Raw genomic sequence first — 57,671 nt, 5'->3', positions numbered from 1 at the left:
GCGCACGGTCCCCACCACGCGCGCGTCGCACACCGCGACGAGCAACTGCGCGTGGGCGTCGACGGCATCGAGATCGTCGTGCTCGAAAAGCCCTTGCTCGCGGCAGAACACCTCGCGCCGCAACGCATACGCGCCGTCGATCTCCCAGCGTTCGCGCGCCCAGCGGACCACGATTTCCGGGCTCGAATCGATTCCACGATAGACGCCGCTCATGCCGCCACCTTTTCGAACGACGACAACGACGAGCACGCGCCGCATTTGCCGCAACCGGCCTTGATCTCGTCGGCGCGCAAACCGGCTTCGCGCACCATCGCGCCGAGCGGCGCGAGAATCGCGCGCATGAAGTCGGGCGTGGGCGGCGCGTGATCTTCGAGCGGCGTGCCGGAAATCGGCACGAACGGCACCACGAACGGATACACGCCGAGCGCGACGAGGCGCTGCGCCGTGTCGAGAATCCGCTCCGGCGAATCGCCCAGACCGGCGAGAATATAGGTGCTCACCTGGCCGCGTCCGAACACCTTTACCGCCGCCTCGAACGCCGTCATATAGCGGCTCACGGGCACGGTCGCCTTGCCCGGCATGATGCGTTCGCGCAGCGCGTCGCCGAGCACTTCGAGATGCATGCCGAGCGTGTCGATACCGGCCTCGCGCATGCGCGCGAACCACGCGTCGTCGTCGGGCGGCTCGCACTGCGCCTGGATCGGCAGATCGACGGCGCGCCGGATCGCGCGCGCGCTGTCGCACAACACGGCCGCGCCCCGATCGGGCGTGGGCGGCGTGCCGGTCGTCAGCACCATGTGCTTGACCTTGTCGAGCAGCACGGCCGCGCGCGCGACTTCGGCCAGTTGCTCGGGCGTCTTGTGCGCGACCGTGCGGCCTGCCGCCAGCGACTGCCCGATCGCGCAGAATTTGCACGCCTTCTTGCGGCTTTCGTAGCGAATGCAGGTTTGCAGCACCGTGGTCGCGAGCACGTCGGTGCCATGCAGCGTGGCGATGTGCGAATACGGCACGCCGTCGAGCGTCTGCAGCTTGTAGAAGCGCGGCGTCTTCGCGAACGCGATCTGCGCGACCGGAATGGTGCCGCGCGCGAGCACGCTGACGCCGTTCGCATCGGGCGCCTCGGCCACGAACGCCGATTGATGCGCGCCGTGCGTATGCACCGGCACCATCAGCGTGACGCCGTCGATCACCACGGCCTTGTGATCGGACGGCCCCGCGCCGCCGCGACGCGAGAGCCCCGCCGCGTCCGGCGCGGCGAGCCGCAGTCCGCTCGACTGCAACTCAGTCAGCAGTTGCAGTTTCGACTCGGGCAGTATCGACTCGGGCCGTGTCGTTTCCGGCAGATTGACGCTGGCATTCATGCTGAGCACTCCAGGAAGGGGCGGCGCCCGCTTCGTCGAAAGAAACCACGGGCGCGGCGGGCCGCTCGTTGATCGCGAGACTGAGGAGTTCGGGGCGCGCGTAGTGGCCCACCGAATCCATCATGCGTTTGCGTTTGGTGATGAGCGCCATGTCGAGATCGGCGATCACCATGCCTTCGCCTTCGCGCAGCGGCGCGGCGAGATGCTGGCCCTCGGGCGAGACGATCGCCGCATTGCAGCCGCCGCGCAGCGCTTTTTGCAGTTTGGGATCGGGCGTGATCGATTCGATCTGCGCGTCGCTGAGCCAACCCGTTGCGTTGACAACGAAGCAGCCCGATTCGAGCGCGTGATGACGGATCGTCACCTCGATCTGTTCGGCGAAGATCGGACCGACCAGCGAGCCCGGAAACTGGCTGCAATGAATCTCTTCGTGCTGCGTCATGAGCGCGTAGCGCGCGAGCGGGTTGTAATGCTCCCAGCACGCGAGCGCGCCCACTCGACCGACCGCCGTCTGCGCGACCTTGAGACCGGCGGCGTCGCCCTGCCCCCAGATCATGCGTTCATGAAACGTCGGCGTAAGCTTGCGGCGCTTCACTTTGAGCTGGCCGTCCGCGTCGAAAATCAGTTGCGTGTTGTAGAGGCTGCCGTGATCGCGCTCGTTCACGCCGAGCACGATCACCATGCCGTGCTCGCGCGCGAGCGCGGCCACGGCGTCGGTCACGGGTCCGGGTATCGTCACCGCTTCTTCGTAAAGCCGCAGATGTTCGGCGCCCGATTGCACCGGCGGCAGCACGAACGAGAAGTACGGGTAGTACGGCAGAAAGGTTTCGGGAAACACCGCGAGCTGCACGCCCTGACGCGCGGCCTCGACGATGGCGTCGCACACGCGCGCGAGCGTGCCGGCGCCCGAGGTGAGATCCGGCGCGATCTGCACCGCGGCGGCGCGCACGATGCGCTTCGAAGATGGAGTCGACATGGCGATACCCGTGCGTGCTCAAACGGTCCAGGTATCGATCACGAGCGCGTTCGACTTGCGATGCAGCAGCTTCAGATCGAGCACGTCGAGCGGATTGATCGGGCGCACGCCTTCGATCAGCGCCTTCTCGGTCTGGCCGTAGAGCGCCTGCAAGGCGAAGCGGCAGGCGTAGACCTTGCCGCCTTCGGCCATGAATTTCATCAACTGGTTGTTGAAGTTCAGGTGGCCCGGAAACGCTTCGGCGCCGAGCGTCGGGAAGCCGCGCTGGACGCCGAGCATCACGCCGGGACCATAGAGCAGGATCGAGGTTTCGAAGCCCTTGCGTTGCAGACGCGTGGCTTGCAGCATGTTGACGAAGCCAATCGAGCCTTCGAAAGCAACGGTATGGAACGTGACGAGCGCTTTCTCGCCAGGCTCGGCTTTGACGTCCTCGAACACCTTCTCTTCGTAGTCGACGAGGAAGTCGCCGGTCTTGTGGGCAGGCGTGGTGATGGCGGGCATTGCGTGACTCCGTTCAATGATTGAGGACTGGTCCGACCGGTGGCCGGCGTCTCTCATTTCGCAACGGCTATGCCATCAAACGTCGTGTGCCATGCGATCAATTTCCAATCATTGCCGCCTGTCGCGAATGATCCAGGCGAATTTTTCTGCGCGCGCGGCTCGCGTGCACCGGCACGCCGTGGACGCGGCGATGCGCTTGATTTAAAGGCCGCCCGCGCATGGGGCAGAGAATCGTCGAATCGGTGCCTGCATGCATCAATTCGGATCATTCGATGCAATCACGCGCGATCAATTGATTTATTTTCCGGCGACGATCGTCACTAGAATGAAGAGGCTCATTCTTCACGCGATTGCTCGCGCACGTCCATGTCGAACGTTACCGCCCATTGGCTCAAACGGCTCGCCGAAAGCGACAAGCCGGTTTATCAGACGATTCCCGATCTCATCGAGGAAGACGTGGCGAGCGGACGCCTGCGTCCGCGCGATCGGCTGCCGGCGTTGCGCGATCTTTCGGATGCGCTGAAGATCAACTACACCACGCTCGCGCGCGGCTATGCCGAAGCGCGCAAGCGCGGCCTGATCGATTCGCGCGCGGGCAGCGGCTCGTATGTGCGCGGACGGCCGCCCGCCGTGCCGCTGCGCGCGGGCACGGCGCTCGAAATGACGATGAACATGCCGCCCGAGCCGCCGGAGATGACGGCGCTGCTCGCGGAATCGGCGGCGCAGATCATCGGCGCGGCGGACGCCTGGTCGATGCTGCGTTATCAGGATTTCGGCGGCACGCAATTCGAGCGCGGCGTGGCGAGTCAATGGCTGCGCCATACGGTGCCTTCGCATCGCGCCGACGCCGTGCTCGTCTGCCCCGGCATTCATAACGCGCTGGTGGCGTTGCTGTTGCGGCTCGTGAAGCCGGGCGAGACGATCTGCGTCGATTGCGTGGCGTATCCGGGCCTGAAGGTCATCGCCACGCAGCTCGGCATGACGCTCGCGCCGCTGCCGCGCGACGACGAAGGGCTCGACGCCAACGCCTTCGAAACGCTCTGCAAGACGCGCAAGCCCGGTGTGCTCTATTGCAATCCCACGCTGCAGAATCCCACCACGCGCACGCTCTCGCAGAACCGCCGCGAACATATCGCCGATATCGCCCTGCGCTACAACGTGCCGATCATCGAGGACGACGCTTACGGCATGCTCTGCGAAGCGCCGCCCGTCGCGCTCGCGACGCTCGCGCCCGAACTCACCTACTACGTGACCGGCATGTCGAAGTGTTTTGGCGCGGGGCTGCGCGTGGCGTACGTGGTCGCGCCCAGCTCACGCCATGCTGAACGGCTCTCGGGCGCGCTGCGCGCGACCACCGTGATGGCGAGCCCGTATATGTCGCATCTCGCTGCGCGCTGGATCGAAAACGGCATCGCGCAGCAAATGCTCGCGGCGATTCGCGACGAGTGCGCGGTGCGTCAGCATATTGCGGCGCAGGTGTTTGCTTCGCGCGAAATCGAAACCTCGAAGCAGTGTTTTCATCTCTGGCTCACGGTGCCGCGAGAAACGGGCTGGAGCGCCTCGGAACTCGCTTCGCATCTGCGCACCAAACAGATTGGCGTGGTGTCGGGCGCGGCCTTCAGCACCGACGGCAATCCGCCCAATGCCGTGCGGATCTGTCTCGGCGGTCCCGGCGATGCGCTCGCGATGGAAGAGTCGCTGCATCTCGTCGCCGATATGCTCGATCATCCCGATCATCTGCATTCGCCGATGCTGTGAGCGCATGAGCGGCGCGCGCCGCAAAGTCAAACGTCGTGCCGTTCGCGAGCGCCATCGTGAAACGGCGCATCCGCCGTGACGTCGCCCTGATAGAAGCCGCCGAATCGCATCAATTGCGCGCGCGCTTCCTCGCGCGACACGCCGTCTTGCAGCACCGCGCTCGAAAAGCCCGTGCGCGCGATCTGCAGCACCTGATCCGGCAACACGTCGCCGCATGCACGCAGATCGCCTTTGAATCCGAGGCGACGGCGAATCAGATACGCCTGGCTGAATGCGCGTCCATCGGTGAATTGCGGAAAATGCAATTCGACGCGCTGCGTGGCGAGAATCGCCTCGGCGTGCTCGAAGGGATCGGCGTCGTTCGGCAACGTCACGACCGCGTCGCGTGCTTGCGCATCATGTTCGGCGCGATGGAGCAGCGTGAGTTCGAGACGCGGCTTCATGCGAGGCTCCGTTGCTGTGCGCGCGCGGCATTGGCCGCCGTCTTGAACGGCTCCAGTCCGACGCGCCGCACGGTATCGACGAACTTCTCCGCGCCTGTGCCGTCTAGCGGCTGGCGCGTTTCGCGATAGACGCGCAGCATCGCCTCGATCGCATCCGGCACTTCGCTCGCGGAGAACGACGGCCCGATCACCTTGCCCGCCTGCGCGACGCCGCTCGCGAGCGTGCCGTCCGAGCCGCCGAGCGTGATCTGATACCACTCCGCGCCGTCCTTATCCACGCCGAGAATGCCGATGTGTCCGCTGTGATGATGGCCGCACGAGTTGATGCAGCCGCTGATATGCAGATCCACTTCGCCGATGTCTTCCAGTTCGTCGAGATCCTGATAGCGCTCCATGATGGCGTCCGCGATGGGCAGCGAGCGCGCATTCGCCAGCGCGCAAAAATCGCCGCCGGGGCACGCGATCATGTTGGTCAGCAGATCGATGTTCGCGCTCGCGAGACCGGCTTGCGACGCCGCTTCCCACAACGCCGCGAGGTCGTCTTCGTGGACCCACGGCAGCACGATATTCTGCGCATGCGTCACGCGCGCTTCGCCCGCGGAAAAGCGATCGACGAGATCGGCCACGCGTTCGAGCTGCTCGGCCGAGGCGTCGCCGGGCGCCTGATGCAAACGCTTGAACGACAGCGTGACAATGCGCAGCGACGGCGCCTTGTGGGCCGCGACGTTGCGTTCGAGCCAGCGCGCGTAGCGTGGCGTTGTCGCTGTGCTTGCTGTAGCCGTTGCAGTCGCGCGCGAAGGCTCGGCAGCATCGCGCGATGCCGTGCGCTGCGCGAGCGCCGCGGGCGGCTCGAAGCAGGCGCGCACGCGTTCGAGTTCGCTCAGCGGAATCGTGTGCGGGCCGCCGTCGCGCTCGACGATCTGCCGGAACTCTTCCTCGACTTCGTCGATATAGCGCTGCCCTTCGGCCTTCACGAGCATCTTGATGCGCGCCTTGTATTTGTTGTCGCGCCGCCCATACTGGTTGTAGACGCGCACGATCGCCTCGATGTAATTCATGATCTGTTGCCACGGCAAAAACGCGCGGATCACGGTGCCGATCATCGGCGTGCGTCCCATGCCGCCGCCCACGCGCACGCGAAAGCCCAGTTCGCCGGCCGCGTCGCGCACCAGTTCGAGGCCCACATCGTGCCAGGCCGTCGCTGCGCGATCGTCGTGCGCGCCGGTGATCGCGATCTTGAACTTGCGCGGCAAAAACGCGAACTCGGGATGCAGCGTCGTCCACTGACGCATGATCTCCGCGAACGGACGCGGGTCCGCGATTTCGTCGGGCGTCACGCCCGCGCGTTCATCGCAGGAAATGTTGCGAATGCAGTTGCCGCTCGTCTGAATGCCGTGCATATCGACGGTCGCGAGCAGATCCATGACGTCCGCCGCCTTCGAGAGCGGAATCCAGTTGAACTGCACGTTGGTGCGCGTCGTGAAATGCGCGCAATGCGTCGGCAGGCGCGTGGTGCCGAGTTGCCCTTGCGCCGCCATGGCGGACGCGTAGACGTCAGCCGGTGGATCGTCATACTCGCGCGCGATCCGTGCGAGCACACGCAGTTGCGCGCTCGACACTTCGCCATACGGCACCGCCACGCGCAACATCGGCGCATGGCGCTGCACGTACCAGCCGTTCTGCAAACGCAGCGGGCGGAACGCGTCTTCGCCGAGACGGCCGTCACTCCAGCGTTCCAGTTGATCTCTGAACTGCGCAGCCCGTTGCCGGAGAAAGGCACGGTCGAATTCTGTGTAGCGGTACATGTCGCGCGTCGAACCAAAATGAAGCGCAGAAGTTACGCCGATTCGCCGCGCCGCGACAGTAGCAGTTGACGACGAAATGAGCGCAGCAGATTCGGCTCGCCAGCACGCGCACATAACGTAGCGCCCACGAAAAATGCCCTCGGACATCGCTGTCCGAGGGCCGGCGTTCGCCGCGCTACAGGCAATACAGAGCCGCGAACACTGCGGGTTTGGGTGATGAACCGGGCACTCGCGCAGTAATCCCCGCCCCTTGCAGAACAACCTCAGTGCGTCGGGGCGCTGAACGGCATCATGCGCGCATTCGAGATCCACGCACAGAAGCAGTCGGCGATAAAATCGCCGTAGCAGATCGATCTCGCACGCCTTCGCTCACACCGACACCTATGACCCGCTACGAACGCCTCGCGCAAATCATGGCGACCGAAATTCGCTCAGGCAACGTAGCCGCCGGCTCGCGCATGCCGTCGCTGCGGCAGATCATCGCCCAGCACGGCGTGAGTCAATCGACCGCCGCGCGCGCGTATTACCTGCTCGAACAATGGGGACTCGTGCGCGCCGCCGAACGCTCGGGCTACTTTGTCGCGCCGCGCCCCGTGAACGGCAAGGCCACGCAGGCGGCCACGCCGGATGCAGATGAAGCCACCACGGTCGATATCAGCGAACTGGTGTTTTCCGTGCTCGATGCCGCGAAGCAGCCGGGCATCGTGCCGCTCGGTTCCGCGTTTCCCTCGCCGACGTTTTTCCCGCTGTCGCGTCTGGCCAAATCGCTCGGCCACGCGGCGCGCAGCGTGAGCCCGTGGAGCACGGTGGTCGATCTGCCGCCGGGCAACGAGAATCTGCGCCGCCAGATTGCGCTGCGCTACATGCGTATCGGCATTTCGCAGCCCGCCGACGAAATCGTCGTGACCAATGGCGCGCTCGAAGCGCTCAATCTCTGCCTGATGGCGGTGACGCAGCCCGGCGACGTCGTCGCGGTCGAATCGCCCGGTTTTTATGCGGCGCTTCAGGCGGTCGAGCGGCTTGGCTTGCGGGCGGTGGAGATTCCCGTCGATCCGCAAACGGGCCTCGATCTCGATGTGCTGGCGAACACGCTGCGCAAGCATCCGGTGCGCGCCTGCTGGTTCATGACCAACTTCCACAATCCGACCGGCGTCACGCTCAGCGATGCGAAGAAGAAGGCGCTGGTCGACCTGCTCGCGCAACACGACGTGCCGCTCATCGAAGACGACGTGTACGGCGAACTGCATTTTTCGCCGGACTATCCGAAGCCCGCGATGGCCTTCGACCGCCACGGCCTCGTGATGCATTGCAGTTCGTTTTCGAAGACGCTCGCGCCCGGCTATCGCGTCGGCTGGGTCAGCGCGGGCCGTTTCGCGGAACGCGTGCAAAGACTCAAATTGATGACCACGCTGTCCGCGAGCATTCCGGCGCAGGCCGGCATCGCCGACTATCTGGAACACGGCGCGTACGAGCGCCATCTGAAGAAAATGCGGCTCGCGCTGCGCGACCAGCGCGACGCGCTGTGCGCCGCGATCCGCCGCTGGCTGCCCGCGGGCACGCAATGGACGATTCCGGATGGCGGCTACTTTCTGTGGCTGCGATTCGACAAAGCGATCGACGCGATGGAGTTGCATCGGCGCGCGATCGGACGCGGCATCAGCGTGGCGCCCGGCCCGATTTTCTCGGCGACCTGCGCGTTCGAGCATTGCATCCGCCTGAACTACGGGCATCCGTGGTCGCCTCGCATCGACGCGGCGATCCGCACGCTGGGGGAAATACTCTCGGAGACGGTGAAGGGAGCTTGAGCGGTCGTCAGACCTTTGCGCGCGCTTCCGACGCTTCCGACGCGTCGATCGCCTTGCCCAGCGCGATCAGATAGCGCTTCGCCGCAGCGACATCGCCGCGCCAAAGCCATTTCAGGCAAGTGAGCAGTTCCCACGCGAGACCGCGATCGCCATAGCCATATGCCGACGACGCGTCCCCGACGCTCGCTGCCAGGCGGCTCACGCTGCGCGACTCCAGATAGCGATCGCGATTCACGATCTCCACGAACGGCTGTTCCAGTACGAGTTGCGTGGCCGGCGCGATGACGTGAAATTCAATCGACGTCATATCGTCGAAGATGAGCTTCTGGAACGGGCTCTCCGCATCGTGCGCGCCATCGAGCGTGAAAAGCGCCTGCGACGTCGCGACTTGCTGCCGGATCGCCTCGAACAGCACACGACCATCGCCTGGCGCGCAAAAGGCGACGAGGTCGAGGTCCGAGAGCCGGTCAGCGGATTGCTTCGCAAATGAACCGACCAGCACCGCGCCGAGGCATTGCGGCATCTCGCGAAGCGCGGCCGCCATCGGCACGAGCCGCTCGATCTGCGATGACGTCGAGGGATCGTTTTGCCACTTCCGGAGAAACGCTTCGAAGTCCATCGCAGGCTCCCTGGCCGTGACGCGTCACGTCACTGCGCGATATACACGGCCGTGCCCGCCTGCGCGATCGTCTCGCTCATCGCGTCGGGCAGCGGTTTATCGGTGAAAAGCGCGTGAATCTGGCTCAAATGTCCCTGGCGCACGAGCGCGGGGCGGCCGAACTTCGAATGATCGGTCACGAGATAAACCGTGCGCGCATGCTCGATGATCGCCTCGGCCACGCGCACTTCGCGCGTGTCGAAATCGCGCAGCGTGCCGTCGAGTTCGATCGCCGAGGTGCCGATGATCGCGTAATCCACCTTGAACTGGCGGATGAAATCGATCGTCAGTTCGCCCACGATGCCCTTGTCCCACGGCCGCACGATGCCGCCCGTGATGAGCACTTCGCATTCGGGGTAGCCGCTCATCATGCTCGCCACGTTCAGATTGTTCGTGATCACGCGCAGCCCGCGATGATGATTGAGCGCGCGCGCGACCTCCTCGGTCGTGGTGCCGAGGTTGATGAACAGCGAAGCCTGATCGGGAATGTGCGAAGCCGCGAGCGCCGCGATGCGCCGCTTCTCTTCGTGGAACATGTGCTGGCGCGCGCCGTACGAGACGTTTTCCGAACTCGTGGGCAGACTCGCGCCGCCGTGATAGCGGCGCAGCAGATTCATGTCGGCGAGCCAGTTGACGTCGCGGCGAATGGTCTGCGGCGTGACGTCGAAATGCGCGGCGAGATCGTCGACGGTCACGAAGCCGTCACGCTGCACCCATTCGAGCAGCTCCTGCTGGCGCGCGTTGAGGGTGAGGCGGGGGTCTCGTGTCATGGTCTCGGAACGGGCGGGTGAGCAACGCCCCTATTGTAAGGGGTGACGCGGCCGGCGTTGCGCGGCTTAGCAGTTCTCGCGCGAAGCAACTGACGAATCGGACTTTGGCACGCACACAGCCGCCGATAAGATCGCCGCTCCAACTTACAAAAAGTACTACAACAACGATGAGATACCCGGCCGCCCTTCGCGCATCCGCGCGTGCGTCACGTCGCGCACGCGCCACGCAATCCTCCGATACCGTCACCATTCGATCAGCACACGCAGCGGCAACGAACGCCTCGCTGCGTCTGCGCGTCGCCGCGGCCTCCATCGCGGGCGCGCTCGCACTCGGCGCATGCGGCGGCTCGGATACGGTCACGACGCAGGCGAGCGCGTCGGCGTCGTCGCACAAACAGCCCAATATTCTCTACATCATGGCCGACGACCTCGGCTACTCGGACATCCACGCGTTCGGCGGCGAAATCAGCACGCCCAACCTCGACGCGCTGGTCGCCTCGGGGCGCATTCTCACGAACCATCACGCGGGCACGGTCTGCGCGATCACGCGTTCGATGCTGATTTCAGGCACCGATCATCACCTCGTCGGCGAAGGCACGATGGGCGTGCCCACCGACGAGCGCAAGGGTCTGCCCGGCTACGAAGGCTATCTGAACGATCGCGCGCTGTCGGTCGCGCAACTGCTCAAGGACGCGGGCTATCACACCTACATGGCGGGCAAGTGGCACCTCGGCTCGGGCATCGTCGGCAGCGCCTCGGGCAGCGGCCAGACGCCCGATCAATGGGGCTTCGAACACAGCTACGCGCTGCTCGGCGGCGCGGCCACGAATCACTTCGCGCACGAACTCGCGGGCTCGCAGAACTACACGGAAGACGGCGTGTACGTGCAGCCGGGGCAACCGGGCCAGCCCGGCGGCACGGGCGGCAATCCGGCCGTGTTCTATTCGACCAACTTCTATACGCAGAAGCTGATCTCCTACATCGACTCGCACAAGGGCGACGGCAAGCCCTTCTTTGCCTACGCCGCCTTCACGTCGCCGCACTGGCCGCTGCAGGTGCCGGACCCGTGGCTGCACAAATATGCGGGCGTGTACGACGCGGGCTACGACGCCATCCGCAACGCGCGCATCGCGCGGCAGAAAGCGCTCGGCCTGATTCCCGCCGACTTCCAGCCCAATCCGGGCCTGCCCGAAACGCTCACGCGCTCGGCCGCCACGGCCAACAACGGCACGGCGAGTGCGAAGTACATCAGCGCGGTGCATCCGGCGTCCGCAGGTTACGTCGATTACGGTCAGGGCAACGTCGACAAGGCGTGGTCGAGCCTGTCCGCCGACGAGCGCAAGTCGCAGGCGCGCTACATGGAGATCTACGCAGGCATGGTCGAGAATCTCGACTACAACATCGGACTCCTGATTCAGCATCTGAAGGATATCGGCGAGTACGACAACACCTTCATCATGTTCCAGTCCGATAACGGCGCCGAAGGCTGGCCGATCGACTCGGGCGCGGACCCCACCGCCACCGACACGGCCAACGCGCAGGAGCCCACCTACTCCGCGCTCGGCACCGACAACGGCAAGCAGAGCGCGCAGCGTCTGCAATACGGCCTGCGCTGGGCCGAAGTCAGCGCCGCGCCGTTCCGCTACACCAAGGGCTATTCGGCGGAAGGCGGCGTGTCCGTGCCGACCATCGCGCATCTGCCGGGACAGACCACGCAGGCGGCGACGCTGCGCGTCTTCACGCACGTCACCGACGACACCGCGACCTTCCTCGACGTCGCCGGCGTCACGCCGCCGAGCACGCCCGCGCCCGCACTCGTGAGCGCGCTCACGGGCGTCGACCAGAACAAGGGCAAGGTGGTCTATAACAACCGCTATGTCTATCCGGTCACGGGCAAGTCGCTGCTGCCGCTGCTCGACGGCACGAGCACGGGCGAAGTGCACACGGCCGCATTCGGCGACGAAGCCTATGGCCGCGCCTATCTGCGCAGCGCCGACGGCCGCTGGAAAGCGCTCTGGACCGAGCCGCCGCTCGGCCCCGTGGACGGCCACTGGCAACTCTACGATCTCGCCAGCGACCGCGGCGAAGTCAACGACGTATCCACGCAGAATCCCACCGTCATCCAGCAGTTGATCCAGCAATGGAACGACTACATGACGAACGTGGGCGGCGTCGAACCGCTTCAGCCGCACGGCTATTACTGAGGAAGCGGCGATGCGTTTCTGGCTCACCGGCGCGGCGGGCGGCGCCGCGATCTTCGCGGCGGCGTTCGCCTGGTCGTATGCGTCCCAGGCAAGCGCGGGCGGCTTCGATGCGCTCAACACCGGGCGACCGCTCGCGGCGCTCGGCAGCGAACGTCAGTGCGAGCGCTACGGCGGCCTGCCCGCGCGCTGGCGCGACGATCCGAAGGCGGGCATGGTGCATCTGCACGGCGGCGCGTTCGTGTTCGGCAGCACGCGCGGCTATCCCGACGAGCGTCCGGCCGGCGACGGCAACGCGCGCGTGAGCGGCTTCTGGATCGATCAGCACGACGTCACGATCGCGCAGTTCGCGGCCTTCGTCGCGGCCACGGGTTACGTCACGGAAGCCGAAAAACAGGGCGGCGCGGCGGTCTTTCACGTGCCCACGCGCGAGGAGATGAACGCGCGCGATCTGGCGTGGTGGTCGTGGGTGAACGGCGCGACGTGGCGGCATCCGCAAGGGCCGGGCAGCAATGTCGACGGCAAGGGCAACCTGCCCGTCACGCTCGTCACGCTGCACGACGCGCTCGCCTACGCGCACTGGCTCGGCCGCGATCTGCCGACCGAAGCCGAATGGGAATACGCGGGCAAGGCGGGCCATCAGGACGCGAGTCTCGACGCCGCGCCCGCCGACGCAAACGGCAAGCCCGCCGCGAACTACTGGCAGGGCGTGTTCCCGGTGCTGAACACGGCCGAGGACGGCCACGCGGGCCTCGCGCCCGTGGGCTGCTACGCGGCCAACGATTTCCGCCTTTACGACATGATCGGCAACGCGTGGGAGTGGACCCGGGACGCCTACAGCGGCCCGCATCAGTCGCACACCAACGGCGACACCTTCGCGGTCGCGCCCGCCGGCCGCCGCCACGACACGGCGATGGTCATCAAGGGCGGCTCATATCTGTGCTCGCGCGATTACTGCGTGCGCTATCGCGCGTCGTCGCGCGAGCAGCAGGAAGCGGATCTCGCGGCATCGCATATCGGCTTTCGCACCGTGCTGAGGGATCCGGCATGAGGCGCGCGATGGGGGTATCGACGATGATGCCGGCGGTGGTGCTGTGCGTGGCAGGCGCGCTCGCGCACGCGGCGGAACCGGCGCAAGCGACGCAACCAACGTCATCGCCCGCGTCCGCCGCAATCCGCGTGGGCGTCACGCCCGGCACGCGCGCGCAGATCATGGACGAGGTCAAGCGCGTGGCCGCCGCGCGCGGTCTGCCGCTCGACGTCGTCGTGTTCGACGACCCCGCGCGCATCGACACGGCGCTCGCCGCGCACCGCATCGACGCCGCCAGCTTCGAGGACGCATCGAGCCTCGATGCGACGCGCGCGGCGCACGGTTACGCGCTCGCGAGCGTCGCGCCGACCGTCACCTTGCCGATGGCGCTTTACTCGCGGCGTCTGCGCAATCTGAGCCAGTTGCGGCCCGGTGCGACCGTGGCGATTCCCGCCGACGCGCGCGGCGCCGCGCGCGCGCTCGTGCTGCTGCAGAACGACACGCTCGTGACGTTCCGCGACAGCGCGGGCCTGCACGCGAGCACGCGCGATATCACCGGCAACCGGCTCAAGCTGAAGCTCGTCGCGGTGCCGCGCGCGCAGTTGTACACGGCGCTCGATCACGCCGATCTCGTCGCGATGCCGAACGAGGACGCGGCGCGCGCGGGCCTGCAACCGGCGCGCGACAGCGTGAGCTACGAAGACGCGCGCTCGCCCTACGCCGACGTGCTGACGGTCCGCGAGTCCGACCGCGCGCAACCGTGGGTGCGCACGCTGATCGCCGCGTATCACTCCGACGACATCGCGCATTTCCTGCTCACACGCTACGCGGATTCGGTGCGGCGGCCGTGGTGATCGACACCGGCTCGCTCGCCTGCACCGCCTGCGGCCAATGCTGCAACAGCCCGCCCGCGCTCTCGCTGCGCGAGTGGTTCGCGCAGCGCGCGGTGTTCGTCGGCAGCATTGCGATCGAGCGCGTGCCGCGCCGTCGCGCGGGCGAGCGTCTGCACGCTGAAACCGACGCACGACTTCTCGACGATGACGACGTCGCGGACCACGACGCGCTCGCCAACGCGCTGTTTCATCGCGCGCCCGACGGCGGCTGGCTCGCGGTGACGCTGCAAGGCTACGACTATCCGTCGACGGCGCGCTGTCCGGCGCTCGCGGCCGATGGCGGCTGCACGCTGCACGACGCGGGCAAACCCGCGCGCTGCGCCGCCGTGCCGCTCGATCCGCTCGTGCCGGACCGCTGGCAGCCGCTCGTGCTCGCCGCGCGGCGCGCGAGCACGCAGGCGCCGCATTGGCGCGGCGCGGACTGCATCCGCGACGGGCTCGAAGCGGGCGCGACGCCGCTGATCGAAGCGGGCCGCGTGATCGACACACAGGCGCTCGCGCGCGAGCGCGACGCGCTGGTGTTCGAACGCGCGCTCTGGCGCGATGCGGTAGCGGCATCGCTCGTCGGGACGGCGTCGGCGCGCGCCTCGCTCAACGCGCTGCGTCCGGGCGCGCGGCTCACGATTGCGCCCGTTCCCGCGCTGCTCGCCGTCGCGCGGATTTCCGCGGCGTGCCGCGCCGCCGCCATCGACGTGATCGACCGCCAGCGCGCGCTGATCGACACCACGGTCGCCGCCGCGCTCGCGCGCCGCCGCCTCGACGAACGCGCCATCACGCAGGAATTGCGCGGCTTCGCGCTGGTTCTCTCGCGCGCACGCGATGAACTCGCGAACGCCTTCGTGCAACCGTCCGCCCCCTTCGCGCACGACGCCGAACGCTGGCTCGGTCTGCGCTGATCGCGCCACATCGCGCACACTCGCGCACACTGCCCCCGCCGATCCCACCCCAAATCGCGCCGCCGGGTTGTCCGTCGAGCCGCCCTCCGAGTCACTCGTCGAAAGGGTAAATACCGAGAAAATCCGTCGGCGCCGGAAAGCAATCAGAAGGGCTTGCTTTTTTATACTTGCACCCATTCGATCACAGTACCGCCACGAGGAGACACCCCCGCATGCTTTTCCGCGCCCAGCAACTCGGCCGCGCGCTGATGCTCTGCATCGCGCTGGGCGCCGCCGCGCAAGCGCGCGCGGAGCCGATCCGGCTGATGATGGGCGGCATGTCGAAGATCGTCTATCTGCCGGCCGTGCTGGCCGCGCAGCTCGGTTATTTCCGCGACGCCGGGATCGACGTCCAGGTCGTCTCGCTGCCCGCGGGCATCGACACCTCTACCGAACTGATCGCGGGCGCCATCGAAGGCGCCGTCGGTTTCTACGATCACACCATCGATCTGCAAAGCCGCGGCGAGGATGTGCTCTCGGTCGTGGTGTTCCAGCGCGCGGCGGGCCTCGCGGAACTGGCGTCCACGCGCTCCGCCGCCGGCCGCGCGATGCAGTCGATGGCCGACGCGCGCGGCAAGCGCTTCGGCGTGACCGGCTTCGGTTCGTCCACCTGGGTGATCACGCGCTATCTCGCCACCCGCGCGGGCGTGGCGCCGGGCGACTACACCGTCGTGCCGCTCGCGACCGACACGCGCTTCGCCGACGCCATCGAGCACGGCAGCATCGACGCGGGCATGGTCGAGGAACCCACGGCCACGCGTCTGCTGACGAGCGGCGCGGCGCGCGTGCTGGCCGACATGCGCAGCGTCGAGGGCACGCAGCACTGGCTCGGCGGCCCGTATGCGGGCGCGTGCCTCTATCTGCGCCGCAGCTGGGTGCGCGAGCATCGCCGCGAAACACAACAGATGGTGCAGGCGCTGGTGCGCGCGCTGCGCTACATCGGCTCGCATCCGGCCGCCGACATCGTCGCGCTGCTGCCGCCCGGCGTGACCGGCAGCGACCGCGCGGCCTACACGCGCGCGCTCGCCGACGCGCAGCCCGCGTTCTCGCCCGACGGCACGATGCCGCCCGGCGCGCCGCAAACCGTGCTGAACGTGCTGATGACGGCCGGTTCGCGCGTGAGCGCGAAGCACGTCGACCTGTCGCAGACGTGGACCGACGAATTCGTGACCGGCGTGCAGCCTGGCGTGCAGAGCGCACCGACGCCGACGCCGACGCCGACGCAGCAAACCACGCAGTAGAGACAGCAAAAGAATCACGCTAAAACGCACATAAAAAAGACCACCCCGGCAGACGGGACCCACCCGCCGCCCCCACCGACCGAACACGGCAGATCAACGCAACCGGCCCGCAAGACGGGCCGACACACCGGGCAACACCGGGACGCATCCCGCACCGGCGAGGCAGCCACGACGCATGCCGCGCCGCCCACGGACGCGTCCTTCAACCAAAGGTATTCGACATGACACCAGCCAGCAGCAGCGCCGCTCCGGCCCGCCCGACCTCCGGCACGGCCGCCCTCGCGCCCGAATCGAAAGCCCGCACCGTGTTCCGCGCGGTCAGCGGCAACTTCCTGGAAATGTACGACTTCATGGTCTACGGCTATTACGCAGCCGCGATCGCGTCGACGTTCTTCCCGGCCGACAGCGAATTCGCCTCGCTGATGCTCGCGCTGTCCGTGTTCGGCGCGGGCTTCCTGATGCGTCCGCTCGGCGCGATCGTGCTCGGCGCGTACATGGACCGTCACGGCCGCCGCAAGGGCCTGATCCTTTCGCTGTCGCTGATGGCCGTCGGCACGCTGTGCGTCGCCGTGGTGCCGGGCTACGCCACCATCGGCATCGCCGCGCCGGCCATCGTGCTGATGGGCCGTCTGCTACAAGGCTTCTCGGCGGGCGCGGAACTCGGCGGCGTGTCGGTCTATCTCGCCGAAATCGCCACCAAGGGCAACCGCGGCTTCTATTGCTCGTGGCAGTCGGGCAGCCAGCAGGTCGCCGTGGTGTTCGCCGCCGCGCTCGGCGTGGCGCTGCACGCACTCGTGCCCGCGCCGGAAATGCATAGCTGGGGCTGGCGCGTGCCGTTCGTGGTCGGCTGCATGATCGTGCCGTTCCTGTTCTACATCCGCCGCACGCTGCGCGAAACCGAAGAATTCGAAGCGCGCCGCCATCATCCGGGCATCGGCGAGATCGCGCGCGCCATCGCGAGCAACTACGGCATCGTGCTCGCGGGCATGGGTCTCGTCATCATGACGACGACCTCGTTCTACCTGATCACCGCCTACACGCCGACCTTCGGCAAGGTCGAGCTGAATCTCTCGTCGCTCGACGCGCTGCTCGTCACGGTCTGCGTGGGCGTGTCGAACTTCATCTGGCTGCCGATCGCGGGCGCCGTCTCGGACCGCGTCGGCCGCGCGCCGGTGCTGATCGCCTGCACGGCGCTCGCCATCCTCACCTGCTATCCGGCGATGCAGTGGCTCGTTGCCGCGCCCTCGTTCGGCGCGCTGCTCGCGGTCGAACTGTGGCTCTCGACGCTCTACGCGTGGTACAACGGTGCGATGGTCGTCGCGCTGACCGAACTGATGCCCGCGCACGTGCGCACCACGGGCTTCTCGATGGCGTACAGCCTCGCCACGCTCATCGGCGGCTTCACGCCGGCGATCTCCACGTGGCTGATCCACCTCACCGGCGACAAGGCCGCGCCGGGCGCATGGATGAGCGTCGCCGCGGTGTGCGGCCTCGTCGCCACGCTGTTCCTGTATCGTTCGAAGGCCACGCGCGAACAGTACAAGACCGCGTAACCCGCAACGGAAGGACCGAAGGACCGCCTGGGCATGAGACTTTTGCTCGTCGAAGACAACGAACAACTCGCGCATTGGCTCACGCGCACGCTGACCGATGACGGTTTCATGCTCGACCACGTCGGCGACGGCGAGGCGGCCGAGGACGCGCTGCGCGCGTCGTCGTACGACGTGGTGCTGCTCGATCTGAATCTGCCGCGCATGTCGGGCAAGGCGCTGCTGCGCCGCATGCGCTCGCGCGGCGACGCCACGCCCGTGCTGATCCTCACGGCCACCGGCGCTATCGACGAAAAAGTCGTCTGTCTGGGCGCCGGCGCCGACGACTACATCGTCAAACCCTTCGACGCGCGCGAGCTGGTGGCGCGCGTCAAGGTGCTGGCGCGCCGCCAGGCGCCCTCGCGCTCGAACCGCATCCGCTGCGGCGACCTGCTCTACGACATGGACAGCCGCCGCTTCTACGTGGATGAAGACGCGCTCACGCTCACGCCGCGCGAACACGCGGTGCTCGAAACGCTGATCCTGCGCGCGAAGAAGACCGTCTCCAAGGCCACGCTCGCCGAATCGGTCAGCGACGCCGACGCGCCCACCAGCGAGGACGCGATCGAAATCTACGTGTCGCGTCTGCGCAAGAAACTCGAAAAAAGCAGCGCCACCATCATCACGCTGCGCGGCCTCGGCTATCTGCTCGAAGACGCCGAAGCCGACGAATAACGCGCACGATGCACGCGCACGATGCCCTCCGCGGATGAAACCCACCAATAGCCTGCGCGTTCGCCTGCTGCTCTGGCTCGTGCTGCCGATGACGGTGTTCATCGCGGCGGCGGGCGTGATCACGCACGGCAACGCGTGGCGCACCGCGAATCTCCTGCAGGACGACGCGCTGCTCTCGGCGGCGCGCGTGATGGCGGGCGACATCGGCTGGGAAGGCAACACGCTGTCCGCGCCGATTTCGCCGAGCGCGATCGAAATCCTGCGCACCGCGAGCCGCGATCAGGTGTTCTTCCGCGTGCAGGAAATCGGCGGGCCGATCATCGCGGGCACGTCCGATTTTCCGCAGCGCGTGCCCGATGTCTCGCCGCAGTGGTACGACGCGAAAGTGGACGGCGTGCCGATCCGCGCGGTCTCGCTGATCCGGCCGATGTACGACGCGGGCGTGACGCGCCGCGTGGTGATTTCGGCGGGCCGCACGCTCAACGAACGCGACGCGCTGGCGCTCGCGCTCTGGCGTCCGCAGATGTTCTATTTCGCGGCTATCGTCGCGGCGGCGATCGTGCTCGTGAGCGTCGCGCTCACGCTCGAACTGCGTCCGCTCACGCGGCTCGCGCGCGGGCTGCCCGAGCGCGTGCGCACGTCGTCGGTGCGCATCGACACCGAGCCGCTGCGCACCGAACTGCGCCCGATCGTGAGCGCGTTCAACGAATGTCTCGACATCATCGAGCGCAAGACGGCCATGCAGCGACGCTTTATCGCCGATGCCGCGCATCAGTTGCGCACGCCGCTCACGCTGCTCGGCACGCAGTTGCAGTACGCGCGCCGCCAGCAGGACCCCGAGCGCCTGCACGAAACGCTCACGGCGATGCATCAGAGCAATCGCTCGCTGGTCGGTCTGACGAACCAGTTGCTCACGCTCGCGCAGGCCGAAGCGGCCGATTACACCCAGTTCGAGGGCGTGCGCGTGGACATGCGCGCGGTGGCCACGGGCGTGATCGAACAGCTCGCGCTGCTCGCGCAGCGGCGGCGCGTCGAACTCGTCGCCACGCTCGCCGAGCAGGCCGTGGTGATGGGCAACGAGCAGTTGCTCACGGTGCTCGTGTTCAATCTCGTCGATAACGCCATCCGCTATTCGCCCGAAGGCGGCACGGTGGCGGTGACGCTGGTGGGCGCGTCGGCGTCGGTGACGCTGTCGGTCGCCGACGAAGGCGCGGGCATTCCCGACGCGTTGCGCGACAAGGTGTTCGAGCCGTTCTTCCGCGCGTCGACGCAGCCGGGCAGCGGGCTCGGTCTTGCCATCGTGCGTGAAATCGCGCGCGCGCATCGCGCGGAGATCCGGCTGGAGCGCGGCGTGGAAGGACGCGGGACGGCGGCGGTGGTGCAGTTTCCGATGGGGTGAGAGGACGCGCTGCGGCTGGATCAGCCGCAGAAAGCGAGCCCCGACAGCAGGCTCAAAAGCGCCGCAGGCGTCAGATAACCGACGAACGCATACGCCACGAGCACGCTCACGAGCGCAAGCGCGCAGACGCCCGAAACGTGCCGCTTCACACGCTCGCTCATACGGGCTGCGCCGCCAGCCTCGCCACGCGCCGATCGTCGATCGGCATATGCAGCAAGCCGGATATCACGCCCAGCGCCACCGATCCGTACCAGAGCGGCGCATACGAATGCATCGCGTCGAACACCACGCCGCCCAGCCACACGCCGAAGAAACTGCCGAGCTGGTGGCCGAAGAACACGAAGCCGAACAAGGTCGCGATATAGCGCACGCCGAACACCTGCGAGACGATGCCGTTCGTCAGCGGCACGGTGCCGAGCCACGTGAGCCCCATCACCGCCGCGAAGACGTAGAGGCTCGCGGTCGTGAGCGGCAGCGTCGCGAACAGCGCCATCGCCGCCGCGCGCACGAAGTAAATGCCCGAGAGCAGCCATTTGCGCCGCAGCAATCCGCCCGCGTAGCCGCATAAAAACGTGCCCGCCGTGTTCGCCAGCGCGATGATCGCGAGCGCCATGCTCGCCTCGCGCGCGTTCATGCCCTTGTCGAGCAGATACGCGGGCAGATGCGCGCCGATGAACGCGAGCTGGAATCCGCACGCAAAGAAGCCAAGATTGAGTAGCCAGAAGCCGCGATGCGCGAACGCCTCTTTCACGGCGGCGCGGATGCCGGTTTCGGATTCGGTGTCGTCCTGTCCATGCGTTGCGTCGGTGGCGTGGCCCGCCGGCCGGTCTCGCAACCACGCCGCGAGCGGCGCGCTCGCGAGCATCACGGCGGCGAACGCGAGGATCGCCGTGGTCCAGCCCGCCGCGCCGATCAGCGTCTGCGCGAACGGCACCATCACGAACTGCCCGAGCCCGCCGATGGTGCCCGCGACGCCGAGCGCCCAGCCGCGCCGATCGGCGGGAAAAAGCCGCGACAGCGCGCCATAGACCGCGCCGAACGCCGTGCCCGACAAGGCCACGCCGATCAGCACGCCCACGCCGAAGGTGTAGACGCCCGTCGACGCCGCCAGCGCCATCACGACGAGCCCGAGCGCGTAGAGCAGCGCGCCCGCGAAGATCACGCGCGCCGAGCCGTAGCGGTCGGCGATCATGCCGGTGAACGGCTGCGCGACGCCCCAGAGCAGATTCTGCAAGGCCAGCGCGAGGCCGAAGGTTTCGCGCGGCCAGCCGCGCGCGAGCGTGACCGGCAGCAGAAACAGGCCCTGCACGTTGCGCACGCCCAGCGCCGCGCCCATCACGATGCCGCCCGCGCCCACCAGCAGCCAGCGCCGCCGCCATGCTTCGTCTCGATCCCACACCGTCGCTCTCCTCGCGCGTGCTTGATTCACGCAGTAAAGCGCGCGAACGGGGCGGCGTTCAAGCCAGTTTTTAGCGCGATTCGCATGCATGAAACGCATGCGAAAGCCGTTCAGACGACGCCGGGCCGCGCCTCATCGAGTATCCAGTCGATAACGGCGCGCACGTCGTCGCGCGGCGCTGCGTCGGCGCGGCAGAGCCAGTAGGCGTAGCCGGTCGGACGCGTGGGCCACGCCGCGCCGATGGCGACGAGCCGTCCGTCGGCCAGCATCGGCTCGACCAGCGCCTGGCGTCCGAGCGCGATGCCGCGTCCCGCCAGCGCGGCCTGGATCACCTGATCGTATGTGTTGAAGCGCAGCACGCCGCGCGGCTGCGCCGCGTCGAGGCCGAGTTCGCCGAGATGATCGGTCCAGCGCAGCAACGGACGGCGCGGGCCGTCGAATTCGAGCAGCGCATGCTGCGCGAGCGTGGCCGCGTCGAGCGCCGCGACGCCCAGCGACGGATGCGCGACCGGCATCACGTATTCCTCGTAGAGCCGCGTCGCGTCGGGCAAGGCCGCGCTCGCGCCCGCATAGCGCAAGGCAAGGTCGATGCCTTCGGCGCGCAGGTCGAGCACTTTGTCGGAGGCCGCGACGCGCACGTCGATCTGCGGATGCCGCGCCTGCAGGCTGCCGAGACGCGGCAGCAGCCACAGGCCCGCCACGCCCAGACTCGCGGTGATCGTGACCGGCTGGCGCGCGCGCGGCGCCATCAGCGCGCCCATCACGTCCTGCAACTGCGCGACCGCGCTTTCGGCCGTGCGAAACAGGCGCTCGCCCTCGGGCGTGAACGCGATCGAACGATAGCCGCGATGAAAGAGACGCACGCCCAGCAGGTCTTCGAGCGCGTTGATCTGGCGGCTCACCGCCGACTGCGTGAGACACAGATCCTCGGCGGCGAGCGTGATGCTCATGCGCCGGCCGACCGCCACGAAACCGCGGATGAAGTCGAGCGACGGCAGTTTGACGAGCGGCACTGGCATGCGTGATCCTCATGCGAACGGTGCGAGAAGATTGATTGATGCGCGCGGCGGGGTCAAGTGCAATGTCGGTTCCCGAATCGCTCCTGAAACGCCATGAATATCGACGACTACGACCCGCCGCCCGAGCGCATCGCGCTGATCGCCGCCGACGGTTACCGCCTCGGCGCTTATGTCTGGCGCGGTCGTCCATCGAGTGAGGCGAGCACGCGTCCCGTTGTGGTCGTCAATCCCGCCACGTCGGTGCGCTGCCGCTACTACTTCCGCTTCGCCGCCTGGTTGTGCCGGCACGGCTGCGACGTGCTGCTCTACGACTATCGCGGTATCGGTGAATCGCGTCCGCCCGACCTCGCCGCGCTCGACGCCAGCTGGCTCGACTGGGGCGAACGGGACTGCGAAGCCGCGCTGCGCTACGCGCGCGTGGCGTTTCCGGGCCAGCCGATCGACGTGGTCGCGCACAGCATCGGCGGCTTCGCGCTCGGGCTCGCGCCGTCGAACCGCTACGTGCGCCGCGTCTTCACGATGGGCGCGCAGTACGCCCACTGGCGCGATTACGCGCCGCGCAGCCGCCTCGCGATGCGGCTCAAATGGCACGTCGCGATGCCCGTGCTCGCGCATCTGTGCGGCTATGTTCCGGCGGCGCGGCTTGGCTGGATGGAAGACACGCCGCGCGGCGTCGCGCTCGCGTGGAGCCGCAGCCGCGCGCGTTTCGAGGATACCTACGCGCGCGCGCCCCTCGCCCGCACGCCGGAGCAACGCGCCGCGCTGGTCGCGCGCTTCGCCGGACTGCGCGCGCCCACGCTCGCACTCAGCGTCACCGACGATCCGTTCGGCACGATTGCCGCCATCGAACGCCTGCTGCGCTATTTCACGCACAGCCGCGCGACGCATCTGCGGCTCGCGCCTGCGCAGATCGGCGCGGCGCGCATCGGCCATTTCGCGTTTTTCAACCCGCGTTTCGACGCGACGCTCTGGCCGATCGCACGCGACTGGCTGCGCGACGGGCGCCTGAGCGCGGCTACGCCCGGCACGATCGTGTCGGGCGGCTTCGACGGTGAAGCCGAAGCCGAGGCCGAAGCAAACTGCGCAAGCGCCGACGCCCTCGCCGACCCGCGCCCGTGGCGCTGACGTCATCGGCGAAATTCGACCGGTCGTTCTTTTTTCAACCGATTCTGCTATCGTGCACGAACCGTCCGGCCGCGACGGATTGAATCGCAGCGTCATCAAAACGCCATCGCGCCTTCGCCAGACTGCTTCGGTCGCCCCGACGCGCGTGGACCATTCGAGGACCTCATGAGCGCAGACTTCCAGCATCGTTACGCGTATACCAACGGCATCCGCATGCATTACGTCGAGCACGGCGAAGGTCCGCTCGTGCTGCTCTGTCACGGCTGGCCCGAGTCCTGGTACGCGTGGCGGCATCAGATCGAGGCGCTGGCGGCGGCGGGTTATCGCGTCGTCGCCCCCGATCAGCGCGGATACGGCGACACCGAGGCGCCGCTCGACACCGCCGCCTACGACATCCTCCATCTGACCGGCGATCTCGTCGGGCTCGTCAACGCGCTGGGCGTTCGCCAGGCGACGATCGTCGGCCACGACTGGGGGTCGATCGTCGCGGCCCACGCGGCGCTGCTGCGGCCCGACCTGTTCCGCGCGCTCGCGCTGTGCAGCGTGCCGTATCTGCCGCGCTCGCGCGTGCGCCCGGCCGTGCACTTCGCCAGCAACACGCAGGAGCATCACTTCTACCAGGAGTATTTCCAGACGCCCGGACGCGTCGAGCGCGAACTCGAAGAGGACGTGCGCCGCGCGCTGCTCGGCGTCTACTACACGGCGGGCGGCGAGAGCCGGCGTCATCCGGAGCACGCGCGCATCGGCTTCATGGCGTTCCCGAAAAACGCGCGTTTCGTCGACAGCCTCGCCTATCCCGACACGCTGCCGCCCTGGCTCAGCGACGCCGATCTCGACGTGTTCGCCGCGCAATTCCGCAAGAGCGGCTTTCGCGGCACCGTCGACTGGTATCGCAATCTCGATCGCAACTGGGCACTCACGCCTTTCCTCGACGGCGCGCGCATCCAGCAGCCGACGCTGTTCGTCGCGGGCGAGCAGGACGGCGTGATCCGCATGACGGCGAAGGCCTACGAAGCGCTCGAAACCAACGTGCCGCGCCTCTCGCGCAAGGTGCTGCTGCCCGAGGCGGGCCACTGGATCCAGCAGGAACGTCCCGCCGACGTCAACGCCCTGCTGGTCGATTTTCTGCGCAGCGAGGCCGTGCAGCGCGAGTTCGGTTAAGGCGCGCGCGGGTCGCGGCCGGGTCGCGGCCGGGTCGTGCCGGGTCGTGCATTAGCAGAAAAAATCCGCGGGAAACCCGAAAAAAAACCGCCGTCGCGTGCGCCCCACGCGACGGCGTTTATGCGTTGCGCAAATCCGCCCGTCAGGTTATAAATGAAAATAATTCTTATTCAGTAACATGACTGAGCCGATCCATCGGCTGATGCGCCGGCCTGCCGCGCGGGGTGAAAAGGGGAAGTTCGATGTCCGCCGTCCAACTCGACGTGCAGCGGGAAGTGCATGCGCTCTACCGTGACCATCACGGCTGGCTGCATGGCTGGCTGCGCCGCAAGCTCGGCAACGCCTTCGAAGCGGCGGACCTCGCACAGGACACGTTCTTGCGCATTCTCGGCGCGCACGAGCGGCTTGGCGCGCTCGAACTGCGCGAGCCGCGCGCCTACCTCACCACGGTCGCGCGCCGCGTGCTGCTCAATCACTACCGGCGGCTGTCGCTCGAACAGGCCTTTCTCGACGCCCTCGCCTGCCTGCCGGAGCCGCAGGCGCCCTCGCCCGAAGACCGCTATCTGATCCTCGAAACGCTGCACGAAGTCGATGCGATGCTCGACGGCCTCGCGCCGCGCGCACGCACGGCGTTTCTGCTCGCGCAGCTCGAAGGGCTGACCTACGCGGAAATCGCCGAGAAGCTCGACGTCAACGTGCGCACGGTGAAGCGCTATATGGCGAGCGCGTTCGAAGCCTGCTTGCTGATGACGCTGTGAAGCCGCCGTACATCACGCATGCCGACGCGGGCAGCGACAGCGCCGCGCACGCCCAGCCCGAGTCCCTCAACGCGTTCGATTCCTTCGACGACGACGCGCGTCCGCTCGAACGCGCCGTCGCGCGCGCGGCCGCGCAATGGCTCGTGCGGCTCGCCGACAACCCGACGGCCGAGGACATCGCCGCCTGCTCGCGCTGGCGCGCCGCCGATCCCGAACACGCGCGCGCCTGGCGCCGCGCCGAACGCCTGAACGCGAAATTCCGCGCCGTGCCCGCGAACCTCGGCATGCCCGCGCTCGCGCGCGCCGAGCGCCGCGAAGGTGGCGAGCGCGTCGCGAACGGCGCGCGCCGCTCGGCGCTCAAGGCGCTGACCGTGCTGCTGGCCGCCGGTCCGAGCGCGTATCTCGCGTGGCGCGCGACGCCGTGGCGCGTCTGGACCGCCGACGCGCGCACGGCCACCGGCGAGCGCCGCACTCTCGTGCTCGACGACGGTTCGCGCGTCGACATGAACACGGCCACCGCGCTCGACGTGGCCTTCGACGCGCACGAACGCCGCGTGCGGCTCGACGCGGGCGAAATCTTCGTCGAGACCGCGCCCGACGGTGCGACCAACCATGCCGCCGATCGCACGGGCACGACGCCCGCGCAAGGCCGACCGTTCATCGTGCAGACGGACGACGGCCGGATCCGCGCGCTCGGCACGCGCTTTGTCGTGCGCCAGCTCGGCGATGCGGCCACCGCAGGCGACGGCGACGGCACGCACGTCGCCGTGCTGCACGGCGCGGTCGAGATCACGCCCGCCGACGCGCCGCATCTCGTGCGCGTGGTCAACGCGGGCGAGCAGACGCGCTTCACGTCGCGCACCATCGACGCCCTCACGCCCGCCGATCCGCACGCCGCGGACTGGACCCACGGCGTGCTGTTCGCGGACCACGTACGGCTCGCCGACTTCCTCGCCGAAATCGGCCGCTACCGCAGCGGCCTGCTGCGCTGCGACCCGGCGGTGGCGGACCTGCGGATCTCGGGCGCCTTCCAGCTCGCCGATACCGACAGCCTGCTCACGGCGTTGCCCTCGACGCTGCCCGTGCAGGTGGTCTGGCGCACGCGCTACTGGGTGACGGTGGCCGCCGCGCCTGCTGCTGCCTCCATGCCCGCCGCGGGCGACAGCGCCGCGCGTCGCGAAACGACCTGATTCTCCGCGCCTGACCTGCCGACGCGCATTGACGGCGCGTCGTTCTTTCGCCGTCTTCGCACCGCTTCTTTTGCCTCCTGGCTCGCGCGCCTCACGCCATCGAAAAAAAATCGTCGCGCGCATGTTCCGCGTGTCCCCTTTCCGGCGTTCGCGTGTCAAGCACGTATCGACTCACCCAATTCAATTCGAACGATCAGGAGTTTTCATGTCCGAACGCCGGCCCCGCCGCGCCGCCCAAGCCGTTGCGCGCCACGCCGCCCGCTGCCGTCTTCACACGCTCGCCTTGCGCGCGATTCCGCTCGGCCTCGTGCTGGGCGGCCTCGCTACCGCGCCCGCCGCGTTTGCTGCAACCCCTGCCGCCGATCCTGGCGCTGCCGCCGCCAGCACGACGGCCGACGCCGCGAAGGCCTACGACATTCCCGCCGGACCGCTCGGCACCGCGCTCTCCAATTTCGCCGTGCAGGCGGGCGTGAGCGTGCAGCTCGATCCGCATCTCGTCGACGGACTCAACACGCGCGGCCTGCGCGGCAACTACACGGTGCACGGCGGCTTTAGCGCGCTGCTCGCCGGCTCGAATCTGGAAATCGCGCAGAGCACGCCGGGCGTCTGGTTCGTGCGCCCGCGCAGCGCCCAGTCCGCCGCCGCCGACGACGCCAGCACGCTGCCCGCCGTGACGGTCGCGGGCCAGACCGACAACGCCTACGGCCCGACCGACGGCCTCGTCGCGAAGTGGAGTTCGACGGCCACCAAGACCGGCACGCCGATCGTCGAGACGCCGCAATCGATCTCGGTCGTCACGCGCGACCAGATGAATCAGCAGAACGCGCAGACGCTCAACGCGGCGGTGCGTTACGAAGCGGGCGTCACGCCCGAAACGCGCGGCAGCGTGGCCACGCGCTACGACATGCTCAACGTGCGCGGCTTCAGCGCCGACACGTACTGGAACGGCCTCAAGCAGATCGGCAACGGCATGTACTCGACGCCGCAGGTCGATCCGTATCTGATGGACCGCATCGAAGTGCTGCGCGGACCGACCTCGGTGCTCTACGGCCAGGCGCAGGCGGGCGGTCTGCTGAATCAGGAAAGCAAGCTGCCGACCGTCACGTCGACGCACGAGCTGGGCGTGGAGTTCGGCAACTATCGCCATCAGCAATTGCAGGCCGACTTCTCCGGGCCGATCGCCGGCGACCAGCATTACCTCTATCGCTTCACGGCCATCGCGCGCCAGGAAGACGGTCAGGTGGAAAGCACGCGCAACGAGCGCATCGCCGTCGCGCCGTCGTTTACGTGGCGTCCGGACGATAAAACGTCGCTGACCGTCTACGCGCTCTATCAACGCGATCCGGCCAGCACGTCGTATGGCAGCGTGCCTTCGGTCGGCACGGCAATCTACGATCCGCTCGGCACCATCGCACGCAACTTCTACGACGGCGAGGAATCGTTCGAACGCTTCAGCCGCACCCAGGAAGCGCTCGGCCTGAAATTCGAGCATCGCCTGAACGACACCTGGCAGGTGCGCTCGAACGCGCGCTACTACCACATCAGCCAGGACTACCGCAGCGTCTACGGCAGCGGCCTCGAAGCCGACGGCTACACGCTCGACCGCGCGTCGATCGCCTCGTATGAACAGCTCAACTCGTTCGCGATCGACAACCAGGTGGAAGGCAACTTCTCGACCGGCCCCGTCGATCACACCGTGCTCGCGGGCTTCGACTATCAGCACTTCGGCACCAACTACGCGACCGGCTACGGCAGCGCGCCGTCGATCAACGTGTTCGATCCGGTCTACGGCGCGGACATCGACATGCCCGCGCTCACGAAGACGCACGCCACGAGCAATCAGTACGGCATCTACGCGCAAGACCAGTTGCGCTACAAGAAAGTGCTGATGACGCTCGGCGTGCGCCAGGACTGGGCCAACACCACGACGCGCGACGTCACCGACAACGGCACGCCGCAATGGCAGAACAATCACGCGTTCACGTGGCGCGGCGGCCTCACGTATCTGTTCGACAACGGCGTCGCGCCGTACTTCAGCTATTCGGAGTCGTTCGCGCCGCAGTCGGGCACCGACATCACGGGCAAGGCCTTCGATCCGGAGCGCGGCCACCAGTACGAACTGGGGATCAAGTTCCAGCCGAAGCGCTATAACGCGCTGTTCACGGCCGCGATCTTCGATCTCACGCGCAAGAACCTGCTGACCACCGACCTCGCCAATCCGAACTATCAGACGGAAGCGGGCGAGGCGCGCTCGCGCGGTCTGGAACTCGAGGCGAAGCTGAGCCTGACGAAGTCGCTCGACGTGTCGGCGAGCTATACGTATCTGAACACGGTCTACACGAAGGACAACAGCGGGCTGCAAGGCAAGCATCTGGCCGCGATTCCGTCGAACCAGGCGTCGCTGTGGGCGTACTACACGATCCACGGCGGCCCGCTCGCGGGTCTGTCGCTCGGCGGCGGCGGACGCTACACGGGCGCGACGTATAGCACCGATAACAGCTTCGAAGTCCGAAGCTTTTTCCTCGTCGATGCCTCGCTGCGTTACGACCTCGGCTACGCGATCCCGCGCATGAAGGGCGCGGAGCTGTACGTCAACGCGCAAAACCTGTTGAACAAGACCTACGTGGCCTCGTGCTACTACGGCAACTGGTGCGCGTATGGCTACGGCCGCCAGGTGTTCGCGGGGATGAACTACCGCTGGTAAGCAGTCGATGTGCCCGATACGCGGGCGCTCAGCCAGCCTGCGCAAGCAGGCTGGCCGCGCCCGCGTGACGATGCAGCCAGCGGATCATGTCCGAGTGCCTGACGACGCCGACGAGCCGCCGCGTGTCGTCGAGCACGGGGACTTCGTAGTACGCGTGATCCGCGAAAATCGGCACGAGGCTCGCGAGCGGCGCGCCGCGATGCACGGCGTGCACGCCCGCCGCCATGACGGCCTCGACCGTCTCTTCCATCTCGAGCGTGCGGTGGCGCAGGACGCGCCATAACGCTTGTCCCAGACCCAGCCCCAACGCCAGCCTAACCCCTCCCTCAGGCCGCCGCGCCGCCAGTTCCCGATGCGTCACCACACCGACCACGCGACGCGCCTCGTCGACCACGGGCAACGCATGCGCGCCATGCCGATGGAGACGCTCCCACGCGGCGTGGCGCGCCATCGTCAAGGGCACGGCGTGATCGGCGGCTGTCATCACGTCTTCGCAGGTTAGCGCGTCGAAGGTTTTGGCTTGTTGTGCTGCTTGTTGTGCTGCTTGTTGCGCCACCTGCCGCGCCGACGCCAGCGCAGCCACCACGTCGCGCGGATAGCGGTGGCCCGTGAGCGCATGAAAGCACAGCGCGGCGCCGAGCAAGGCCATCGACTGAAACGCGATCGGCGTGGCCACGAAGCCGAAGCCCAGCGCATGCACCGACGGGCCGCCGAGCACGGCGGTCAACGCGACCGCGCCCGAAGGCGGATGCACGCAACGGCACACGAACATCGCGCAGATCGCGAGCGCCACCGCGACCGCCGCCGCCGCGACCGGCACGCCGATCCAGCGCGCGCACGCCACGCCCACGAGCGCCGAGACGAAGTTGCCGCCGAGTATCGACCACGGCTGCGCGAGCGGACTTTCCGAGGCGCCGAACAGCAGAACCGCCGACGCGCCCATCGGCGCGACGAGCATCGGAATGTCACGCGTGCCGCCGAACACCAGATGCGTGGCGACGCCCGTAACCGCGATGCCCACCAGCGCGCCCGCCGCGCGCCGCACGCCTTCGCGCCACGACGGTGCGGCAGGGTGCGGCCTGAAACGCCTGAGCCAGGCGAGGAGCGCGGTGCGCGACATGCGGGTATCCGGTAAAGATGATGTGGACTCAGCCTACCCGTTCGCCCGGCCTGCCAACAATTGAACTTTCTGAGCGGATATATAATTCATTGTTAATGCATGTTTAAATGCACGCGATGAATCGCGGGCCTTTTCCGGCATGCTGTTCCGCAACAATTCATTCGGATTCCAGACTATTCAGCCAGCAATCCGGCCGCGCATTGTACCTGCGCGCGGCGGCCTGCCATGCCTTACGACACCCCACACTGACGAACGTTAGGAAATGTCGTACATCAACATGAAAATGCTGACAAAGAATGTTAACCTTGATGCGCAATGTCTGGTCAGCATGTGCAGGGTCCGCATCATCGAATCCAGGGAAAACAACAGGAGGCAGACGGTGACGATCAGGGTGCAACCTACTCAGGATACGCAGCGCCGTGCCGCGCGCAGGCTGGAAAGCACACTCAAACGCACATTCAAACGCACCTTCAGGCGCACCGCCTGTCAGGCCGCCGTCGTCGCACTCGGGCTGGCCGGAGCCACCACCGGGCACGCCACGGAAAGCGCGCTCGGACGGCCGGTGGCCGGCACCAGCGTGCTCACGGGCGTGGGCGAGGTGCCGCCGGCCGGCATCTATGTCGTCAATATCGAGGACATTTATCTCGACGGCTCGATCTCCGGTTCGCGCACGGTGCCGCTCAACGGCAAGGCCTCGCTCGGCATCGACGCCAAGATCAACTTCACGCTCGCCTCGATCCTGCGCGGCTGGGGCAGCCTGGGCGGCTGGAGTTTCGCCTCGGGCATCACCGTGCCCTATATGTGGACCGAAGTGACCGGAACGGCGAGCGTCGGCCGGTTCGGGAATTCAACCACGCAAACCGCGTCGAACTTCTACGACCTCTACTTCACGCCCATCGAAGCCGGTTACAGCTTCTCGGCAAACTCGCATATCGCGCTGAGTTTCAACTTCTGGGCGCCCACGGGTTCGTACAATTCCAGCGCACTCGCCAACACGAGCCTGAACAACTGGACCTTCGTGCCGCAGGTCGCATGGACGCAACTCGTGCCCGAATACGGTCTGGAATTCGACGTGGTCGCCGGGCTGCAGTTCTATACGCGCAATCACGCGACCGATTATCAGAACGGCACGCTCTTCACGCTCGACGCGCTCGCGCTCAAGCGCTTCGCGAACGGCGTGGGCGTGGGTGTCGTGATGGGCACGGTCCAGCAGCTCGCCGACGACACCGGTCCGCTCGCCGACCGTCTGAACGGCTTTCGCGGCCACGACTTCTCGCTCGGCCCGATCATCACGTACGACACCAAGCTCGGCGGCAAGGCGCCGTTTTCGGCGAGCCTGCGCTGGGTGCCGAGCATCGCGAGCACCAATCGTCTGAAGAGTACGTCCACCGTCATGGCCACGGCCACGCTCGCATTCTGAAGGCTTCATCGAACGGACGAAAACCGTCCGTCTCGCGCACGCGCGTCCATCCGCCGCATGAGTCGGGCATAAGCCGCGGCATGACCCGGTAAGTTAAATGACACGGCTGTCATGCAACGCCGCGTGCGCCTGCGATTTCCACGTCGCGCGCCCTCCCGTCGTCACGTTCGCGCCGCTCGCAAAGTCTGCGCAACTTAATGCTTTCTAAATTAGTTTTCATGTTTGGTGCGCGGCAACTTAAAACACCGCAACCGTACCGGAACCGATAATCCTCTACAGATTCAGGACTGAGAGGAATGCACCATGCAAAAGCCGATGTCGGTCGAACTCGTAAATGAATATGGCGAGCAGGCGCTCTGCGTGAAAGTCGACGGCAACACCGCGCTGCTCGACGCCGCCGAAGTCGATGGCTTCATCGAGGAACTCAGCAAGCTGCGCGCGTCGATGCGCCCCGCCGTGCCCGATCAGCCTTTGCGCTCGCATCAATATGTGATCGAAATCGATCCGTGCTGGTACACGGAGCGCAATCCGCTGTTCGACGGCGCGGTGCTGTTCCTGCGTCACACCGGCCTCGGCTGGGCGGGTTTTGCGATTCCCACCGAAAGCATGCATCGACTCAAGGACGCACTGAGCGCGCACGAAGCCGCCGCGCAGCGCGAGTCGCACCTGCCCATGCACGCGCTGCCCAACTGAGTGCGTGCACGGCGCGCCGCCGGGCGTGGACCGTCCCGGTTCGACGCAGTCCGCCGCAGTCACTGTACTCCGCCACATCCCGTGAATCCGGGCCGCGCGTCGCGGACCGGGCAAGCGCGTTCGCCTGCGCGGCGCCGGCTCGTCCCTGCATTTCAGGGCATGTTTTACGGACCCATTCGCGCAGCCTCGTTTTGAGCCTTTACCGGCACGGACTCGTCACATGAACCAGCTACAAGCCATGCGCGTGTTCACGCGCGTCGTCGATCTGAGCAGCTTCAGCCTCGCGGGCAAGCAGCTCGGCATGTCCGCCGCGGCCGTCACGCGCAGCGTCGGCATGCTCGAAGCGCATCTGAACATGCGCCTGTTGAACCGCTCCACGCGCAGTCTCTCGCTGACCGAAGCGGGCCGTCTCTATCTGGACGGCTGCCGTGCGGTGATCGACAAACTCGACGAAGTCGAGTCGGAACTCGTGCGCGCCACGCGCGATCCGAGCGGCGTGCTGCGTATCGCCGCGCCTTCGGTGTTCGCCAGCGGCGCGCTGACCACGCTGCTGAGCGCGTATCGCGACGTGAACCCGCGCGTCGATTTCGACGTGACCGCTTACGACACGCATATCGACATGATCGAAGGCGGCTTCGACGTCTGCTTCGCGACCGACCGCCAGCAGGTGAATGCGTCGCTCGTGAGCCGCAAGATCACGTCCGTGAAGGAAATCGTGGTCGCCACGCCCGCTTATCTGTCACGCCGCGGCGTGCCGCGCGCGCCCACCGATCTCGCGCAGCACGATCTGCTCGCGGTCTCCGATGCGCCGCGCTCCTGGGAGTTCGCCGACACCGACGGCGTGCAGCGCGTCAGCACGAACGGGCCGCTCACGGCGAGCGGCTATGCAACCGTGCGCGCGGCCGTACTCGCCGATATGGGCGTGGCGCTGCTGCCGCTGCCGCTCGTCGCCGACGACATCGCGCGCGGCGTGCTGCTGCCGGTGCTCAACGCCTTCGACGTGAACGGCGGCATGCAGCACGTCTCGATCGTCTATTCGGGCCGCAATTATCTGACGATGAAGGTGCGCAGCTTCATCGACTTCGCGGTCGAGCAGTTCCGCTCCCAGCACGGTCACGCCGCCGGTAACCTGCACGCCCCGCCGCTCGCACTGCGCGCCGTAGCCTGACGCGCGGCGCGCGGCAACGCGGCTTGCTGTTGCATCTGTATTTGCGAACGGCCCGCGTGCGGCTGCGTTTTCGCCTGCGTTTTCGCCTGCGTTTTCGTCTGCGTTTGCACCCACGTTTGCGCCCACGTTTGCCCTCGCATTCGTGCCGCTTTCGCGCGTCCGCCCCATGCGTTCCGATTGCGCGCGCGGCCCGGCGCGCGACTCCCCGACTCCGTTTCCCCTGCCACGACGCCTGGAAAGCCATGCCCAGAATCCTCACCATCGAAGACGACGCCGCCACCGAGGCGAGCGTCGTCCCCACGCTCGCCTCCACCGGCTTCACCGTCGATGTCGCCCGCTCCGGGCGCGAGGGCATCGCGATGGTGATGGCCGGCGACTACGACGTGGTCGCGCTCGAACGGCGCCTGCCCGATCTCGACGGCCTCACCATCGTCACCACCATGCGCGGCGTGGGCATCGAAACGCCCGTGCTCGTCATGAGCTCCACGACCAGCGTGGAAGAACGCATCCAGGGCCTGCGCGCCGGCTGCGACGACTACCTCACGCGGCCCTTTTCGATCGATGAAATGTCGGCGCGCGTCGAGGCGCTCGTGCGCCGCCGCACGCGTCCCACCACGACCGAAACCGTGCTGCGCGTCGGGCCGCTCGAACTCGATCTCGTCAAGCGCAAGCTCACCTGTCGCGACAAGGTCCTGCGTCTGCGTCCGACCGAGCTGCGTGTGCTCGAATTCATGATGCGTCACGCGGGCCAGGTGCTCACGCGCACGATGATCTTCGAAGGCGTGTGGGGCGGCCGCTTCGATCCGGGCACCAATCTCGTCGACGTGCACGTGGGCCGCCTGCGCAATCGCGTCGATACGCCCGGCGAGCCCTCGCTCATCCGCACGATCCGCGGCTCGGGTTATCTGCTCGGTTGACGTTTTCGATCGCATGGCATACGGCTATTTTCCTTTTAGCGTTTCGTAGTCCTTTTTTTTAAAAAAACCGGCCGATAACTAAAACTTGTTTCATTTGTCTGGTTGCCGGACGTTACAACCCGCCCGCCACAATACCGGCGTCGGACTCCCCCGAGGAGGGCAAGCCTTGCCCGCTTTCGCCACGAGGGATCCGACGCCGATGTTCTGAACGGAGCCCCTTCTGATGCTGAAAATCGTCCGGCTGGCCTTGAACCGACCGTACACGTTCATCGTGCTGGCCCTGCTGATCCTGATCGCTGGCCCGCTCGCTGCGTTACGCACGCCAACCGATATCTTTCCGGATATCCGCATTCCCGTGATCAGCGTGGTGTGGAACTACGCCGGTCTGCAACCCGACGACATGTCGGGCCGTATCGTCACTTACTACGAGCGCACGCTCGGCACGACCGTCAACGACGTCGCGCACATCGAATCGCAGTCGTTCCGCGGCTACGGCATCGTGAAGATCTTCTTCCAGCCGACAGTGGACGTGCGCACGGCCACCGCGCAGGTGACCTCGGTGTCGCAGACCGTGTTGAAGCAGATGCCGCCCGGCACCACGCCGCCGCAGATCCTGAACTACAACGCGTCCACCGTGCCGGTGCTGCAACTCGCGCTCACGAGCAACACGCTCAACGAGCAGCAGCTCGGCGACTACGCGACCAACTTCATCCGCCCGCAACTGCTCTCCGTGCCCGGCGTGGCGATTCCCACGCCGTACGGCGGCAAGACGCGCGAAGTGCAGATCGACCTGAATCCGCAGGCGCTGCAGGCACGCAAGCTCTCCGCGCAGGACGTGGCGAACGCGCTCGCGCAGCAGAACCAGATCATTCCGGCGGGCACGCAGAAGATCGGTCAGTTCGAGTACAACGTGCGCCTGAACAACAGTCCGCTCACGATCGACGCGATCAACAATCTGCCGATCAAGACCGTGGACGGCGCCGTGATCTACATGCGCGACGTGGCGCACGTGCGCGACGGCTATCCGCCGCAAGGCAATATCGTGCGCGTGGACGGCCACCGCGCGGTGCTGATGTCGATCCTCAAGAACGGCTCGGCGTCCACGCTCGACATCATCGCGGGCGTGAAGGCGAAGCTGCCGCTGATCGAACAGTCGCTGCCGCCGAGTCTCAAGCTCGTGCCGCTCTCGGATCAATCAGTGTTCGTGAAGGGCGCGGTGAGCGGCGTGGCGCGCGAAGGCATCATCGCCGCCGCGCTCACCTCGGCCATGATCCTGCTGTTCCTCGGCAGCTGGCGCTCGACGCTGATCATCGCGGCGTCGATTCCGCTCGCCGTGCTCGCGGCCATCGCGGGTCTCGCGGCCTGCGGCGAAACGCTCAACGTGATGACGCTTGGCGGCCTCGCGCTCGCGGTGGGTATTCTCGTCGACGATGCGACCGTGACGATCGAGAACATCAACTGGCACCTGGAACAAGGCAAGGACGTGCGCAGCGCGATTCTCGACGGCGCCGCGCAGATCGTCATGCCCGCGCTGGTTTCGCTGCTGTGTATCTGCATCGTGTTCGTGCCGATGCTGCTGCTCGACGGCATCGCGCGCTACCTGTTCGTGCCGATGGCCGAGTCGGTGATCTTCGCGATGATCGCCTCGTTCGTGCTCTCGCGCACCTTCGTGCCGATGATGGCGCGCTATCTGCTCAAGCCGCATGCGTCGCAAGGCCATGCGTCGGGCGAACTCGCCGCCGTGATGGCGCCGCATGGCGCGCACGATCACGTCGCGCCGTCGCGCAATCCGCTCGTGCGTTTCCAGCGCGGTTTCGAGCGCCGCTTCGAACGCGTGCGCGCCGGTTATCGCGGCGTGCTCGGTCTCGCGCTCACGCATCGCAAGCCGTTTATCGTCGGCTTTCTCGCGATCGTGATGCTGTCGTTCGCGCTGGTGCCCTTCCTCGGCCGCAACTTCTTCCCGAACATCGATTCGGGTGAAATCGAAATTCACGTGCGCGCGCCGATCGGCACGCGCGTCGAAGAAACCGCCGACCTGTTCGATCACATCGAAGACACCGTGCGCGAGGCGATTCCCGCCGACCAGCTCACGAGCATCATCGACAACATCGGCCTGCCGAACAGCGGTATCAACCTCACGTATAACAACAGCGGCACGATCGGGCCGCAGGACGGCGACATCATGATTTCGCTGTCGAAGGACCACGCGCCCACCGCGCAATACGTGAAGGCGCTGCGCACGCAGTTGCCGCGCCTGTTCCCGGGCACGTCGTTCTCGTTCCTGCCCGCCGACATCGTGAGCCAGATCCTGAACTTCGGTGCGCCCGCGCCGATCGACGTGCAGGTCAGCGGCCCGAACATGACGGCGAACCGGCACTACGCGAACGAACTGCTGCGCCGCGTGAGCAAGATTCCGGGCATCGCCGATCCGCGCATCCAGCAGGCGTCGACCTATCCGCAGCTCACCGTGGCCGTCGACCGTTCGCGCGCGGACGAACTCGGCATCACCGAACAGGACGTGACGAATTCGGTGGTCGCGAGCCTCTCGGGCACGAGCCAGGTATCGCCGACCTACTGGCTCAATCCGAAGAACGGCGTGTCGTATCCGATCGTCGCGCAGACGCCGCAGTACCGCATGACCACGCTCTCCGACCTGCAGAATCTGCCGGTCACGAGCAAGGGCGGCGGCTCGCAGATTCTCGGCGGCATCGCCACGATCACGCGCGGCACCGCCGACGCCGTGGTCTCGCACTACAACATCGAGCCGCTGTTCGACATCTATGCGACCACGCAGGGCGCCGATCTGGGCGCGGTGTCCGCGCAGATCCAGAAGGAGATCAAGGCCACCGTGAAGGACGTGCCCAAGGGCTCGACCGTGACGATGCGCGGCCAGGTGCAGACCATGAACAGCGCGTTCGCGGGCCTGCTGCTCGGTCTCGCGGGCGCGGTGCTGCTGATCTATCTGCTGATCGTCGTGAACTTCCATTCGTGGGCCGACGCGTTCGTGATCGTCTGCGCGCTGCCGGCCGCGCTCGCGGGCATCGTCTGGATGCTGTTCACCACGCACACGCCGCTGTCCGTGCCGGCGCTCACGGGCGCGATTCTCTGCATGGGCGTGGCGACCGCGAACGCGATTCTGGTGGTGTCGTTCGCCCGCGAACGCCTCGCCGTCACGGGCGACGCCATGCGCGCCGCGCTCGAAGCGGGCTTCACGCGCTTTCGCCCCGTGCTGATGACCGCGCTCGCGATGATCATCGGCATGGCGCCGATGGCGCTCGGTCTCGGCGACGGCGGCGAACAGAACGCCCCGCTCGGCCGCGCCGTGATCGGCGGCCTGATCTGCGCGACCTGCGCGACGCTGCTCTTCGTGCCCGTGGTGTTCAGCCTCGTGCACCGCAACGACAAGCGCGATGACGACAACGACATCGCCGACGCATCCCACCATTCGGAACACCTTGCCCTCGAGGGAGAATCCCATGTCCACTGAAGTCGACATCGCCTCGCCGCAACCGCTGCGCCATCTGAAAACCGTCGCCGCCGTGGCGCTGCTGGTCGCCGCCGGGATCGTCTCCGGCGGTCTGTTCAGCCGCGTGCACGCGCATCAGGAACTCACCTCCTGGACCGACGCGCAGGCCGTGCCCACGGTCGCCACCGTGCTGCCGGAACCGAGCCCCGCTTCGCAGATGCTGGTGCTGCCCGGCCATCTGGCGGCCTACATCAACGCGCCGATCTACGCGCGCGTCTCGGGTTATCTGCACGCCTGGTACGCCGATATCGGCACGCACGTGAAGGCCGGGCAACTGCTCGGCGTGATCGACACGCCCGATCTCGACCAGCAATTGCAGCAGGCACGCGCCGATCTGCAGAACTCGATCGCGAACGAAAAGCTCGCGGCCACCACGGCGAAGCGCTGGACCGAAATGCTCAAGCAGGATTCGGTCTCGCAGCAGGAAGCCGATGAAAAGACCTCGGACCTGATCGCCAAGCAGGCGACCGTGGAAGCGAATCAGGCGAACGTGCGCCGTCTGGAAGCGCTCGAATCGTTCAAGCGTTTGACGGCGCCGTTCGACGGCGTGGTCACCGCGCGCAAGACCGACGTGGGCGCGCTGATCGACGCGGGCAGCGGCAGCGGTCCCGAACTCTTCACGGTCTCGGACGCGAGCACGCTGCGCGTCTACGTGAGCGTGCCGCAGAGCGACGCGGCGTCGATCCAGCCCGGCATGCACGCGACGCTCACGGTGCCCGAGCGCCCCGGCATGAAGTTCGACGCCAAGCTCGTGGACACCGACCAGTCGATCTCGCCTGCTTCCGGCACGATGCTCGTGCAGCTCGCCGTCGACAACAAGCAGGGCCTGCTGTTCCCCGGCGAGTACACCGAAGTCCATCTCGCGATGCACGGCGACGCGAACGCGCTGTTCGTGCCCGCGAGCGCGCTGATCTTCCGCGCGCAGGGCATGCAGGTCGCGGTGGCCGGCGCCGATCACAAGGTGCAGCTGCGCGACGTGACCATCGGCACCGATCTCGGCACGCGCGTGCAGATCATCGCCGGTCTCAAGGCGGGCGAGCGCGTGATCGACAATCCGCCCGATTCGCTCGCGAACGGCGACGTCGTGCGCCTCGCGGCCACGGCGGCGACGAACGCGCCGGGGGCGGCGAGTGCGGCGAATGCGTCCGCGAACACCCCCGCGACCCAGGCCACGCAAACCGCGCAGACGGCGGAGCCGGCGCATGGTTAAGGCGTCCGGTTTGCACACCAAAGTGCGGCTCGTCGCGCTTGCGGGCGCGATGCTGCTGAGCGCGTGCTCGTTCGCGCCCACGTATCACGCGCCGGCCGCCGCGATTCCCACGCACTTCAAGGAAGCCGGCGACTGGCAGACGGCGCAGCCCGCCGACCAGATGCCGCGCGACGGCTGGTGGAAGGCGTTCAACGATCCGATCCTCGATCAGCTCGAACCACAGGTCCAGAAGGCCAATCCGAACATCGCCGCCGCGCTCGCGCGTCACGACGAGGCCGATGCGCTCACGTCCGAGGCCCGCTCGGCGCTGATGCCGACCGTCGGGCTCGGCGCACAGGTGCAGCGCGACCGGCAGTCGGCGCTGCGTCCGCTGCGCGGCTCCGACCAGCCGAACGTGTACGAAACCAACACGCTCGGCGTGAGCATCGGCTACGACCTCGACCTGTGGGGCAAGGTGCGCAACGAGGTGAAGGCGGGTCAGGCGAACAGCGAGGCGAGCGAAGCCGATCTTGCGTCGCTGCAACTGAGCCTGCAGGCGAAGCTCGCGACGACGTGGTTCGACCTGCTCGGACTCGATCAGCAGTCGCGGCTGCTCGACGACACGATCGCCGCCTACCAGCGCGCGTTGAAGCTGACCGAGAGCCGTCATCGCGGCGGCATCGCCTCGGACCTCGATGTGTCGCGCGCGCAGAACCAGCTCGCCGCCGCGCAGGCTTCGTCCGACGACGTGAGCGCGCGCCGCGCGCTTTACGAGCACGCGATCGCCACGCTCGTGGGCGTGCCGGCTTCGGAGTTCAACGTCGCGCCCGACACGCTGCGTCCGCGCCTGCCGAACCTGCCCGTCGGGCTGCCTTCGGCGCTGCTGCAACGGCGTCCGGACATCGCCGCCGCGGAGCGTCGCGTGGCCGCGGCGAATGCGGAGATCGGCGTGGCCAAGGCCGCGTTCTTCCCCGACATCTCGCTCGATCTGCTCGGCGGCTATCAGAGCGACACGTTCAATCCGTGGCTGTCGGCGCCCAACGAGATGTGGGCGATCGGCCCGTCGCTGATGGAAACGATCTTCGACGGCGGCCGCCGCGAAGCGCTCGTGCGCGGCGCGCGCGCGAAGCTCGCGGAGAGCGGCGCGGACTACAAGTCGGTCGTGCTCAACGCGTTCCAGCAAGTGGAGGACAACCTCGCCCTGCTCCATCACCTCGGCGACGAAGCGCAGCGCGAGAACGAGGCGCTCGACGCGGCGCAGCGCACGCTCACGCTGTCGATGTCGCGCTATCGTGACGGCGTAGTGAGCTATCTCGACGTGGTGACGGCGCAGACCACCGCGCTCTCGACGCAGATTTCGTCGCTCGAACTCGACACGCGGCGGCTCGACGCCACGGTCGGTTTGATCCAGGCGATCGGCGGCGGCTGGAGCACGAAGCAGCTCGATGGCGATACGGCGGCGGCGGCCTCTCCTGCCTCTTCGGCTACGAAGGCCGCTACCGCGATAGCACCCGCAGCGACGAAAACCGAAGCGAGCGCCGCCGCGCCCGCGAAGGCCTCGTAACGCGCCTTCATCGGTTCATCACTGCGTCGGTTCATCGACGCAGCGCCCCAAGCGGCGCACGCGGCACGCCACACAGAGTGGGCGCGCCGCGTGCGCCGCTTTTTCGTGGGCGGCCGCGCGGCCGTCGGTCGGCGATGTCATCGCACGGTCATGTAAGGCAGCCATCGTTTCGCCGACACTCCACGAAGCTTGCGACGAAGCGTGCACGATCCGCCGCGCATTTTTCGCACGGCAGCGCTCGCTTCGTCGCTCCATTCACGAGGCGATGGCAGATGACCCAGAAAAACAGTCCCGACACCGAGAACACCGGCAGCAACAACAGCAGCACCACCGGCAGCTACCTCAACGCGGAAAATGCCGCGAACGTCTCGCGGCGCGGCTTCCTCAAGCTCGCGGGCGCGTCCGGTTTCGCGAGCGCGGCGGGCGCCGCCGCGGCGCTCGCGGGCGTCGCGCGCGCCGACACAACCACGCCCGACGGCACGCCCGAGCAGATCCACCTCACGTGGGGCGCGGACCCGACGAGCGAAGTCGTGATCTCGTGGGCCTCGCTTGCGGCCGCCACGCATCCGCGCGTGAGCTACGGCGCGGATCGCGGTCGCCGCGAAACCGTCGACGCGCTCCAGCGCACCTACACGGACGGCCTCACCGGCGTGGTCGTGTTCACGTATCACGCGCGCCTGCGCGGCCTGCACGCCGACACGACCTATCGCTACGAAGTCACCGCCGACAACGACAGCCGCGCGGGCAGCCCCTTCAACGCGACCTTCACGACCGCGCCGCGCGGCCGCAAGCCGTTCCGCTTCACGAGCTACGGCGACCTCGCCACGCCCAATACGGGCTGGGTGCTGTCGTCGCCGCAAAGCCGCTTCGCCGTCGAAGCCGTCGAGCGCTTCCAGCCGCTCTTTCACCTGCTCAACGGCGACCTCTGCTACGCGAACCTGAACCCCGCGCATCAGACCGAGGTGTGGCGCGACTTCGGCAACAACGCGCAGACGTCGGCCTCGAACCGCCCGTGGATGCCCTGCCCCGGCAACCACGAAATCGAGTTCTACAACGGCGCGCAGGGGCTCGACTCGTATCTCACGCGCTACACGCTGCCCGACAACGGCTCGCGCTTCGCGGGCCGCTGGTATCGCTTTCGCGTGAGCAACGTGCTGTTCATTTCGCTCGACGCCGACGACGTCGTCTATCAGGACGCCGCCGCCTTCGTCGCCGGCCCCGCGCCGCTCGTGCCCGCCGCGAGCACGGGCAACGCGCCTGTCGCGCCCGGCACGTCGTTCTACGTGCGCGGCTACAGCAACGGCGAGCAGACGCGCTGGCTCGAACGCACGCTGAGCGAAGCCGCGCACGACGAGGACATCGACTGGATCGTGGTGCAGATGCATCAGGACGCGCTCAGTTCGTCGAAGACGGGCAACGGTTCGGACAAGGGCATCCGCGAGGTCTGGCTGCCGCTGTTCGACCGTTACGGCGTCGATCTCGTGGTGTGCGGCCACGATCACGACTACGAGCGCAGCTATCCCGTGCGCGGCTGCAATCATCATGCGGGCACCGATGCCAAGACGGGCGCGCCCGTCGATACGCTGCAGCCGAAGCCGGTCACGCACGCGCAATCGGCGGCCAACACCTTCGACACGCGTCACGGCACGATCCACCTGATTCTCGGCGGCGGCGGCACCAGCGCGCCGCTCGACGTCTACGGCGTGGACGCGGGCAACGGTCTGCCGCAGGCGCAGATCTTCACGAAGCCCAATCGGCCGGTGGCGGGCGCGACGGCGGGCACCTTCGTGCGCCCCGCCGCCGACGCGGTCGAGGACGCCATCTGGTCCGCGCAGCGCGATACGGGTACCGGTTATGGGATCGCGGTGTTCGACGTCGATCCGGGCGCGCATGGCGGCAAGACCACCATCATGATGAACTACTATCACGCGCCGGGCGCCGACCAGACGCCGACGCCGAACTACGAACTGTTCGAGACGATCACGCTCGAGAAGTCGCGCGGGTAGTCGCGCGGGTAGTCGTACGGGTCGCTGTACTTCCGCGCCAAAGAAAAAGCGCCGCGATGTGCGGCGCTTTTTTCATTGATGCGCACGGCAAGCGGCGCGCGTCGTCACGCCACGCCGGGCGCCGCCGCTTCGTACACGTCGATGCGCCTGGGCACGAGGCCGAGTTCGAGAAAGGTATCGGCGATCTTCTGCTGCTCGCCGAGTATCGCCTTCGTGATCGGCACCGTGCCGAACTGCGTGCGCGCCACGGCCTGCTCGACGATCGGCGCGGGCAGGCCCCAGAGCTTCGCCAGTTCCCCCGCGTACTCGCTGCGATGCTGCTTGCCCCAGTCGTCGGCCTTGGCGATTTCGTCGATCAGCGTGCGAATCACATCAGGGTTGCGCTTCGCATAATCGAGCGACGAAAAATAGTAGCCGCGATTGCCGACCACGCCGCTCGCGTCGGCGAGCACGCGGGCGCCGAGCGTCGCCTGCGCCGCCGCGTAGAACGGGTCCCAGATCACCCAGGCGTCGATCGAGCCGTTCTCGAACGCCGCGCGCGCGTCGGCGGGCGCGAGAAACACCGGGCGCACGTCGCGGTAATCGAGGCCGTGGTGGCGCAGCAACTGCACGAGAAAATAGTGCACGTTGCTGCCCTTGTTGAACGCCACGCGCTTGCCCTTGAGATCGGCGACCGTGCGCAGCGTCGAATCGTGCGGCACCAGCACGGCTTCCGATTGCGAGCGCGGCAGCGTCGCGGCCACGTAGGCGAGCGGCGCGCCGGCGGCCTGCGCGAAGATCGGCGGCGCGTCGCCGACGTCGCCGAAATCGATCGAGCCGACGTTGAGCGCTTCGAGCTGCACCGGGCCCGCGTTGAACTCGGTCCACGTGACCGATACGCCGAGCGGCGCGAGCCGCGTTTCGAGCGTGCCGCGGCCTTTCAGGATGCTCAGCGCGCCCTTCTGGTTACCAATGCGCAAGGTGGGCGCGCCGCTCGCCGCGAACGCGCGCGAAGGAGCGAGGGTGCCCAGCAGCGGCAGCGCCGTCGCGGCGGCGCCGAGCGAGAGTTTGAGGAAATCGCGGCGTGTGCTCATGGGATCGGATCGGTTTTCGGATTGGCTGTTATCAACAACGGCATCGGATTGAAAGGTCCGATCGATTCTACGAAGCCGCGCGCCGATTCAGAACGATTGAGTTTTGCGATTCAAATCAGCCACAGGACTTAAGCATCGCGCTTTCTCAACGATTCCTCGCTCCCCGATGAACGTTTCTTCATATTGCTGCATCGGGTTCGATAGGCTGACCTAACTATTCTCTCTCTACCGGGATGCGATTTATCGCATTCGCTTACCGGCCAATCGAATATGTTCTCTGGAGGATAGTCCCATGAAATCGCTCATGATCGTTGCTGCGCTCGCCGGTGCCTTCGTCACCACGTCCGCCTTCGCGCAAACCACCAATCCCGCCGCGTCGCAAACGCAGACGCAAACGGCGGCCGCCACGCAAGTCGCCGCGACGAGCACCGCGCCCGTCGCGCAAGCCGGCGGCTGGGTAGCGCCGTATGGTGAACCGGTGCATCAAAAGACCCGCGCCGAGGTGTATCACGAACTCGTGCAAGCCGAGCAGGACGGTCAGCTCGCGTACCTCAATTCGACGCTCTACGCGCATTGAGCCCTTGCTGCGCGGTGTTTTCGCGCACATCGGCACGCAGACAAACGGCACGCGAGGTTCGCGTGCCGTTTCTTTTTGGGGTGCACAGGTGCACGGCGCATCGCGCGCACGTGACCTCAGTTCCCACAGATGGTTACCTTGCGCTTGCGCGGCGCGAAGTCGGATGGGCGATCAGGCGCGCGCGCCGTTCGCGCCCGGCAGCGTGAGTTGATAGCCGTAACGGCTGATGGTTTCGATGCGCATTTCGATCGCTTCGCGTTCGAGCTTGCGGCGCAAGCGCGAGACGACGAGATTCACGGTCGACGGATCGATATCGTCTTTCTCGGGCCACGCATAGCGGATCATCTGATCGCGCGGCACCGGCATGTTGGCCTGGCGCAGCAGGCATTCGATCAGCAGATATTCGCGCCGCGTGAGTTCGGCGCGGCGCGCGCCTTCGACGATCTCGCGCGTGCTCGCGTCGAGCAGCGGCGTGGCCGCCGCGTTGTCGGCCGCCGGCGAAACCGCGAGCGCGGGTCCGATGCGCAGCAGCGCGAGCATGCGCTCGTGCATTTCGATGAACGAGAACGGATAGCGGAAGCACGCATCGGCGCCCGCGCGCAGCAGTTGCGAGCGGTCGTGCGCGCTCGCCTCGATGCCGAGCACGGCGATGATCGTCGCGCCGTTGGTGACCTTCGCGAGCGAGGGCAGGAGCGCGTGCAATTCGGGCAGCAGCGCACGTTCGAGCGCGACGGCGATCACCACGTCGAACGGTTCTTCGCCCGCGACGTAGAGACCGTCGCGCAGCTCTTCCGCGCGTTGCAGACTGTGCGCGCTTTCCTGCAGGGCCTTTTGCAGCCACGCGGCTTCGGCGTGGCTCGGCGAGATGAGGAGAATGCGCATGGGTTCTTCTTGTGGGTGACGACGGTCAGGTGAGCGCACGCGGCCAGCATTCGACGCTCATGCGCACGCCGGGACCGCCCGGGCGGCGAGGTGCGCTTTGCGGGGCGTTGGCCTGGGTGCCTTCCGGTGTGCCTTCAGCTGCGCCTTCGTGCGCTTGCGCGCCGGCATCGGACGCATCAGCTGCATCGATTGCATCGTGGGACCTGGCGAACTCGGGCGCGTCGTCGATGCGCAGCGTGAAATCGTGCACGCGCATCACGGCGGCCACCACGCTCAGCCCGAGGCCCGAGCCGGCGATGTGACGCACGGCGTCGCCGCGATAGAAACGTTGCAGCACGGCCGCGCGTTCGGCGGGCGCGATGCCGGGGCCGTTGTCGGCGACTTCGAGCTGCGGACCGAGCGGCGTCGCGCGCAGCGTCACGCTGACGACGCCGCCTTCCGGCGCGAACTTGATCGCATTGTCGATCAGATTGCTGAACGCCTCGAACAGCAGCGCGCGGTCGCCGTGAATCTCGCTCACCGTTTCCGCGCTCACGCGCCATTCGATCTCGCGGCTTTCCGCGAGCGGTTCGTACAGCTCGGCCAGTTCCTGCACGAGCGACTGCAGATCGACGGTCGCGAAACCACCGCGCCGATGCAGCGTGCCGATCTCGGAGATGCGCAGCATCGCGCGAAAGCGTTCGAGCAGCTGGCCGGTTTCGGTGCGCGCGCGCTCGAGCATGTCGGCGCCTTCTTCGTCGGCACGCAGGCTTTCGCGTTCGGCGATGCGCGCGAGCAGCGTGTGCAGATGCACGAGCGGCGTGCGCAGATCGTGCGCGATGCCGTCGCACGCGCCTTTCACTTCGCTCATCAGCCGCTCGATTTCATCGAGCATGTGATTGACGAGATGCGCGAGCATGTCGAGTTCGTCGTCGCCGCCCACGGGCAGACGCTGGTCGAGATCGCCGCGCGCGATGCATTGCGTGACGCGGCGGATTTCGCGCACGCGGCGGATCTGCCGCATGCCGAGCACGAGACCGCCCGCGGCCGCGCCGAGCAGCGCGAGCACCGCGCCCACGGCGAGCGTGCGCACCACGAATTCGCGGATCTCCAGCACGTTGGTCATGTCGCGCGTCACCACGAGGCGCATGCCGTTCGGCCGGATCTCGCCCATCGCGCGCACGATCGGCGACTGTTTGCGGTCGCGCAGCTTGAGCGTGTGCTTGAGCGTGCAGCCCACGCGGTCGTAGGTGATGTTGGGCGGCACTTCGAGCAGGTCGCCGGCCACGTAGCGGCCGTCGGCGGTGAACAGCCCGTAGTAGTTCACGTGCATGCGTTCGTGCTCGAGGCGCTGATAGATCGCGTCGGGCAGTTGCGCGTCGGGAATCGAATCGAAGTAGATGAGCTGCCAGCTCATGATCGAGTCGGTGTCGCGTTCGATCGAACTGGTCGCGCTCCACGCGATGAAGCCGACGAGCAGCGTGAGAAATACGCCGAACATCGCGGTGTAGGCGCACAGCCAGCGGAACGTCGTGGTGTGCCAGCGCCGGCGCGGCATGGCGGGCGCGGCGGCGGGGGAGGGACGGCTGGACACGCGGGATTATCCGAGAATATAGCCGGAGCCGCGCACGGTCTGGATAAGCGGCGGCACGCCCGGCGGATCGATTTTCTTGCGCAGGCGGCCCATGTGGACGTCGATCAGATTGGTGCCCGGATCGAAGTGATAGCCCCACACGGCCTCGAACAGCATGGTGCGCGTGATGGTCTTGCCCGCGTGGCGCATCATGAATTCGAGCACGCGGTATTCGGTGGGCAGCAGCGCGACTTCTTCGCCGTCGCGGCGCACCTTGCGCGAAATGAGGTCGAGTTCGAGCGGCCCGACGTGCAGCGCGGTTTCGCGCGCGACCGTCGCGGCCTGGCGGCGGCGCAGCAGCACTTCGAGCCGCGCCGTGAGTTCCTCGGGATCGAAGGGCTTGGTCAGATAGTCGTCGCCGCCCGCGCGCAGGCCGCGCACGCGTTCGTCCACGTCGCCGAGCGCGCTGAGCATCAGCACCGGCGTCTGGATGCCGACCGTGCGCATCGCCGTGAGGATCGACAGGCCGTCGACGCCCGGCAGCATCCGGTCGAGCGTGATGGCGTCGTATTCGTCGCTCATCGCGCGCGCCATGCCGTCGCGGCCGTTGTCGACCCAATCGACGGCAAAACCGCGCTGTGTCAGTTCACTGACGATTTCGTTGGCTGTGACGGCATCGTCTTCCACCGTCAATACACGCACCTGGCTCATGTCCTCGCACTCCGCCGCGCGCCCTCGCGCAGCCTCTCTCGAAATGCAAGTTTACCGTCGTGAGGCCGCCGTGCCGCGTTGGCTTTCATTAAATTAAATTTAAGTTTGCAAACAGCGAAACAGTGGCGGCGGCGGGCGGGCACGCCGACACCGGCTTGCAACGGGCTTACGGACCGACCTCCCTACGTCGGCGCGGGCGCGCCGCGCAGATCGAGCTGATAACCGAAGCGGTTGATCGTCTCGATCTGCGTGCGCGCGCCGTGCGTGATGAGCTTGCGGCGCAACCGCGAGACCACCAGATTGACGCTCGACGGCTCGACGTCGCCCTTTTCCGGCCACGCGTAGCGGATCAGCTGCTCGCGCGCGACCGGCGCGTTGGCGTGCCGCAGCAGGCATTCCACGAGCAGATATTCGCGCGTGGTCAGCGAGATGCGGCGCTCGTCCTCGACCAGATCGCGCGTGAGCGGATCGAGCCGCGCCGCGCACGGACCGGACTGCGCGAGCGCGGTCCGGCGCAGCGCGAGCATGCGCTCCTGGATTTCGAGGATCGACCAGGGCTGCACGAAACAGGCGTCGGCGCCCGCGCGCAGCAGTCGCGCGCAATCGGCGGGCGTGCCGCGCGTGAGCGCGATGACCACGGCGGGCGCGTCGGGCAGACGCGTGAACGAGGCGAGCGCGTCGTGCAGGCCCTCGGGCGTGTTGACGCTGGCCGCGCACAGGATCACCGTGTCGAACGGCTCGTGAGAGGCGAGATAGACGGCGTAGTAGAGGTTGTCGGCAACCTCGACGCTATTGAGGCTTTCGCTCAGCGCCTTGTATAGATAGCCCCGCTCCGCGTCGGAGGAGGAGCACAGCAGAACTCTCATTGATAACGCGTATTGGGCCAGGAGTGGAAGGGCCAGCAGTCGATGGCGACCGTGGTGCCCGTGGAGATGGCTGCTGTCGTGGGCGCGTCGGCGAGCGTGGCTGCGCCGGCCGGCGACGCGGTGTTCGTCGCGTTCATCGTGCTCGTTGCGTTCATCGTGCTTGCGGCGAGCGTCTGCGGATCGGCATCGCCGATCGACAGGCGGAAGTCATGCAGACGCAGCACGGCGGCCACGATGCCGAGCCCGAGTCCGGTGCCCGGCACGTGGCGCGCGGCTTCGCTGCGGTAGTAGCGGCCGAGCACGGCGTCGCGTTCTTCGGGGGCGATGCCGGGGCCGTTGTCGGTGACGCTGAAGCGCGGCCCGGCGTCGCTCGCGCGCAGCGTCACGCTGACGAAGCCGCCGCGCGGCGCGAACTTGATCGCGTTGTCGAGCAGATTGCTGAAGGCTTCGAAGAGCAGCGCGCGGTCGGCGTGGATCGGCGCGACCTCGGCCACGGCGATGCGCAGCTCGACGTCTTTCTCCTCGGCGAGCGGCGCGTAGAGATCGCAGAGTTCGTCGACGAGCGCCGGCAGCGCGACCTGCGCGAAGCCGCTGCGCCGCTTGATCGCGCCGATCTCCGAGATGCGCAGCAGCGCCGCGAAGCGCTCGAGCACCGTGTCGGCCTCGTTGCGCGCATCGACGAGCACGTTCGCGATGGCCGGCTCGCCGCGCCGCTGCATCGACTCGGCCGCGTGCGACAGGCGTAGCCGCAGCCGCGTGAGCGGCGTGCGCAGGTCGTGCGCGATGCCGTCGCAGGCGCTCTTCACTTCGGCCATCAGGCGTTCGACTTCGTCGAGCATGCGGTTGACGAGGTCGGCCAGCATGTCGAGTTCGTCGCGGCCCGCGACGGGCAGACGCTCGCCCAGCTCGCCGCCCGCGATGCGACCGGTCGCGCGACGGATCTCGGCGACGCGCCGGATCTGCCGCATGCTCAGCAGCAGGCCCGCGCAGAGGCTGCCGCACAGGCACAGCAGGCCGCCGCCGAACAGCGCCTTGAGCAGTTCGTCGTGGACGTGGTGGACATCGGTCAGCGAGCGCGCCACGACGATGCATGCGCCGTCCGCCCGCACTTCGCCCATCGCGCGCAGGGCGGGGACGGGCGTGCCGGTATCGAGGCGCACGGTCTGGCCGCTCGCGTGTTCGTGCGAACGGCCCCAGGGATCGAGCGTCAGTCCGGCGGGCAGGCTGTGGATGTCGCCCGCGAGCCAGCGGCCGTCGGGCGCGAACAGACCATAGAAGTTCTCGCGACGGTTTTCGCGATGCAGGCGCGTGTCGATGGCGGCGGCGAGCGCATCGTCGCTGCGCGAATCGAAATAGCGCAGTTGCCAGCGCAGGCCGCTGTCGGTCTCGCGGATCATCGCGCGCGTGACCGAGAACTCGATGAAGCCGAGCAGCACCATGAACGACACCGAGAAGATCGCGGCGTACGCGGCGAACCAGCGGAACGTGGTGGTCTGCCAGCGATCGTGGCCGATGGCCGCCGGGGCGGCGCCCGAGCGCGGCGCTTCCGGTACGAACGCGCCCGCGCGGCCGGCGACCCAGCCGGGGAGATTCATCGCGTGCCTCGCGCCGGCGCGTGCAACGCCGTGCCGCGTGCGAAGCATGCGGCGCGTTCTGCGCTTGCTGTGCGCCCGGCGTATCCGGCCCGCGATCGCGGCGTGAATGCGCTGACTGACATGATGACCTCCCCGATGGCTTGCTCCGCCGACGACAATCGATCGTCGCGCGACGGTCCGATCAGGACGGTTGCGCGCGTGCCCGGTCATGATAGTGGGGGCTTCACCGCGCAACGGCATCAAGACCATGAAGAGCGAGTCATGTTCTTACCGGCGGTTGACGCGTAGCTGTCAGTTTGTCAATGCGGGGGAACGCGAGGAGGACTTGGGTGCAGGGGCATCGATCGGCGTGCGAGGCTGCGCCGGTGCTTTTCGCCAATGTTCGGCTCGCGATCATCCATGAACGTTGTTTCATCCTGCTGAGCGGATTGCGAAGTGAGCGGCTGCTTATTCTGGATTTCGCATGGGTGTCTGTACGGATGGGGATCGGGCGTAGCGGTGCTGTGCATCCTGCTCGGCCTTGTCATCGCCATCGTCATCGAACCGGATACCGATGTGTTCGTCCAGTCCGCTCACATTCAAAGGAGACAGCCGTGAAACCTCTGCTCAAGTTCGCGTTACTTCCACTCATCGGCGCGGCGAGTGCGAGCGCCTTCGCCGCCCCGCATCTCACGCCCAGGGAATGTCATGGCTATCCGTTCGTGCGGCCCGCGCACGAGGTCACGCATCAACAGTTGATGCAGGAGCTTCACGACCTGTCGCTGGTCGGTTACGACGAGCACGCCGTGGACAACGATTACCCATCCGATCTGCAAGCGGCCGAGCAACGGCTGGCCGAGCTTTATCGGCAGGATTGCGGCGCGCGCCATACCGCGTCGACCGCGCAACCGACTCGCTCCGCTCAAGCCGATTGATCGATTGATTGATGGGCGACGGTGCGGTCGCCGTCAGGTCACCGCGCCGGATTTAGCAGTGCACCTTCAAGGTGACCACCGGTCCGCAATGAGGTCGCGCTGCGCTTTTCTTCTCCTCCGATCGCTATTCATCACTCTCGATCCCATATTCGGGTACCTGGCCCGGGTAACCGGATATGGGAACCGGCTACCTTTACTTGAACTCCGCAGCCGCAAAGGTCAGTGTGATCGGCAAAGCCGCAGCTCAAACGCTCCCATAGGCGGTGACCTCATCTGCAGGTTTTCTCCCATAACTTGCAACCACACCAAGTCTCCTCCTTAATAATCAATGTGTTAGTACGTATACTGAAAGTGGTTAACGAGGTAAACACGCCAAGGTAGCGCAATGTGGGAGCCTTCCAGCGGTTCACGCTCACAAGGTTACCCGCTATGGGGCCACGGAAGTTGGTGATCACTTACATTTGCAAAGGGTACCGGTTTTGGGAGACGTCTCTCTTATCGGACGCGGGTTTTAGTGTTTACCAAATACGCTTTAGAACCTTTAGTAAACCTTTAGGCGGCTGGAATCCTTGCCTGGCGTGGGTTTGCGGCCGAAAAGGTGCCGCACTATGGGGACTGCGGTACCGGCTATGGGGGCTCGGGGTTGTGGATATGGGATTTCGGTGCCCGCGGATGGGGATTTGAGGGTGTGGATATGGGAGCAAGGTCGCCCGGTATGGGAAAAATGCCCGGAAAGTCCTCAAGTCCACGTTTATGGGAAGCCTCGAAGGTCGCGTTTTATGGGACTTCTTGACTGCGTCGAGCCTGATTTCAGTCGCTAAATGGCCCGATTGGGTCACGTGTTATGGGAGATTCGAAAGGTAACCCCTTATGGTGGGCGTCGATTGACGCTCACACAGGTAGCCGAGATCGCATTTCCCGTGAACTCCAGCTGACGTGACCTGGAGAACAGGGCCTTTTCAAGGGTATCCAGTTATGGGATCGATTGAAGGTAGCCAGTTATGGTGGATCGAACGGCATCGACGTGCTGGAAACGGGCCGGTGCGGGCTGTTTCAGGTCGCCATTTATGGGGACAAGCAAAGGTTACCGCCAGTGGGACGATTCTCCAGTGCGAGGCACGGCAGACGTCGACCGCGCCTGAATGGCCAAAATCCCATATCCGTGCACCTGTGGGTAACTTTATTTTGGAAGTGAGTACTCACATCCTTGCTAAAGGTTGCCGAATATGGGACGAGAGACGAGCGTTTCAGTCCAAAAGGTCACTGGATTTGGGATCGTTTCGTTGCAAGCTGGTCCGGGAGGAACTCGGCCCGGCGGGCTTCCCCACCGGGTTGAGTACCGTATCTGTCAACTTTTCCGACACACGATGTCGTGCTCTCGCACAGACGCGACGGCGGCCTTGAGTCACCTGGTCGCTTGGTATACAGTTACCAACCGACCAGGTTCCCTTTTTACGTGGGTCATATGGCAAGAAAAAAGGCCGACGCCGGCGATGCCGACAAGCAAGGCGCACTCGTATTTCAAGGCCAGCCGCCTGATCTCTTCCGCAAAGCGGTCCCCGCGATTCACATCGCCCCGAAGTCCGGATCGATCAGTCTCCAGCAGCGCAAGATGTTCAGCTCGCTGATCAAGAACGCGATCCGTCAGGACTCCCTCGAGCCCGGCCGCTCCTCGTTCGAGATCACGATTTCCGCCCTGTCGCAGGACGTCGATTTGAACAGCAACAACACCGAATACGTCAAGGAAACGATCAACTCGTTGATCAGCACGGTCGTCAACTGGGACTACCTCACGCAGGATAAACGCAGCATCTGGAAGGCATCCGGTCTGCTCGCGGGCGCCGAACTCGAGCGTTCGGTGCTGCGCTATACGTTCTCGGAACAGATTCGCGGCGAACTGCTGAATCCCGAAATCTACGCGATGATCGACATGCGGATCACGCGTCAATTCAGGAAAGCGCATTCGCTGGCGCTCTGGGAAAACGTCGTGCGATACGAAGCGGTCGGCGTGACTGCGCGCTTTCCGCTCGCGACCTTGCGCGATCTGATTCTCGGCCAGGATACGTCGGCGCAATCGTACAAGCTCTACAAGCAATTCAAGAGCCGCGTGCTGGTGCCGTGCATCAAGGAAGTCAACGAGATTTCGGATCACAACTTCGAGCTGATCGAGCACAAGGTGGGGCGCTCCGTCGTCGCGTTGCAGTTTCGCGTGACGCGCAAGCCGGAGACCGATCCGTCGCAAGAACTGCGCGCCAATGAGACGCTGCTGATCGGCGAGATGTCGAAGTTCAGTATTCCGGTCTCGGAAGCGCGTCGTCTGTTCAAGCAGTACGGCGAGGAAAAGATCCGCACCGCGGTGGCCTACACGGCGGCGCGCGTGGCGCAGAAGAATGCCGCGCCGCTCGCGAATGTCGCGGCCTACTTCCGCAAGGCGTTGATGCAGGGCTACGAGTTGCCGGGCGCGAATGCCGCGGCCGGCGCCGCTCCCGATGCAGGCAAGGCGCGCGAAAGCCAGGATCAGGTGAAGGACCGCTACATCGCCGCGAAGATCAACGAGGCGCGTTCGTACTTCAACGAGCTCGAATACGATGATCAGACGGCGCTGATCAAGCGCTACAACGAGACGGTCGGGATGGACAAGCTCAAGGTCTCGACGTCGAAAGTGCCGAGCAAGATGGCATCGACGAACTTCTTCCGTTGGGTTGTCCTGGACACCTGGGGCCAACCGACGGCGACCGATCTGCTCGAATTCCTGCTTAGTGGACAGCAAGGCTCGGGTGCCGGCGATACGCAAGCGATGGGCGATATCGAACTCGCGTTGAAGACGCGCGAAGAGTGATTGGCGAATCGGGGTAGTGGTTTTGCCTCGGCGCATATGGGCACCATCGAGATGCTCAGTCTCGCAATAAAATATGGCGAAATTTACCCAATAAAAATACATAGGTAAATTTCGCCCGCTCTATTTTCCCTGATCTTCTGATCGTTGGATGTTGCGTTGGCGGCAGGTTCGGATCGAGCACGGGTGTTAGCGCTCGTTTTGACGTGGCTGTAGATTCCTGACGAGTGGCGCCTGTTAATCTCCACGTGGAGATTGAGTTGAGTATGTGCCGCTGACGATAGTACGGCGGCATAGGCCTACGCAGCGTGTCTTTGAGTAAGCGCGTCTGGTTAAGTCGCGAAATCGTGGATGGCTGTTGTATTGTCGTGGTACGTGATTCTCCACGTGGCGAATCACGTACCACGTTCGAGGGCATCAAACCACACAGGTGATCTCTTTGATTTGATCCGCGCGATGATGGTCTGGCGGCGGCGATTTCCGGGATATTAGGCTGATGTGATCGCTTGATTGGCGCAAGCAGTCACTAGGCAGGAAAGCGCTGTTCTCCGCGTGGAGAAAATCTTCTGAATGCAATTGCATTAGGCAATCGATACGGCTTGAGACTAACCACCAAGCACATGTCCTGAGCGCCGCAACACAACTTAGGAATTCTGCGCCCCTGTTCCTTCAATCTCAAATCTATTTCAAACGAAGCGCGCTCTCCACGTGGAGATTGCCGTCCGTTTCACGCGTAAGCCGCGTTGACACTGAGACTCCCCAGTACGCACGCAATCTAGTCTGTTTCTCAATTCCGCATAGAACACGCAGGTCTGTGCAGATGGCGGCGCTAACCCGACCCCGAGCCCTTCGTCGCCAAAGCATGAGCCATACACCTGATCTCCACGTGGAGATCAGACCTACGCCCTTAGCCTTCGCCAATCCGTTCCCAACCGCCTCGGCGCCTACAAAAAATAGCAAAACCCATTCACTCTCTTATCCCAATGGCCATTTTGGTGGTGAACAGGCAACGATTTAAGCCTAGAAGCTAGAATTTACTTTAACTTGCCGTTAGACTCCCAAAAGACTTGCTGGAGAGTCTCCACGTGGAGATTGAGCGTGGTGCACTTCTCCGTTGAACTTTGCATGGAGAACCGAATGGGTCTGGTCATCGCCGTAGCGAACCAAAAGGGTGGGGTCGGCAAAACCACCACCAGCATGAATTTGGCTGGCGCATTTCAAGCCGAAGGCTACAAAGTCTATGTCGCCGACGCCGACGGCCAGCAATCCTGCATGAGCTGGTGCGCGGCTGCGGGTCCGGAAACACCGCTTCCATTCCGCGTCGGTAGCATCAACAAGCTCGAAAAAATGATCGGGCCTGAAATTGCCGCATTGGCGAACGACTACGACGTCGTCATCGTCGACTGTCCACCGAACATCAACGATCTCACGACCGCGCGCGTCCTCGCTGTTGCCGATGCAACCGTCATTCCGACTGACGCTTCTCCGATCGACATCTGGAGTAGCGAAGGGATGATGGAGTTGGTGGAGCGCACGCGCGTCGCGAATCCGGCCGGGAAATTCGCAATTTTGCTGAATAAATCGAATTCGAAAACGCTCCTGCATACGCAGATGAGCGCAATCCTGGCTGAGAGCAACGTTCGCGTGCTCGCTGCCACGGTCAAGCAACGCGAACTGTATCGTCAGGCTGCTGCACTCGGGCGCACCGTCTTCGACGTGCGGGGCGTTCGCGGGACGAAGATCGCCAAGGACGAGATCACGGCCGTCTACAACGAAATCATCGCGCTCGTTCAGGAAGAGGAGGTGGTCGATGGCAACTAAGCTCAATTTCACGAGCAAGGTTCGCGCGGGCATGGCGGTCGAGCGCGCTTCGGCTGGCGAGCGTCTGGCCGATGGCGACGTCGTCGGCATCGCGCAGCGCGACGCGGGCGCGGCTCCCGCCCCCGCCGAACAGGCTGCAGGGCCGACCGCGCCACAAGTCGCACCGCAACCGGAGATCGCCGCAGTCATCGAGACGGTGGCAACCCATGCCGTGACGCGGATCTCCGTCGATGACGTCGTGTCGAATCCGTACAATCCGCGCGCGTTCTATAGCGCCGAGACGATCGATGAACTCGCGGAGAGCTTCGCGAGCCAAGGTCAGATCACGCCGATTCTGGTCACGCGCCTGCCGCAGTTCCCCGGCAAATACGTGATCGTCGACGGTGAGCGCCGGATTCGCGCGGCCCGTTCGCGCGGCGACAAGCTCATCGATGCCGATGTGCGTGACGGCCTCGACAACCAGAATCTCTATCTGCGCGCGTATCACGCGAACAAGGAGCGCGAAGAGCAGACCGTTTTCGACGACGCGCTTGCATGGAAAAAGCTCCTCGACGACGGCGTCTATGTCGATCAAACCGAACTGGGCGTCGCTGTGGGCGAGGACCCGAAGCACATCAGCAAGGTCATTTCGCTGACGTCGCTGCCGCCGTATCTGCTTCAGCGCATGGCGCAGAATCGTCAGGACATCGGCCTCGGGCATGCCTACAACATCAAGCTGATTTTCGATCGCGCGGGTGCGAGCGTTGCCGAGCATTGGCTCGAACAGGTAATCGAAGGGAAGGCGAGCGTGCGCAAGCTCGAAGCCGCTGCGTCGGCCGAGGCGGGTGCTCGGCGCGTGGGTCCGCGTCGCACGCATTATCAATCGCGCGTGCAATTCAGCCGTCCGGACGGTGTGGCGCTCGGCGAACTGAAACTGTTCGGCGACGGTCGCGCGGAGTTGAACCTCAAGGGCATCGCCGCAGCGGATCAGCAGCGCCTGGCCGAACGGATGAAGGCGGTCATCGACGAATGGGCGTCGGAAATGGAGCCCGTCGCCGTCGGTTGAGCGGGCGTCTGGCAATAGCACTAGACGCACGAGGAAGAGGGCAGGGCCGTCAGGTGCCTGCCCTCTTGCGTTTCCAGGGCGGTTTGCGTGCTTTCGCATCGATTTTCCGCGTCTTGTGACGGCGAGGGTCGAATCCGTGGAACACCGACCGATCATTTTGAAATCGCCGAAAACCCCGTCAAATCAAGGGGATATGAGACAATTCCTAGAATGTTTCACGCTCAGACGCGTTTCGCTGAGGGTCAAAGTGGGTTTATCCGCACCAAGCGACACTTCCCGGCGCTCAAGGCATTGAAGTGTAATGATGTGAATGTATTTCGTAGTTATCTGAACATTTATGCGCGAATTACCCGTGGATTGACAATTCTCGCTGCCTACGCCATGCTTGTAGGAATGAACCGTCGCCAAAGCCCGATTTCGCTGATTATTCGCACCATTCCTCGAATGGTGGGTTAGCGTACGACTGGCAAAAACGACAACGACCCGCCCCACGAGGCGGGTTTTTTATTTCCGCCTCCTGGCTAAACAAGTATCACAAGAGACAGCACAGGAGCCGTCATGCAGGCCAATTCGCGCCAAACCGCACTCCAAGCCGACGCACACCACCCGCAGCAGACCGATTACCTCCGTTTGATCCTCACCGCGCGCGTCTATGACGCGGCCCGCGAAACCGAGCTCGAACCCGCGCCGAACCTCTCCGCGCGTATCGGCAACACGGTGCTGCTCAAGCGCGAGGACAACCAGCCGGTCTTCTCGTTCAAGCTGCGCGGCGCGTACAACAAGATGGCGCATCTTTCGCC

48 protein-coding genes (1 of these 48 running past the window's edge) are annotated in these 57,671 nt (G+C 66.0%); 30 read left to right on the top strand and 18 right to left on the bottom strand.

Features of this window, described 5'->3' with window-relative positions; translation table 11 throughout:
* The 4 genes in view from BMY06_RS35165 to BMY06_RS35150 are tightly spaced (at most 18 nt apart) and all read right to left on the bottom strand, a layout consistent with a single transcriptional unit that may run on beyond the window.
* On the bottom strand, window positions 1–213 hold the 5' portion of the coding sequence (locus BMY06_RS35165; RefSeq protein WP_074987490.1) for an MSMEG_0567/Sll0786 family nitrogen starvation N-acetyltransferase. The gene continues 327 nt to the left of window position 1, outside the view; 213 of the gene's 540 nt are visible here — the first part of the coding sequence; it begins with the start codon at window positions 211–213; its stop codon lies off the left edge, out of view.
* Window positions 210–1,361 (bottom strand): MSMEG_0568 family radical SAM protein, encoded by a 1,152-nt coding sequence (locus BMY06_RS35160; RefSeq protein WP_080180666.1) that lies wholly within the window; start codon window positions 1,359–1,361, stop codon window positions 210–212. The genes BMY06_RS35165 and BMY06_RS35160 overlap by 4 nt, the downstream gene beginning before the upstream one ends.
* A complete protein-coding gene (locus BMY06_RS35155; protein ID WP_074987489.1) occupies window positions 1,282–2,337 on the bottom strand; it encodes a Nit6803 family nitrilase in 1,056 nt (351 codons plus the stop codon). Before BMY06_RS35155 ends, BMY06_RS35160 begins: the two co-directional genes overlap by 80 nt.
* Window positions 2,338–2,355: 18 nt before the next feature.
* Window positions 2,356–2,838 (bottom strand): MSMEG_0572/Sll0783 family nitrogen starvation response protein, encoded by a 483-nt coding sequence (locus tag BMY06_RS35150; RefSeq protein WP_065059874.1) that lies wholly within the window; start codon window positions 2,836–2,838, stop codon window positions 2,356–2,358.
* A gap of 366 nt (window positions 2,839–3,204) precedes the next feature.
* On the opposite strand from BMY06_RS35150, the gene BMY06_RS35145 reads away from it, so the two are divergent.
* On the top strand, window positions 3,205–4,596 hold the full coding sequence (locus BMY06_RS35145) for an aminotransferase-like domain-containing protein (protein WP_065059875.1): 1,392 nt from the start codon (window positions 3,205–3,207) through the stop codon (window positions 4,594–4,596).
* Window positions 4,597–4,622: 26 nt separating this feature from the next.
* On the opposite strand, the gene BMY06_RS35140 is transcribed toward BMY06_RS35145, so the two are convergent.
* Together BMY06_RS35140 and BMY06_RS35135 are read right to left on the bottom strand one after the other, a co-directional pair.
* Window positions 4,623–5,039, bottom strand: coding sequence for a DUF934 domain-containing protein (locus BMY06_RS35140; protein WP_074987488.1), 417 nt, complete (start codon window positions 5,037–5,039; stop codon window positions 4,623–4,625).
* Window positions 5,036–6,844, bottom strand: coding sequence for a nitrite/sulfite reductase (locus tag BMY06_RS35135; protein ID WP_074987487.1), 1,809 nt, complete (start codon window positions 6,842–6,844; stop codon window positions 5,036–5,038). The genes BMY06_RS35140 and BMY06_RS35135 overlap by 4 nt, the downstream gene beginning before the upstream one ends.
* A 383-nt stretch (window positions 6,845–7,227) precedes the next feature.
* On the opposite strand from BMY06_RS35135, the gene BMY06_RS35130 reads away from it, so the two are divergent.
* Window positions 7,228–8,649 carry an aminotransferase-like domain-containing protein gene (locus BMY06_RS35130; RefSeq protein WP_074987486.1) on the top strand — a complete coding sequence of 474 codons (1,422 nt, stop codon included), beginning with the start codon at window positions 7,228–7,230 and terminating at the stop codon, window positions 8,647–8,649.
* A 7-nt stretch (window positions 8,650–8,656) separates the two neighbouring features.
* On the opposite strand, the gene BMY06_RS35125 is transcribed toward BMY06_RS35130, so the two are convergent.
* On the bottom strand, window positions 8,657–9,268 hold the full coding sequence (locus BMY06_RS35125; protein ID WP_074987485.1) for a hypothetical protein: 612 nt from the start codon (window positions 9,266–9,268) through the stop codon (window positions 8,657–8,659).
* 29 nt (window positions 9,269–9,297) lie between these two features.
* The gene (locus tag BMY06_RS35120; protein WP_065059880.1) at window positions 9,298–10,077 is read right to left on the bottom strand and encodes a DeoR/GlpR family DNA-binding transcription regulator; all 780 of its coding nucleotides are present in this window, start codon (window positions 10,075–10,077) and stop codon (window positions 9,298–9,300) included.
* A 167-nt stretch (window positions 10,078–10,244) separates the two neighbouring features.
* Between BMY06_RS35120 and BMY06_RS35115 the strand changes: the two genes are divergently transcribed.
* The 8 genes from BMY06_RS35115 to BMY06_RS35080 all read left to right on the top strand — a co-directional run bounded on the left by BMY06_RS35115 (window position 10,245) and on the right by BMY06_RS35080 (window position 20,040).
* On the top strand, window positions 10,245–12,281 hold the full coding sequence (locus tag BMY06_RS35115) for an arylsulfatase (protein ID WP_080180665.1): 2,037 nt from the start codon (window positions 10,245–10,247) through the stop codon (window positions 12,279–12,281).
* Between the two features lie 10 nt (window positions 12,282–12,291).
* Window positions 12,292–13,329 (top strand): formylglycine-generating enzyme family protein, encoded by a 1,038-nt coding sequence (locus tag BMY06_RS35110; protein ID WP_074987484.1) that lies wholly within the window; start codon window positions 12,292–12,294, stop codon window positions 13,327–13,329.
* Between the two features lie 26 nt (window positions 13,330–13,355).
* A complete protein-coding gene (locus BMY06_RS35105) occupies window positions 13,356–14,162 on the top strand; it encodes a MetQ/NlpA family lipoprotein (RefSeq protein ID WP_074987500.1) in 807 nt (268 codons plus the stop codon).
* Window positions 14,159–15,097: a hypothetical protein gene (locus BMY06_RS35100; RefSeq protein ID WP_074987501.1), complete on the top strand. Its 939-nt coding sequence runs from the start codon at window positions 14,159–14,161 to the stop codon at window positions 15,095–15,097. Before BMY06_RS35105 ends, BMY06_RS35100 begins: the two co-directional genes overlap by 4 nt.
* A gap of 212 nt (window positions 15,098–15,309) precedes the next feature.
* Complete coding sequence (locus tag BMY06_RS35095; RefSeq protein ID WP_074987483.1) at window positions 15,310–16,377, top strand: ABC transporter substrate-binding protein; 1,068 nt, start codon at window positions 15,310–15,312, stop codon at window positions 16,375–16,377.
* 221 nt (window positions 16,378–16,598) lie between these two features.
* The gene (tcuC, locus tag BMY06_RS35090) at window positions 16,599–17,930 is read left to right on the top strand and encodes an MFS transporter (protein WP_065059884.1); all 1,332 of its coding nucleotides are present in this window, start codon (window positions 16,599–16,601) and stop codon (window positions 17,928–17,930) included.
* Window positions 17,931–17,963: 33 nt separating this feature from the next.
* A complete protein-coding gene (locus tag BMY06_RS35085; RefSeq protein ID WP_065059885.1) occupies window positions 17,964–18,641 on the top strand; it encodes a response regulator transcription factor in 678 nt (225 codons plus the stop codon).
* A 34-nt stretch (window positions 18,642–18,675) separates the two neighbouring features.
* Complete coding sequence (locus BMY06_RS35080; protein ID WP_074987482.1) at window positions 18,676–20,040, top strand: sensor histidine kinase; 1,365 nt, start codon at window positions 18,676–18,678, stop codon at window positions 20,038–20,040.
* 20 nt (window positions 20,041–20,060) lie between these two features.
* On the opposite strand, the gene BMY06_RS39810 is transcribed toward BMY06_RS35080, so the two are convergent.
* The 3 genes from BMY06_RS39810 to BMY06_RS35070 form a co-directional block, all read right to left on the bottom strand.
* Window positions 20,061–20,201: a hypothetical protein gene (locus BMY06_RS39810; RefSeq protein WP_167371433.1), complete on the bottom strand. Its 141-nt coding sequence runs from the start codon at window positions 20,199–20,201 to the stop codon at window positions 20,061–20,063.
* Entirely contained in the window at window positions 20,198–21,439 is a 1,242-nt protein-coding gene (locus BMY06_RS35075; protein WP_124263365.1) for an MFS transporter, read from the bottom strand. Before BMY06_RS35075 ends, BMY06_RS39810 begins: the two co-directional genes overlap by 4 nt.
* Before the next feature lie 110 nt (window positions 21,440–21,549).
* Complete coding sequence (locus tag BMY06_RS35070; RefSeq protein WP_074987481.1) at window positions 21,550–22,458, bottom strand: LysR substrate-binding domain-containing protein; 909 nt, start codon at window positions 22,456–22,458, stop codon at window positions 21,550–21,552.
* A gap of 93 nt (window positions 22,459–22,551) precedes the next feature.
* Between BMY06_RS35070 and BMY06_RS35065 the strand changes: the two genes are divergently transcribed.
* The 5 genes from BMY06_RS35065 (at window position 22,552) to BMY06_RS35045 (ending at window position 29,396) form a co-directional block, all read left to right on the top strand.
* Window positions 22,552–23,583, top strand: coding sequence for an alpha/beta hydrolase family protein (locus BMY06_RS35065; protein ID WP_074987480.1), 1,032 nt, complete (start codon window positions 22,552–22,554; stop codon window positions 23,581–23,583).
* 165 nt (window positions 23,584–23,748) lie between these two features.
* Window positions 23,749–24,744 (top strand): alpha/beta fold hydrolase, encoded by a 996-nt coding sequence (locus BMY06_RS35060; RefSeq protein WP_074987479.1) that lies wholly within the window; start codon window positions 23,749–23,751, stop codon window positions 24,742–24,744.
* Between the two features lie 242 nt (window positions 24,745–24,986).
* Window positions 24,987–25,502, top strand: a complete 516-nt coding sequence (locus tag BMY06_RS35055; protein ID WP_065059889.1) for a sigma-70 family RNA polymerase sigma factor — start codon at window positions 24,987–24,989, stop codon at window positions 25,500–25,502.
* A complete protein-coding gene (locus BMY06_RS35050; RefSeq protein WP_234774978.1) occupies window positions 25,499–26,692 on the top strand; it encodes a FecR domain-containing protein in 1,194 nt (397 codons plus the stop codon). Before BMY06_RS35055 ends, BMY06_RS35050 begins: the two co-directional genes overlap by 4 nt.
* Window positions 26,693–26,897: 205 nt before the next feature.
* The gene (locus BMY06_RS35045; protein WP_080180664.1) at window positions 26,898–29,396 is read left to right on the top strand and encodes a TonB-dependent siderophore receptor; all 2,499 of its coding nucleotides are present in this window, start codon (window positions 26,898–26,900) and stop codon (window positions 29,394–29,396) included.
* 28 nt (window positions 29,397–29,424) lie between these two features.
* Here the strand turns inward: BMY06_RS35045 and BMY06_RS35040 are convergent, their stop codons facing one another.
* Window positions 29,425–30,516 carry an HPP family protein gene (locus tag BMY06_RS35040; protein ID WP_074987478.1) on the bottom strand — a complete coding sequence of 364 codons (1,092 nt, stop codon included), beginning with the start codon at window positions 30,514–30,516 and terminating at the stop codon, window positions 29,425–29,427.
* Window positions 30,517–31,027: 511 nt separating this feature from the next.
* On the opposite strand from BMY06_RS35040, the gene BMY06_RS35035 reads away from it, so the two are divergent.
* The 8 genes from BMY06_RS35035 to BMY06_RS35000 all read left to right on the top strand — a co-directional run bounded on the left by BMY06_RS35035 (window position 31,028) and on the right by BMY06_RS35000 (window position 42,999).
* Window positions 31,028–31,936, top strand: coding sequence for a SphA family protein (locus tag BMY06_RS35035; RefSeq protein ID WP_231957544.1), 909 nt, complete (start codon window positions 31,028–31,030; stop codon window positions 31,934–31,936).
* A gap of 303 nt (window positions 31,937–32,239) precedes the next feature.
* Window positions 32,240–32,629 carry a hypothetical protein gene (locus tag BMY06_RS35030; protein WP_065059891.1) on the top strand — a complete coding sequence of 130 codons (390 nt, stop codon included), beginning with the start codon at window positions 32,240–32,242 and terminating at the stop codon, window positions 32,627–32,629.
* A gap of 220 nt (window positions 32,630–32,849) precedes the next feature.
* The gene (locus BMY06_RS35025; RefSeq protein ID WP_080180663.1) at window positions 32,850–33,797 is read left to right on the top strand and encodes a LysR family transcriptional regulator; all 948 of its coding nucleotides are present in this window, start codon (window positions 32,850–32,852) and stop codon (window positions 33,795–33,797) included.
* Window positions 33,798–34,039: 242 nt separating this feature from the next.
* On the top strand, window positions 34,040–34,714 hold the full coding sequence (locus tag BMY06_RS35020; RefSeq protein WP_065059892.1) for a response regulator transcription factor: 675 nt from the start codon (window positions 34,040–34,042) through the stop codon (window positions 34,712–34,714).
* Window positions 34,715–34,937: 223 nt separating this feature from the next.
* Window positions 34,938–38,201: an efflux RND transporter permease subunit gene (locus tag BMY06_RS35015; protein WP_065059893.1), complete on the top strand. Its 3,264-nt coding sequence runs from the start codon at window positions 34,938–34,940 to the stop codon at window positions 38,199–38,201.
* Entirely contained in the window at window positions 38,191–39,450 is a 1,260-nt protein-coding gene (locus BMY06_RS35010) for an efflux RND transporter periplasmic adaptor subunit (RefSeq protein ID WP_074987477.1), read from the top strand. Before BMY06_RS35015 ends, BMY06_RS35010 begins: the two co-directional genes overlap by 11 nt.
* Window positions 39,443–40,993, top strand: a complete 1,551-nt coding sequence (locus tag BMY06_RS35005; RefSeq protein ID WP_074987476.1) for an efflux transporter outer membrane subunit — start codon at window positions 39,443–39,445, stop codon at window positions 40,991–40,993. The genes BMY06_RS35010 and BMY06_RS35005 overlap by 8 nt, the downstream gene beginning before the upstream one ends.
* 272 nt (window positions 40,994–41,265) lie before the next feature.
* Window positions 41,266–42,999, top strand: a complete 1,734-nt coding sequence (locus BMY06_RS35000; protein WP_074987475.1) for a purple acid phosphatase family protein — start codon at window positions 41,266–41,268, stop codon at window positions 42,997–42,999.
* Window positions 43,000–43,103: 104 nt separating this feature from the next.
* Here the strand turns inward: BMY06_RS35000 and BMY06_RS34995 are convergent, their stop codons facing one another.
* Window positions 43,104–44,072: an aliphatic sulfonate ABC transporter substrate-binding protein gene (locus BMY06_RS34995; protein ID WP_074987474.1), complete on the bottom strand. Its 969-nt coding sequence runs from the start codon at window positions 44,070–44,072 to the stop codon at window positions 43,104–43,106.
* 292 nt (window positions 44,073–44,364) lie between these two features.
* Between BMY06_RS34995 and BMY06_RS34990 the strand changes: the two genes are divergently transcribed.
* Entirely contained in the window at window positions 44,365–44,649 is a 285-nt protein-coding gene (locus tag BMY06_RS34990; protein ID WP_074987473.1) for a DUF4148 domain-containing protein, read from the top strand.
* Between the two features lie 171 nt (window positions 44,650–44,820).
* On the opposite strand, the gene BMY06_RS34985 is transcribed toward BMY06_RS34990, so the two are convergent.
* From BMY06_RS34985 to BMY06_RS34965, 5 genes are all read right to left on the bottom strand, one after another.
* Complete coding sequence (locus BMY06_RS34985; RefSeq protein ID WP_065059898.1) at window positions 44,821–45,531, bottom strand: response regulator transcription factor; 711 nt, start codon at window positions 45,529–45,531, stop codon at window positions 44,821–44,823.
* Window positions 45,532–45,556: 25 nt separating this feature from the next.
* Window positions 45,557–47,068, bottom strand: a complete 1,512-nt coding sequence (locus BMY06_RS34980) for a sensor histidine kinase (RefSeq protein WP_074987472.1) — start codon at window positions 47,066–47,068, stop codon at window positions 45,557–45,559.
* A 42-nt stretch (window positions 47,069–47,110) separates the two neighbouring features.
* Window positions 47,111–47,785: a response regulator transcription factor gene (locus tag BMY06_RS34975; RefSeq protein WP_065059912.1), complete on the bottom strand. Its 675-nt coding sequence runs from the start codon at window positions 47,783–47,785 to the stop codon at window positions 47,111–47,113.
* Window positions 47,786–47,976: 191 nt separating this feature from the next.
* On the bottom strand, window positions 47,977–48,660 hold the full coding sequence (locus tag BMY06_RS34970; protein ID WP_074987471.1) for a response regulator transcription factor: 684 nt from the start codon (window positions 48,658–48,660) through the stop codon (window positions 47,977–47,979).
* On the bottom strand, window positions 48,657–50,255 hold the full coding sequence (locus BMY06_RS34965; RefSeq protein ID WP_080180667.1) for a sensor histidine kinase: 1,599 nt from the start codon (window positions 50,253–50,255) through the stop codon (window positions 48,657–48,659). Before BMY06_RS34965 ends, BMY06_RS34970 begins: the two co-directional genes overlap by 4 nt.
* Window positions 50,256–50,848: 593 nt before the next feature.
* Here BMY06_RS34965 and BMY06_RS34960 point away from each other — a divergent pair.
* The 6 genes from BMY06_RS34960 to BMY06_RS34940 form a co-directional block, all read left to right on the top strand.
* On the top strand, window positions 50,849–51,169 hold the full coding sequence (locus BMY06_RS34960) for a DUF4148 domain-containing protein (RefSeq protein WP_065059902.1): 321 nt from the start codon (window positions 50,849–50,851) through the stop codon (window positions 51,167–51,169).
* A gap of 1,465 nt (window positions 51,170–52,634) precedes the next feature.
* The gene (locus BMY06_RS34955) at window positions 52,635–54,008 is read left to right on the top strand and encodes a replication initiation protein (RefSeq protein WP_065059903.1); all 1,374 of its coding nucleotides are present in this window, start codon (window positions 52,635–52,637) and stop codon (window positions 54,006–54,008) included.
* Between the two features lie 1,134 nt (window positions 54,009–55,142).
* Window positions 55,143–55,826, top strand: a complete 684-nt coding sequence (parA, locus tag BMY06_RS34950; protein WP_065059904.1) for a ParA family partition ATPase — start codon at window positions 55,143–55,145, stop codon at window positions 55,824–55,826.
* Window positions 55,816–56,871 carry a ParB/RepB/Spo0J family partition protein gene (locus tag BMY06_RS34945; protein ID WP_080180661.1) on the top strand — a complete coding sequence of 352 codons (1,056 nt, stop codon included), beginning with the start codon at window positions 55,816–55,818 and terminating at the stop codon, window positions 56,869–56,871. The genes parA and BMY06_RS34945 overlap by 11 nt, the downstream gene beginning before the upstream one ends.
* A gap of 87 nt (window positions 56,872–56,958) precedes the next feature.
* Window positions 56,959–57,327 (top strand): hypothetical protein, encoded by a 369-nt coding sequence (locus tag BMY06_RS39250; protein WP_124263366.1) that lies wholly within the window; start codon window positions 56,959–56,961, stop codon window positions 57,325–57,327.
* 102 nt (window positions 57,328–57,429) lie between these two features.
* On the top strand, window positions 57,430–57,671 hold a 242-nt coding region (locus BMY06_RS34940; protein WP_143064456.1), incomplete at its 3' end, for a pyridoxal-phosphate dependent enzyme.

It is taken from the genome of Paraburkholderia tropica (genome assembly GCF_900109265.1).
In the GTDB taxonomy this organism is placed as follows: Bacteria; Pseudomonadota; Gammaproteobacteria; order Burkholderiales; family Burkholderiaceae; genus Paraburkholderia; species Paraburkholderia tropica.
This window is presented reverse-complemented; position numbering and strand designations above follow the sequence as displayed.

Coding starts and splice junctions, on each gene's coding strand:
- BMY06_RS34945 (WP_080180661.1), top strand. CDS start 55,816: ATGGCAACTAAGCTCAATTTCACGAGCAAGGTTCGCGCGGGCATGGCG.
- BMY06_RS35000 (WP_074987475.1), top strand. CDS start 41,266: ATGACCCAGAAAAACAGTCCCGACACCGAGAACACCGGCAGCAACAAC.
- BMY06_RS35015 (WP_065059893.1), top strand. CDS start 34,938: ATGCTGAAAATCGTCCGGCTGGCCTTGAACCGACCGTACACGTTCATC.
- BMY06_RS35045 (WP_080180664.1), top strand. CDS start 26,898: ATGTCCGAACGCCGGCCCCGCCGCGCCGCCCAAGCCGTTGCGCGCCAC.
- BMY06_RS35150 (WP_065059874.1), bottom strand. CDS start 2,838: ATGCCCGCCATCACCACGCCTGCCCACAAGACCGGCGACTTCCTCGTC.
- BMY06_RS35110 (WP_074987484.1), top strand. CDS start 12,292: ATGCGTTTCTGGCTCACCGGCGCGGCGGGCGGCGCCGCGATCTTCGCG.
- BMY06_RS35135 (WP_074987487.1), bottom strand. CDS start 6,844: ATGTACCGCTACACAGAATTCGACCGTGCCTTTCTCCGGCAACGGGCT.
- BMY06_RS35020 (WP_065059892.1), top strand. CDS start 34,040: ATGCCCAGAATCCTCACCATCGAAGACGACGCCGCCACCGAGGCGAGC.
- BMY06_RS35025 (WP_080180663.1), top strand. CDS start 32,850: ATGAACCAGCTACAAGCCATGCGCGTGTTCACGCGCGTCGTCGATCTG.
- BMY06_RS35160 (WP_080180666.1), bottom strand. CDS start 1,361: ATGAATGCCAGCGTCAATCTGCCGGAAACGACACGGCCCGAGTCGATA.
- BMY06_RS35155 (WP_074987489.1), bottom strand. CDS start 2,337: ATGTCGACTCCATCTTCGAAGCGCATCGTGCGCGCCGCCGCGGTGCAG.
- BMY06_RS34980 (WP_074987472.1), bottom strand. CDS start 47,068: ATGCCGCGCCGGCGCTGGCACACCACGACGTTCCGCTGGCTGTGCGCC.
- BMY06_RS35125 (WP_074987485.1), bottom strand. CDS start 9,268: ATGGACTTCGAAGCGTTTCTCCGGAAGTGGCAAAACGATCCCTCGACG.
- BMY06_RS35130 (WP_074987486.1), top strand. CDS start 7,228: ATGACCCGCTACGAACGCCTCGCGCAAATCATGGCGACCGAAATTCGC.
- BMY06_RS35060 (WP_074987479.1), top strand. CDS start 23,749: ATGAGCGCAGACTTCCAGCATCGTTACGCGTATACCAACGGCATCCGC.
- BMY06_RS34985 (WP_065059898.1), bottom strand. CDS start 45,531: ATGCGCATTCTCCTCATCTCGCCGAGCCACGCCGAAGCCGCGTGGCTG.
- BMY06_RS35115 (WP_080180665.1), top strand. CDS start 10,245: ATGAGATACCCGGCCGCCCTTCGCGCATCCGCGCGTGCGTCACGTCGC.
- BMY06_RS34955 (WP_065059903.1), top strand. CDS start 52,635: ATGGCAAGAAAAAAGGCCGACGCCGGCGATGCCGACAAGCAAGGCGCA.
- BMY06_RS35030 (WP_065059891.1), top strand. CDS start 32,240: ATGCAAAAGCCGATGTCGGTCGAACTCGTAAATGAATATGGCGAGCAG.
- BMY06_RS35040 (WP_074987478.1), bottom strand. CDS start 30,516: ATGTCGCGCACCGCGCTCCTCGCCTGGCTCAGGCGTTTCAGGCCGCAC.
- BMY06_RS34995 (WP_074987474.1), bottom strand. CDS start 44,072: ATGAGCACACGCCGCGATTTCCTCAAACTCTCGCTCGGCGCCGCCGCG.
- BMY06_RS35140 (WP_074987488.1), bottom strand. CDS start 5,039: ATGAAGCCGCGTCTCGAACTCACGCTGCTCCATCGCGCCGAACATGAT.
- BMY06_RS34965 (WP_080180667.1), bottom strand. CDS start 50,255: ATGAATCTCCCCGGCTGGGTCGCCGGCCGCGCGGGCGCGTTCGTACCG.
- parA (WP_065059904.1), top strand. CDS start 55,143: ATGGGTCTGGTCATCGCCGTAGCGAACCAAAAGGGTGGGGTCGGCAAA.
- BMY06_RS35080 (WP_074987482.1), top strand. CDS start 18,676: ATGAAACCCACCAATAGCCTGCGCGTTCGCCTGCTGCTCTGGCTCGTG.
- BMY06_RS35085 (WP_065059885.1), top strand. CDS start 17,964: ATGAGACTTTTGCTCGTCGAAGACAACGAACAACTCGCGCATTGGCTC.
- BMY06_RS35120 (WP_065059880.1), bottom strand. CDS start 10,077: ATGACACGAGACCCCCGCCTCACCCTCAACGCGCGCCAGCAGGAGCTG.
- BMY06_RS34970 (WP_074987471.1), bottom strand. CDS start 48,660: ATGAGAGTTCTGCTGTGCTCCTCCTCCGACGCGGAGCGGGGCTATCTA.
- BMY06_RS35095 (WP_074987483.1), top strand. CDS start 15,310: ATGCTTTTCCGCGCCCAGCAACTCGGCCGCGCGCTGATGCTCTGCATC.
- BMY06_RS35145 (WP_065059875.1), top strand. CDS start 3,205: ATGTCGAACGTTACCGCCCATTGGCTCAAACGGCTCGCCGAAAGCGAC.
- BMY06_RS39810 (WP_167371433.1), bottom strand. CDS start 20,201: ATGAGCGAGCGTGTGAAGCGGCACGTTTCGGGCGTCTGCGCGCTTGCG.
- BMY06_RS34990 (WP_074987473.1), top strand. CDS start 44,365: ATGAAATCGCTCATGATCGTTGCTGCGCTCGCCGGTGCCTTCGTCACC.
- BMY06_RS35010 (WP_074987477.1), top strand. CDS start 38,191: ATGTCCACTGAAGTCGACATCGCCTCGCCGCAACCGCTGCGCCATCTG.
- BMY06_RS35070 (WP_074987481.1), bottom strand. CDS start 22,458: ATGCCAGTGCCGCTCGTCAAACTGCCGTCGCTCGACTTCATCCGCGGT.
- tcuC (WP_065059884.1), top strand. CDS start 16,599: ATGACACCAGCCAGCAGCAGCGCCGCTCCGGCCCGCCCGACCTCCGGC.
- BMY06_RS35005 (WP_074987476.1), top strand. CDS start 39,443: ATGGTTAAGGCGTCCGGTTTGCACACCAAAGTGCGGCTCGTCGCGCTT.
- BMY06_RS35055 (WP_065059889.1), top strand. CDS start 24,987: ATGTCCGCCGTCCAACTCGACGTGCAGCGGGAAGTGCATGCGCTCTAC.
- BMY06_RS35065 (WP_074987480.1), top strand. CDS start 22,552: ATGAATATCGACGACTACGACCCGCCGCCCGAGCGCATCGCGCTGATC.
- BMY06_RS35105 (WP_074987500.1), top strand. CDS start 13,356: ATGCCGGCGGTGGTGCTGTGCGTGGCAGGCGCGCTCGCGCACGCGGCG.